53 protein-coding genes and 5 pseudogenes (1 of these 58 running past the window's edge) are annotated in these 57,435 nt (G+C 71.6%); 22 read left to right on the forward strand and 36 right to left on the reverse strand.

All coding sequences use genetic code 11. The annotated features are described in order from the left end of the window. The 8 genes and pseudogenes from BM536_RS43070 to BM536_RS22505 all read left to right on the forward strand — a co-directional run. Positions 1–148, forward strand: a pseudogene (locus BM536_RS43070) (ADP-ribosylglycohydrolase family protein); the annotation flags it as partial. Between the two features lie 320 nt (positions 149–468). Beyond that, on the forward strand, positions 469–1,929 hold the full coding sequence (locus BM536_RS22480; RefSeq protein ID WP_425444670.1) for an ADP-ribosylglycohydrolase family protein: 1,461 nt from the start codon (positions 469–471) through the stop codon (positions 1,927–1,929). Positions 1,930–1,937: 8 nt separating this feature from the next. Further along, positions 1,938–3,140, forward strand: a complete 1,203-nt coding sequence (locus BM536_RS22485; RefSeq protein WP_079275287.1) for an ADP-ribosylglycohydrolase family protein — start codon at positions 1,938–1,940, stop codon at positions 3,138–3,140. After that, the gene (locus BM536_RS22490) at positions 3,140–4,510 is read left to right on the forward strand and encodes an ADP-ribosylglycohydrolase family protein (protein ID WP_094103384.1); all 1,371 of its coding nucleotides are present in this window, start codon (positions 3,140–3,142) and stop codon (positions 4,508–4,510) included. The genes BM536_RS22485 and BM536_RS22490 overlap by 1 nt, the downstream gene beginning before the upstream one ends. Then, a pseudogene (locus tag BM536_RS41835) lies at positions 4,507–4,919 on the forward strand (PfkB family carbohydrate kinase); the annotation flags it as partial. The gene BM536_RS22490 and the pseudogene BM536_RS41835, both read left to right, overlap by 4 nt. A 206-nt stretch (positions 4,920–5,125) precedes the next feature. Beyond that, positions 5,126–5,446 (forward strand): annotated as a pseudogene (locus BM536_RS41840) (PfkB family carbohydrate kinase); the annotation flags it as partial. Further along, positions 5,443–6,684, forward strand: coding sequence for a CaiB/BaiF CoA transferase family protein (locus BM536_RS22500; protein WP_073496453.1), 1,242 nt, complete (start codon positions 5,443–5,445; stop codon positions 6,682–6,684). The pseudogene BM536_RS41840 and the gene BM536_RS22500, both read left to right, overlap by 4 nt. Beyond that, entirely contained in the window at positions 6,681–7,502 is an 822-nt protein-coding gene (locus BM536_RS22505; protein WP_094103385.1) for an HpcH/HpaI aldolase/citrate lyase family protein, read from the forward strand. Before BM536_RS22500 ends, BM536_RS22505 begins: the two co-directional genes overlap by 4 nt. A 72-nt stretch (positions 7,503–7,574) precedes the next feature. Here BM536_RS22505 and lgt read toward each other — a convergent pair whose 3' ends face one another. The 11 genes from lgt to hisI all read right to left on the reverse strand — a co-directional run bounded on the left by lgt (position 7,575) and on the right by hisI (position 16,513). Next, the gene (gene lgt, locus BM536_RS22510) at positions 7,575–8,606 is read right to left on the reverse strand and encodes a prolipoprotein diacylglyceryl transferase (protein WP_073496457.1); all 1,032 of its coding nucleotides are present in this window, start codon (positions 8,604–8,606) and stop codon (positions 7,575–7,577) included. A gap of 82 nt (positions 8,607–8,688) precedes the next feature. Further along, entirely contained in the window at positions 8,689–9,465 is a 777-nt protein-coding gene (locus tag BM536_RS22515) for a thioredoxin domain-containing protein (protein WP_073496459.1), read from the reverse strand. 88 nt (positions 9,466–9,553) lie between these two features. Continuing rightward, complete coding sequence (gene trpA / locus BM536_RS22520) at positions 9,554–10,372, reverse strand: tryptophan synthase subunit alpha (protein ID WP_094103386.1); 819 nt, start codon at positions 10,370–10,372, stop codon at positions 9,554–9,556. Continuing rightward, positions 10,369–11,652 (reverse strand): tryptophan synthase subunit beta, encoded by a 1,284-nt coding sequence (gene trpB / locus BM536_RS22525; RefSeq protein ID WP_073496461.1) that lies wholly within the window; start codon positions 11,650–11,652, stop codon positions 10,369–10,371. The genes trpA and trpB overlap by 4 nt, the downstream gene beginning before the upstream one ends. 67 nt (positions 11,653–11,719) lie before the next feature. Continuing rightward, a complete protein-coding gene (trpM, locus tag BM536_RS44920) occupies positions 11,720–11,959 on the reverse strand; it encodes a tryptophan biosynthesis modulator TrpM (protein ID WP_073496463.1) in 240 nt (79 codons plus the stop codon). A gap of 22 nt (positions 11,960–11,981) precedes the next feature. Further along, on the reverse strand, positions 11,982–12,791 hold the full coding sequence (gene trpC, locus BM536_RS22535; protein WP_073496489.1) for an indole-3-glycerol phosphate synthase TrpC: 810 nt from the start codon (positions 12,789–12,791) through the stop codon (positions 11,982–11,984). A gap of 128 nt (positions 12,792–12,919) precedes the next feature. Then, positions 12,920–13,366 carry a DUF2752 domain-containing protein gene (locus BM536_RS22540; RefSeq protein WP_073496465.1) on the reverse strand — a complete coding sequence of 149 codons (447 nt, stop codon included), beginning with the start codon at positions 13,364–13,366 and terminating at the stop codon, positions 12,920–12,922. A gap of 85 nt (positions 13,367–13,451) precedes the next feature. Beyond that, positions 13,452–13,703 (reverse strand): HGxxPAAW family protein, encoded by a 252-nt coding sequence (locus BM536_RS22545; RefSeq protein WP_073496467.1) that lies wholly within the window; start codon positions 13,701–13,703, stop codon positions 13,452–13,454. Between the two features lie 158 nt (positions 13,704–13,861). Further along, positions 13,862–14,512, reverse strand: a complete 651-nt coding sequence (locus tag BM536_RS22550) for a TIGR02234 family membrane protein (RefSeq protein ID WP_094103387.1) — start codon at positions 14,510–14,512, stop codon at positions 13,862–13,864. A 52-nt stretch (positions 14,513–14,564) separates the two neighbouring features. Beyond that, positions 14,565–16,052, reverse strand: coding sequence for an anthranilate synthase component I (locus tag BM536_RS22555; protein ID WP_073496469.1), 1,488 nt, complete (start codon positions 16,050–16,052; stop codon positions 14,565–14,567). 11 nt (positions 16,053–16,063) lie between these two features. Then, entirely contained in the window at positions 16,064–16,513 is a 450-nt protein-coding gene (hisI, locus tag BM536_RS22560) for a phosphoribosyl-AMP cyclohydrolase (protein WP_245873700.1), read from the reverse strand. An 82-nt stretch (positions 16,514–16,595) separates the two neighbouring features. Between hisI and BM536_RS22565 the strand changes: the two genes are divergently transcribed. Further along, positions 16,596–17,231 carry a TIGR03085 family metal-binding protein gene (locus BM536_RS22565; RefSeq protein WP_073496471.1) on the forward strand — a complete coding sequence of 212 codons (636 nt, stop codon included), beginning with the start codon at positions 16,596–16,598 and terminating at the stop codon, positions 17,229–17,231. Positions 17,232–17,242: 11 nt separating this feature from the next. Further along, positions 17,243–17,641, forward strand: a complete 399-nt coding sequence (locus BM536_RS22570) for a VOC family protein (protein WP_073496473.1) — start codon at positions 17,243–17,245, stop codon at positions 17,639–17,641. 69 nt (positions 17,642–17,710) lie between these two features. On the opposite strand, the gene hisF is transcribed toward BM536_RS22570, so the two are convergent. From hisF to hisD, 8 genes and pseudogenes are all read right to left on the reverse strand, one after another. After that, positions 17,711–18,466, reverse strand: a complete 756-nt coding sequence (gene hisF / locus BM536_RS22575; RefSeq protein ID WP_073496474.1) for an imidazole glycerol phosphate synthase subunit HisF — start codon at positions 18,464–18,466, stop codon at positions 17,711–17,713. Continuing rightward, the gene (locus BM536_RS22580) at positions 18,463–18,888 is read right to left on the reverse strand and encodes a RidA family protein (RefSeq protein WP_073496476.1); all 426 of its coding nucleotides are present in this window, start codon (positions 18,886–18,888) and stop codon (positions 18,463–18,465) included. The genes hisF and BM536_RS22580 overlap by 4 nt, the downstream gene beginning before the upstream one ends. Beyond that, positions 18,885–19,609, reverse strand: a pseudogene (gene priA / locus BM536_RS22585) (bifunctional 1-(5-phosphoribosyl)-5-((5-phosphoribosylamino)methylideneamino)imidazole-4-carboxamide isomerase/phosphoribosylanthranilate isomerase PriA). Before priA ends, BM536_RS22580 begins: the two are co-directional and overlap by 4 nt. Continuing rightward, on the reverse strand, positions 19,606–20,256 hold the full coding sequence (hisH, locus tag BM536_RS22590) for an imidazole glycerol phosphate synthase subunit HisH (RefSeq protein WP_073496479.1): 651 nt from the start codon (positions 20,254–20,256) through the stop codon (positions 19,606–19,608). Before hisH ends, priA begins: the two are co-directional and overlap by 4 nt. After that, positions 20,247–20,411, reverse strand: coding sequence for a hypothetical protein (locus tag BM536_RS41345; RefSeq protein ID WP_170109940.1), 165 nt, complete (start codon positions 20,409–20,411; stop codon positions 20,247–20,249). The genes hisH and BM536_RS41345 overlap by 10 nt, the downstream gene beginning before the upstream one ends. After that, positions 20,408–21,001 (reverse strand): imidazoleglycerol-phosphate dehydratase HisB, encoded by a 594-nt coding sequence (gene hisB, locus BM536_RS22595; RefSeq protein WP_073496481.1) that lies wholly within the window; start codon positions 20,999–21,001, stop codon positions 20,408–20,410. The genes BM536_RS41345 and hisB overlap by 4 nt, the downstream gene beginning before the upstream one ends. Further along, positions 20,998–22,104 carry a histidinol-phosphate transaminase gene (locus BM536_RS22600; RefSeq protein WP_073496483.1) on the reverse strand — a complete coding sequence of 369 codons (1,107 nt, stop codon included), beginning with the start codon at positions 22,102–22,104 and terminating at the stop codon, positions 20,998–21,000. The genes hisB and BM536_RS22600 overlap by 4 nt, the downstream gene beginning before the upstream one ends. After that, on the reverse strand, positions 22,101–23,465 hold the full coding sequence (hisD, locus tag BM536_RS22605; protein ID WP_245873701.1) for a histidinol dehydrogenase: 1,365 nt from the start codon (positions 23,463–23,465) through the stop codon (positions 22,101–22,103). Before hisD ends, BM536_RS22600 begins: the two co-directional genes overlap by 4 nt. A 169-nt stretch (positions 23,466–23,634) precedes the next feature. On the opposite strand from hisD, the gene BM536_RS22610 reads away from it, so the two are divergent. The 4 genes from BM536_RS22610 to ybaK all read left to right on the forward strand — a co-directional run bounded on the left by BM536_RS22610 (position 23,635) and on the right by ybaK (position 27,785). Then, positions 23,635–25,212 carry an oxidoreductase gene (locus BM536_RS22610; RefSeq protein ID WP_094103388.1) on the forward strand — a complete coding sequence of 526 codons (1,578 nt, stop codon included), beginning with the start codon at positions 23,635–23,637 and terminating at the stop codon, positions 25,210–25,212. A gap of 379 nt (positions 25,213–25,591) precedes the next feature. After that, positions 25,592–26,512 (forward strand): hypothetical protein, encoded by a 921-nt coding sequence (locus tag BM536_RS22615; RefSeq protein ID WP_425444659.1) that lies wholly within the window; start codon positions 25,592–25,594, stop codon positions 26,510–26,512. A gap of 11 nt (positions 26,513–26,523) precedes the next feature. Further along, complete coding sequence (locus BM536_RS22620) at positions 26,524–27,264, forward strand: LON peptidase substrate-binding domain-containing protein (protein ID WP_094103389.1); 741 nt, start codon at positions 26,524–26,526, stop codon at positions 27,262–27,264. A gap of 17 nt (positions 27,265–27,281) precedes the next feature. Then, complete coding sequence (gene ybaK, locus BM536_RS22625; protein ID WP_073496487.1) at positions 27,282–27,785, forward strand: Cys-tRNA(Pro) deacylase; 504 nt, start codon at positions 27,282–27,284, stop codon at positions 27,783–27,785. A 374-nt stretch (positions 27,786–28,159) separates the two neighbouring features. Here ybaK and BM536_RS22630 read toward each other — a convergent pair whose 3' ends face one another. From BM536_RS22630 to BM536_RS22645, 4 genes are all read right to left on the reverse strand, one after another. After that, positions 28,160–28,843, reverse strand: a complete 684-nt coding sequence (locus BM536_RS22630) for a DUF2567 domain-containing protein (RefSeq protein WP_073493559.1) — start codon at positions 28,841–28,843, stop codon at positions 28,160–28,162. A gap of 34 nt (positions 28,844–28,877) precedes the next feature. Continuing rightward, a complete protein-coding gene (locus BM536_RS22635; RefSeq protein WP_094103390.1) occupies positions 28,878–29,702 on the reverse strand; it encodes an ABC transporter permease in 825 nt (274 codons plus the stop codon). A 124-nt stretch (positions 29,703–29,826) separates the two neighbouring features. Beyond that, complete coding sequence (locus BM536_RS22640; RefSeq protein ID WP_073493556.1) at positions 29,827–30,801, reverse strand: ABC transporter ATP-binding protein; 975 nt, start codon at positions 30,799–30,801, stop codon at positions 29,827–29,829. Between the two features lie 108 nt (positions 30,802–30,909). Then, positions 30,910–32,124: an NYN domain-containing protein gene (locus BM536_RS22645; protein WP_094103391.1), complete on the reverse strand. Its 1,215-nt coding sequence runs from the start codon at positions 32,122–32,124 to the stop codon at positions 30,910–30,912. Positions 32,125–32,348: 224 nt separating this feature from the next. On the opposite strand from BM536_RS22645, the gene BM536_RS41350 reads away from it, so the two are divergent. Then, positions 32,349–32,516 (forward strand): hypothetical protein, encoded by a 168-nt coding sequence (locus BM536_RS41350; RefSeq protein WP_094103392.1) that lies wholly within the window; start codon positions 32,349–32,351, stop codon positions 32,514–32,516. A 106-nt stretch (positions 32,517–32,622) separates the two neighbouring features. On the opposite strand, the gene dnaE is transcribed toward BM536_RS41350, so the two are convergent. Continuing rightward, positions 32,623–36,162 (reverse strand): DNA polymerase III subunit alpha, encoded by a 3,540-nt coding sequence (gene dnaE / locus BM536_RS22655; RefSeq protein ID WP_073493552.1) that lies wholly within the window; start codon positions 36,160–36,162, stop codon positions 32,623–32,625. Between the two features lie 204 nt (positions 36,163–36,366). Between dnaE and BM536_RS22660 the strand changes: the two genes are divergently transcribed. From BM536_RS22660 to BM536_RS22680, 5 genes are all read left to right on the forward strand, one after another. Beyond that, positions 36,367–37,716, forward strand: a complete 1,350-nt coding sequence (locus tag BM536_RS22660) for a DUF2252 domain-containing protein (RefSeq protein WP_073493551.1) — start codon at positions 36,367–36,369, stop codon at positions 37,714–37,716. A 134-nt stretch (positions 37,717–37,850) separates the two neighbouring features. Beyond that, the gene (locus BM536_RS22665; protein WP_094103393.1) at positions 37,851–38,552 is read left to right on the forward strand and encodes a hypothetical protein; all 702 of its coding nucleotides are present in this window, start codon (positions 37,851–37,853) and stop codon (positions 38,550–38,552) included. 92 nt (positions 38,553–38,644) lie between these two features. Continuing rightward, positions 38,645–39,493, forward strand: coding sequence for a thioredoxin domain-containing protein (locus BM536_RS22670; RefSeq protein ID WP_073493549.1), 849 nt, complete (start codon positions 38,645–38,647; stop codon positions 39,491–39,493). Between the two features lie 326 nt (positions 39,494–39,819). After that, positions 39,820–40,251: a hypothetical protein gene (locus tag BM536_RS22675; RefSeq protein ID WP_073493547.1), complete on the forward strand. Its 432-nt coding sequence runs from the start codon at positions 39,820–39,822 to the stop codon at positions 40,249–40,251. A gap of 165 nt (positions 40,252–40,416) precedes the next feature. After that, entirely contained in the window at positions 40,417–42,099 is a 1,683-nt protein-coding gene (locus BM536_RS22680) for an alkaline phosphatase D family protein (RefSeq protein ID WP_073493545.1), read from the forward strand. A 7-nt stretch (positions 42,100–42,106) separates the two neighbouring features. Here the strand turns inward: BM536_RS22680 and BM536_RS22685 are convergent, their stop codons facing one another. After that, entirely contained in the window at positions 42,107–42,676 is a 570-nt protein-coding gene (locus tag BM536_RS22685) for a dienelactone hydrolase family protein (RefSeq protein WP_073493544.1), read from the reverse strand. A 123-nt stretch (positions 42,677–42,799) separates the two neighbouring features. On the opposite strand from BM536_RS22685, the gene BM536_RS22690 reads away from it, so the two are divergent. Further along, complete coding sequence (locus BM536_RS22690) at positions 42,800–43,912, forward strand: mechanosensitive ion channel family protein (protein WP_073493542.1); 1,113 nt, start codon at positions 42,800–42,802, stop codon at positions 43,910–43,912. A gap of 160 nt (positions 43,913–44,072) precedes the next feature. On the opposite strand, the gene BM536_RS22695 is transcribed toward BM536_RS22690, so the two are convergent. The 4 genes and pseudogenes from BM536_RS22695 to BM536_RS43075 all read right to left on the reverse strand — a co-directional run bounded on the left by BM536_RS22695 (position 44,073) and on the right by BM536_RS43075 (position 47,056). Continuing rightward, positions 44,073–44,552 carry a GNAT family N-acetyltransferase gene (locus tag BM536_RS22695; protein ID WP_073493540.1) on the reverse strand — a complete coding sequence of 160 codons (480 nt, stop codon included), beginning with the start codon at positions 44,550–44,552 and terminating at the stop codon, positions 44,073–44,075. Continuing rightward, positions 44,549–45,493 (reverse strand): RluA family pseudouridine synthase, encoded by a 945-nt coding sequence (locus tag BM536_RS22700; protein ID WP_073493539.1) that lies wholly within the window; start codon positions 45,491–45,493, stop codon positions 44,549–44,551. Before BM536_RS22700 ends, BM536_RS22695 begins: the two co-directional genes overlap by 4 nt. 43 nt (positions 45,494–45,536) lie before the next feature. Further along, complete coding sequence (gene lspA / locus BM536_RS22705; RefSeq protein WP_073493537.1) at positions 45,537–46,187, reverse strand: signal peptidase II; 651 nt, start codon at positions 46,185–46,187, stop codon at positions 45,537–45,539. A gap of 67 nt (positions 46,188–46,254) precedes the next feature. Beyond that, positions 46,255–47,056: pseudogene (locus BM536_RS43075) on the reverse strand (TraR/DksA family transcriptional regulator). Positions 47,057–47,958: 902 nt separating this feature from the next. Between BM536_RS43075 and ileS the strand changes: the two are divergent. Next, on the forward strand, positions 47,959–51,105 hold the full coding sequence (ileS, locus tag BM536_RS22720) for an isoleucine--tRNA ligase (RefSeq protein WP_094103395.1): 3,147 nt from the start codon (positions 47,959–47,961) through the stop codon (positions 51,103–51,105). A 186-nt stretch (positions 51,106–51,291) separates the two neighbouring features. Here the strand turns inward: ileS and BM536_RS22725 are convergent, their stop codons facing one another. The 7 genes from BM536_RS22725 to BM536_RS22755 all read right to left on the reverse strand — a co-directional run. Continuing rightward, a complete protein-coding gene (locus tag BM536_RS22725; RefSeq protein WP_073493535.1) occupies positions 51,292–52,536 on the reverse strand; it encodes a DivIVA domain-containing protein in 1,245 nt (414 codons plus the stop codon). Between the two features lie 53 nt (positions 52,537–52,589). Next, the gene (locus BM536_RS22730; RefSeq protein ID WP_020129925.1) at positions 52,590–52,874 is read right to left on the reverse strand and encodes a YggT family protein; all 285 of its coding nucleotides are present in this window, start codon (positions 52,872–52,874) and stop codon (positions 52,590–52,592) included. 63 nt (positions 52,875–52,937) lie between these two features. Further along, the gene (locus BM536_RS22735; protein WP_073493561.1) at positions 52,938–53,579 is read right to left on the reverse strand and encodes a cell division protein SepF; all 642 of its coding nucleotides are present in this window, start codon (positions 53,577–53,579) and stop codon (positions 52,938–52,940) included. A 127-nt stretch (positions 53,580–53,706) separates the two neighbouring features. Further along, on the reverse strand, positions 53,707–54,426 hold the full coding sequence (locus BM536_RS22740) for a YggS family pyridoxal phosphate-dependent enzyme (RefSeq protein WP_073493533.1): 720 nt from the start codon (positions 54,424–54,426) through the stop codon (positions 53,707–53,709). 6 nt (positions 54,427–54,432) lie between these two features. After that, the gene (gene pgeF, locus BM536_RS22745) at positions 54,433–55,197 is read right to left on the reverse strand and encodes a peptidoglycan editing factor PgeF (protein ID WP_073493532.1); all 765 of its coding nucleotides are present in this window, start codon (positions 55,195–55,197) and stop codon (positions 54,433–54,435) included. After that, positions 55,194–56,405: a cell division protein FtsZ gene (gene ftsZ / locus BM536_RS22750; protein ID WP_073493530.1), complete on the reverse strand. Its 1,212-nt coding sequence runs from the start codon at positions 56,403–56,405 to the stop codon at positions 55,194–55,196. Before ftsZ ends, pgeF begins: the two co-directional genes overlap by 4 nt. Positions 56,406–56,692: 287 nt before the next feature. After that, positions 56,693–57,435, reverse strand: the 3' portion of a protein-coding gene (locus tag BM536_RS22755) for a cell division protein FtsQ/DivIB (protein WP_073493528.1). 52 nt of this gene lie beyond the right edge of the window; only the last 743 of its 795 coding nucleotides appear in the window; the start codon falls outside the window, past its right edge — the gene reads right to left on this strand; it ends in the stop codon at positions 56,693–56,695.

A 57,435-nucleotide genomic window follows, 5' to 3' on the forward strand; every position in this document is an offset into this window, starting at 1 on the left:
CCTGGCGCCGCGGCGCGCAGGGGTCTCGGCGATTCCCGCGCACTGGGCGGCGGCCATCGGCCCGGCCCGCGGCAGCTGCCTCCCGTCGATGTCCGGCCACCACATCCTGGACGTGGCCGACCTCCTGGTACCGGGAGCGCCTTCATGAGACCACCGGGCCCCTGGACCGAGGGCACAACGGGCGGACCGGCGACACTGCCACCGCCGACGGATGACAGGGACACCGGCACCGGCACCGGCACCGACACGGAGACCGGCACCGGCACAGGTACCGGCACAGACACCGCCGCAGGTCCAGACAACGGCGCAGGTCCAAGCACCGGCACCGGCACAGGTACGGGCACGAGCCCCGGCACGGGTACGGACACCGACACGGGCACGGGCACGGGCACCGACGCCGACACCGGCACCACGCGTGTCACGCCCACGGCTGAGCCGACCGTGCCCGCGACCGCCGACGACGGAGAGATCACCGGCCACACGGCCACGGCGAAACCGGCCAGTCCCAAAAGCGGTCCCGCGACCGCCGACGACGGAGAGATCACCCGCCCCACGGCCACGGCAAAGCCGGCCAGTCCCAAGATCGGTCGCGGAACCGACCCCGCGCCCGACCCCACAGCCGATCCCGCAGCCGCCGACGGCGGGGACCCCCCGCAGGGGCCACCCGCACTCGACATCGATGCCCGCACGGGCGGTGCGGGTGTGAGGCACTGCCCGGCCGGAGGCGAAGCCGAGGCCGGAAGAGCCCTCCGCCACACCGCCCATGCGGGCATCGGGCACTCCCCGGCCGGAGGCGAAACCGAGGCCGGAAGAGCCCTCCGCCGTACCGAGGGCCTCCTCCTCGGCCTCGCCGCGGGCGACGCCGCCGGCTGGCCCGCGGCCCGCCACCGCGCCGCCCGCATGCCGGAGTGGACCCGCCGCCTCACCCGCGAACTGGACACCTTCGCCGAACAGAACGCGACGACCACCCTCCCCGTCCCCATCGCGCTCAACCAACCCCCCGAACCCCTCCGCCTCGGCCCGTCCGACGACGCCGAATGGGCGGCCTTCGCCGCGGAGGCGGTCCTGCGGGCAGGCGACGACACCGTCCTCGGCGACCTCAGCCGCCAGCGCCGTATGCGCGCCGCCATCGACCTGACCTGGAACGCGATCGCCAGCGAGGTCGCGGCGGCGGCCGAACGCGCCCCCGAGGTGGAGTCGGCCGTACTTCCCCTGCGCGCCCGTATCTCCGTCCGGGCCGGCCTCGGCAACCTGGCCACCGGCCTGCGCCCGCCCGCCACCGGCCACGACAACCCGCACTACTTCGACGACGCCGCCTGCATCCGTGCCTGCGTGCTCGCGGTGGCCCACCCGGGTGACCCCCGACTCGCCGCCGAACTGGCCGAGTTCGACGCCCGCTACACCCAGGACGGCGACGGCGTGCACGGCGCCCGCGCGATGGCGGCGGCCCTCTCGCTGGCGCTGGCCGGCGCGGACACCGGAACCTGCGTGGCCGCCGCGCTCGCCGAACTCCCCGAGGCCACGGAGATCGGCCGCAACGCCCGCCAGGCGCTCGCCCTCGCCCAGATCGCGGAGAGCGCGTTCGCCCTGGTCCCGCTGCTGGAGCACCAGATCGTGGACCACGTCTACAGCTACGGCATCGCCGCCGCCGAGACCGTTCCGGTCGCCCTGGCGCTGGCCACCGCCTCGGGCGGCCGTATCGCGGAGGCCGTACCGGCGGCGGCCTGTCTGTCGCGGGTCGCGGACTCCGCCCCCGCGCTCGCGGGCGCGCTGACCGGCGCGCTGGGCGGAGCGGCGTCGATCCCGGCGAGCTGGCGCGACGCCTGCCGCACGCTCTCCGGTTGCGCCCTGCCCCGCCTCACCGGCACCGACCTGGTGGAACTCGCCGAACTGCTGGAAGCCACACAACCGGCCGCTACAGGAGGATGATTCGGCCCATGACACCCAAAACAGAAGAAAGCGGCGGAGGATCCGGAGGAGCCCGGGAGAGGGGAGCCCCAAGGAGCGCGACCCTGGAGGAACGCGTCACCGGCGCCCTCGTCGGCGCGGCCGTCGGCGACGCCCTCGGCGGGCCGGTCGAGGGCTACTCCCCCGACCAGATCCTCCAGCGCCACGGCGGCCGGGTGCACGGCATCGTCGGCCCCTGGAACGGCGACGACTGGCGCACGGCCCGCCCCATCGCGCCGTACCACAAGGGTGACGGCCACGTCACCGACGACACCTTGATGACCCACGCGCTGATCAGGGTCTACACCACGGTCCGCGACCACCTCGACGCGTACGCGCTCGCCGGCCACCTGGTCCCCGACCTGATGACCAACCCGCGCTGGATCCCGGAACTGGAGGCCGAGGCGCTCCCCCTCCAGCGTCTCTTCCTGGCGGAGAAGTGGCTGGTCACCAGGCTCCACTACGGCCATGTCGACCCGCGCGAGGCAGGCGTCGGCAACATCGTCAACTGCGGTGCGGCGATGTACATGGCCCCGGTCGGCCTGGTCAACGCGGCCGACCCGGCGGCGGCCTACGCCGAGGCGATCGACCTGGCGGGCGCCCACCAGTCGTCGTACGGCCGTGAGGCGGCGGGCGTCTTCGCGGCGGCGGTGGCCGCGGCCTGCGCACCCGGTGCGACGCCCGACTCGGTGGTGGCGGCCTGCCTGTCGCTGGCCAAGGACGGCACCCGGGCGGCGATCGAGCAGGTCTGCGAAGTGGCCTCGCGGCACCAGGACTTCGAGTCGGCGCTGGCCCCGCTCCGGGAGGCGGTGGCCCCCTACGACACCGTCGGCCCCGACTACCGGCAGCCCTCCCTGGCCGCCCGCCGCCCCTCCCGGCTGCACGCCATCGAGGAACTCCCCGTCGCCCTCGGCATGGTGCTGGTGGCCGGCGGCGACTACCGCCACGCGGTGCTGGGGGCGGTGAACTACGGCCGTGACTGCGACTCGATCGCGACGATGGCCGGCGCGGTGACCGGCGCCCTGGGCTCCGCCGTGCCGGACGAGTGGTCGAAGCGGGTCGCGGAGGCCAGCCGCCTGGACCTGTGGTCACCGGCGACGGCCCTCACCGAGGTCGCCCGGGAGATCTTCGACAAGGACGTCCGCCGCCGCAGGGCGCACGAGCGGGCGTTCGCCGGCCTCGGGGTCCGGTGATGCTCCGCCTGACCTGGGTGCAACCGGAGGACCTCGTCGGCCACGAACTCCGGCAGGCGGCCCAGGACGGCCGCGAACCTGCGTCGGTCGCGGCCCGCTGGCGAGCGGCGGGCGGCCGGGAGGCCCCGGAACGGGCCGGCGCCTCCCCCCGGCTTGCGTCCCGCTATCTGCGCCTCCTGGCCGAGGACCTGCTGGACGAACTGGCGGACCTGCCGAGCGCCTTGGCGGAGGACGAGCCGACGGACCTCCCGAAGATCAGGGCCGCCTGCCCGGCGTGGCCCGCCGAGCCCGCGGGCAGGCGGGGCGGGGCCCTCGCCCCGGCCGCCCTGGAAGCCGCCTGGCTGGGCCGGGCAGCCGGCTGCCTGCTGGGCAAACCGGTGGAGAAGCTGCCCCTGGACGGCATCCGCGCCCTGGCCGCCGCCACCGGAAACTGGCCCCTCACCACCTACTTCACCGCGAAGGCCGTCCCCCCGGCCCTGCTGGAGGCACACCCCTGGAACCGCCGCTCGGCGCGGACCTCCCTCGCCGAGAACATCGACGGCATGCCCGAGGACGACGACCTCAACTACCCCCTCCTCAACCTCCTCCTGCTCCGGAGGCACGGCAGAACCTTCACGACCACCGACGTGGCACAGCTCTGGCTCGACGAACTCCCCGCCGGCCGCACGTTCACCGCCGAACGCCTCGCCTACCGCAACCTCCTCCACGGCATCGAGCCCCCGCACACCGCCCGCCACCGCAACCCCTTCCGTGAGTGGATCGGCGCCCTGATCCGCGCCGACGTCCACGGCTGGACCAACCCCGGGGCCCCCGCCGCCGCGGCCGAGCAGGCGCACCGGGACGCCACCCTCACCCACACCGCGAACGGCGTCTACGCGGCGATGTTCACGGCGGCCACCATCGCCGTCGCCGCGACCGGCGGCCACGACGTCCACGCCTGTCTGCGCGCGGGCCTCACGGTCGTCCCACCCCGTTCCCGCCTGTTCCGGGCCGTCACCCACGCGATCGGACTCGCCCACGAGCACCCCGACTTCGACACGGTCGTGGACCGACTCCACGCCACGCACGGCGCGGCCCACCACTGGGTCCACGCCATCCCCAACACGGCCCTGATCGCCGCCGCCCTCACCCACGCCGACGGCGACTTCACCGGCTCCGTCTGCCGTGCCGTGTCCGGGGGTTGGGACACCGATTCCAACGGCGCCACCGCGGGCAGCGTCGCCGCGCTCCTGGCCGGCGCCCCGGCCGCCCTCCCCGACCGCTGGACGGCCCCGCTCAAGAACCGTCTCGCCACCTCCGTCGCCGACTTCGACGGCACCGGCTTCGACACCCTCGCCCACCTCACCCACCGGGAGGCTGCACGCCCATGACCGACATCGTCGTGCTCGGCAGCACGAACATGGACCTCGTCGCCTACGTCGAGAAGGCCCCGCAGCGCGGGGAGACCGTGACGGGACGGGAGTTCCGAACGATCCCCGGCGGCAAGGGCGCCAACCAGGCTGTCGCCGCCGCCCGTGCGGGCGGCACCGTCTCGGTGATCGGCGCGGTCGGCAACGACTCCTTCGGCACCCGCCTGCGCTCCACACTCGAACACTCGGGGGTCAACACCGACCACCTGCGCACGGTCGAGTCCCCCTCCGGCACCGCGCACATCGTCGTGGACGACGAGGGCGGCAACGCGATCGTCGTCGTCCCCGGCGCGAACGGCACCGTGGACCACCTCGTCCCCGGCGACGAGGTCCTCATCGCCTCCGCCGACGCCCTGCTGCTCCAGCTATGTCCGCGACCACGTCACCAAACCCGTCGTCGGCTACATCGCCGGCTTCAGCGCGCCCGAGGGCAGGACCATGGCGCGTCACCCAGCTCGCCACCCAGCACACTCGTGGTGCACGACGACGTCCGAGGAGGACGAACGGCCGTACATCGTGATGGAGTTGGATCGAGGGCCGGCTCGCTCCGCCCGACCGGATCCGCCGAGCGCGGCCCGATCCGACCCGCGCGAGGCCGCCCTCGCCCTCCTCGACACCGTCCCGGCGGTCGTCGTCACCCTCGGAGCGGCGGGCAGCCTCTACGCCGCCCACGGCACCGAGCCCGTGACCGTACCCGCCCCGCGGGTGACCGCCGTGGACTCCACCGGCGCGGGCGACACCTTCGTCGGTGCCCTCGCGGTGGCCCTCGGCGAGGACCGTCCCCTACGGGAGGCCCTGGCCTGGGCCGCCGCCGCGGCGGCGCTCTCGGTCCAGCGGCCGGGCGCCTCCGCCTCGATGCCGTACCGCTCCGAGATCGAGAAGCGGTACACGTCATGACCGAACCCGACAACGCCCGCACCACGACCGGGACCGACGACACCGGCACCCGCGACGCACCCCTCGACGGCCTGCGCGTCCTCGACCTGGCCACCCTCTTCGCCGGCCCCCTCGCCGCCACCATGCTCGGCGACTTCGGCGCGGAGGTCATCAAGATCGAGCACCCGTCGAAACCGGACCCGTCCCGGGGCCACGGCCCCTCCAAGAACGGCGTCGGCCTGTGGTGGAAGCTCCTCGGCCGCAACAAGCGCGCGATCACCCTGAACCTGTCGAGGCCCGGCGGACGCGCCACCCTGCTGCGCCTCGCGGCGACCGCCGACGTGATCATCGAGAACTTCCGCCCCGGCACCCTGGAGAAGTGGGACCTCGGCTGGGAGGAGCTGTCCGCGGCGAACCCCCGGCTGGTTCTCGCCCGCGTCACCGGCTTCGGTCAGTTCGGCCCGTACGCCCACCGCCCCGGCTTCGGCACCCTCGCCGAGGCGATGAGCGGCTTCGCCTCCATCACCGGCGAACCGGACGCGCCCCCGACCCTGCCGCCGTTCGGCCTCGCCGACTCCATCGCGGCCCTGGCCACGGCGTACGCCGTCATGACGGCCCTCGCCGCCCGCGACCGCACCGGCGAGGGCCAGGTCGTCGACATGGCGATCATCGAACCGATCCTGACCGTCCTCGGCCCGCAGCCCCTCTGGTACGACCAGCTCGGATACGTCCAGGAACGCACCGGGAACCGCTCCGCGAACAACGCCCCGCGCAACACCTACCGCACGGCCGACGGCACCTGGGTCGCCGTGTCGACCTCGGCCCAGTCGGTGGCGGAGCGGGTGATGCGGCTGGTCGGCCGCCCCGAGCTGATCGACGAGCCGTGGTTCGCGACGGGCGCCGAACGGGCCGCCCACGCCGACGTGCTCGACACGGCGGTCGGCACCTGGATCGCCGCCCGCACCCGCACCGACGTCCTCGCCGCCTTCGAGAAGGCGGAAGCGGCGATCGCCCCGATCCAGGACGTACGGGACGTGCTGACCGACCCCCAGTACCAGGCCCTCGACACCGTCACCACGGTCGACGACCCCGAACTCGGCCCGATCCGCATGCAGAACGTCCTGTTCCGACTCTCCTCCACCCCCGGCGCGATCCGCTGGGCCGGCCGCCCCCACGGGGCGGACACCGAGGCGGTCCTCACCGAACTGGGCCTCACCCAGGCCGACCTGACGGCCCTGCGCACGGAGGGCGCCCTGTGACCTTCCCGCTCACCTGGCTGTACGTCCCCGGCGACCGCCCGCACATCGTCGCCAAGGCCCTCCGCTGCGGGGCGGACGTCGTCGTGATCGACCTGGAGGACGCGGTCGCACCCGACCGCAAGGAATACGCCCGCGCGGCCACCGCGGAGCTGCTCTCCGAGGAACAGCCGGTCCCGGTCCACGTCCGGGTCAACGCCCTGGACGGCCCCCTCGCCACCGCCGACCTGAAGGCCGTGGCCGCCCTCCCCGGCGTCCGCGGGCTGCGGCTTCCCAAGGTGACGTCACCCGTCCAGGTCACCCGGATCGCCACGCGCCTCGCGCAGCACGGCCCCCGCCCGCTGTACGCCCTCCTCGAAACGGCCCTCGGCGTCGAGCACGCCTACGCCATCGCCACCGCCCACCCCGACCTGTGCGGCCTCTCTCTGGGCGAGGCCGATCTGCGGGCCGACCTCGGCCTGCGGGCGGACGCGGGCCTGGACTGGTCCCGCTCCCGGGTGATCGTCGCCGCGCGGGCGGCCGGCCTGGCCCCGCCGCCGCAGTCGGTCCACCCCGACATCCGCGACCTCGAAGGCCTGGCGTCCTCCTGCGCCCATGGCCGCAGCCTGGGCTTCCTGGGCCGGTCGGCGATCCACCCCCGCCAGCTCCCGATCATCGAACGGGCCTACCTGCCCACCCAGCGGGAGGTCGAGGAGGCGGAGACCGTCGTCAAGGCCGCGGCGGCCGAGCCGGGCGCGCAGGCCCTGCCGGACGGCCGCTTCGTCGACGCGGCGGTGGTCGCGTCGGCCCGGCGGACGCTGTCGCTGGCCCGCCGGACCTGACGGTCACGCACGACAGGGCGCCCGGAGACCCCGGGCGCCCTCGTCGTCGTAGAACCTGCGGAGAACCTGCCGTCAGCTCTTCTTGCCTGCCGACTCGGACTCGGACTTGGACTCGGCCTTGGACTCGGAATCGGACTCGGCGGGGTTCTTCACGTCGTCCGCGCCGTCCGCCTTGCCGTCGTCCGCGCCATCCGCCTTGCCGTCGTCCGCCGTAGCCTCCGGGGACTCGGCCTTCGCCCCGTCCTCGGCGTCACCGTCGGCTTCGGACCCGTCCGTGGCGGGGTCGTCCGCTCCGGGTTCCACCACGGTCTCGCGCCCCGGCCGCTTCTTCGCCGAGAGCACGAGATACACCACGGCCAGCACGAACACGACCAGCGCGGTCCAGTTGTTCAGGCGCAGGCCGAGGATGTGGTGAGCGTCGTCGACGCGCAGGTACTCGATCCAGAACCGACCGGCGCAGTAGGCGGCGACGTACAGCGCGAACGCCCGTCCGTGGCCCAGCTGGAAGCGACGGTCGGCCCAGATGACGAGGAGGGCGACACCGACGCACCACAGCGACTCGTACAGGAACGTCGGGTGGTAGTGGCCCGGCACCCGGCCGTCCAGGGAGGACGTGATGTGCACGGCCCAGGGCAGGTCGGTCTCCTTGCCGTACAGCTCCTGGTTGAACCAGTTGCCCCAGCGGCCGATCGCCTGCGCGAGGGCGATGCCGGGCGCGATGGCGTCGGCGTAGGCGGGCAGCGGGATGCCCCGGCGGCGGCAGCCGATCCACGCGCCCACGGCGCCGAGGGCGATGGCACCCCAGATGCCGAGGCCGCCCTCCCAGATCTTGAAGGCGTCCACCCAGTCGCGGCCCTCGCTGAAGTACAGCTCGTAGTCCGTGATCACGTGGTAGAGCCGGCCGCCGACCAGGCCGAAGGGAACGGCCCAGACGGCGATGTCGGCCACCGTGCCGGCCCTCCCGCCCCGGGCCAGCCAGCGCTTGTTGCCGAGCCAGACGGCGACGAAGACACCGATGATGATGCAGAAGGCGTAGCCGCGCAGCGGAATGGGGCCGAGGTGGATCACTCCGCGCGACGGGCTGGGAATGTAGGCAAGTTCCATGGCAGGGTCGACGCTACCGTGCCGGGCCGGGCCCACGGCGGGCAGCCCGGCTACGGCTCCATAACGGGGCGGTGAGCGGGGCTCACCCCTGGTCGGCCTCCTCCACCATCTTCTTCAGCTTGGCCGGCGTCATCGTCTGGTCCTGATAGATGTTCTTGCCGTTGAACAGGACGGTCGGGGTGCCGGTGAAACCGCCGCCGGTGAAGGCCTGGTTGGACTTCCCGACCCAGCTGTCGTGGGTGCCCTCCTCCACACAGGTGCGGAAGGCGGGTGTCACGAGGCCGTCGACCTTGCCGGCGAGTTCGAAGAGCTTGTCGTGGTCGGCGAACGCGTCGTCCGTCTCCTGCGGCTGGTTCTCGTACAGCACGTCGTGGTAGGCGGGGAACTTCCCGACGTCCTGGGCGCAGGCCGCGGCGTTGGCCGCGGTGCGGGAGCCGCTGCCGCCCATGTTGCCGTCGATGATGCTGGCCAGGTGGTACTCCACCTTGAGCTTTCCGGCGTCGGTCAGCTCATGGATCGTCGAGCGGTAGGTGTCCTCGAAGGACTTGCAGGCCGGGCAGCGGAAGTCCTCCCACACCGTGAGCGTGGACCCGGCGCTCTCCTTGCCGACGGGGATGGCGAGGGCGTCCTTGCCCTGCGCGCCCGAGGGCGCCACGACCGGGCCGGCGCTGTCACCGCCGTCGTCCTTGCCGGCGTTCGCCGCGACGACACCGATGATCGCGGCCAGCCCCAGCACGCCGACGACGCTCGCGGCGACGATCAGTGTCCGGCGCCGCCGCTCCGCGGCCTTCTGCTTCTCACGCTCGACCGCCAGCCGCTCCCGGGCGGTGCGCTTCCTGTCACGATTCTTCTCGCTCACACCCCGGAAACGAACCGGGGAGGCGCCCAGCGCCTCCCCGGTCCCATGTCCACCCGTTCGAGTGACCGATTCTTCCCGTGCCGGGCTGCTACGCCTGTCCGCGCACGCCCTTCGCCAGCTCGGCCGCCAGCGCGCGCACGGCCTCGACACCGGCCGCGTCGTCCGGGGCGTCGAGCATCCGCTTGACGAAGGCCGAGCCGACGATCACTCCGTCGGCGAAGCCGGCGACCTCGGCGGCCTGCCGGGCGTCGGACACGCCGAGGCCGACGCAGACGGGCAGCGCGGTGCCGGTCGCGCGGGTGCGCTCGACCAGGTCCTGGGCCTGCGCGCCCACCGACTCGCGGGTGCCGGTGACACCCATCAGCGAGGCGGCGTACACGAATCCGCTCCCCGCCTCGGTGATCGTGGCGAGCCGCTCGTCCTGGCTGCTGGGCGCCACGACGAAGACCGTCGCGAGGCCGTGCTTGTCGGCGTGCTCCCTCCACAGCGCCGACTCCTGCACGGGCAGGTCGGGCAGGATGCAGCCCGCCCCACCGGCCTCGGCGAGTTCGGCGGTGAAGCGCTCGACGCCGTACCGGTCGATGGGGTTCCAGTACGTCATGACGAGGACCGGCTTCCCGGTGGCCTCGTACGACTCCCGGACCGTGCGCATGACGTCCGCGATCCGCACGCCGCCGCGCAGGGCGATGTCGTCGGCGGTCTGGATGACGGGGCCGTCGAGGACGGGGTCGCTGTGCGGCAGTCCCACCTCGACGATGTCGGCGCCGCCGTCCAGGACGGCCTTGATCGCCTCGATGCCGCCGTCGACGGTCGGGAACCCGGCCGGGAGGTAGGCGATGAGCGCGGCGCGTCCCTCGGCCTTGGCGGTGGCGAGGGTGTCCGTCAGCAGTTCGATGTTGCCGCTCACTTGGCGTCCCCCTCGATCTCGGCGGTGGCGGCCGCGTCGGCCGCGACCTCGGCGTCGGTGTCGTACAGGCCGAAGTAGCGGGCGGCCGTGTCCATGTCCTTGTCACCGCGGCCGGACAGGTTGACGACGATCAGTCCGTCCTTGCCCAGCTCCTTGCCGACCTCCAGGGCTCCGGCCAGCGCGTGCGCGCTCTCGATGGCCGGGATGATGCCCTCGGTGCGCGACAGCAGACGCAGCGCCTGCATGGCGGCGTCGTCGGTGACCGCGCGGTACTCGGCGCGGCCGGTGTCCTTGAGGTAGGAGTGCTCGGGGCCGATGCCCGGGTAGTCCAGACCGGCCGAGATGGAGTACGGCTCGGTGATCTGGCCCTCGTCGTCCTGGAGGACGTAGGAGCGGGAGCCGTGCAGGATGCCGGGCTCGCCGGCCGTGAGGGTCGCGGCGTGCTCGCCGGTCTCGACGCCGTGACCGGCCGGCTCGCAGCCGATGAGGCGTACGCCCGCGTCGGGGATGAAGGCGTGGAAGAGGCCGATGGCGTTGGACCCGCCGCCGACGCAGGCCACGGCCGCGTCGGGCAGGCGTCCGGCGCGCTCCAGGATCTGGCGGCGGGCCTCGACGCCGATGACGCGGTGGAAGTCGCGGACCATCGCCGGGAAGGGGTGCGGACCGGCGACCGTGCCGAACAGGTAGTGGGTGCGGTCGACGTTGGCGACCCAGTCGCGGAAGGCCTCGTTGATGGCGTCCTTCAACGTGCGGCTGCCGGACTTCACCGCGACGACCTCGGCGCCGAGCATGCGCATCCGGGCCACGTTGAGAGCCTGCCGCTGGGTGTCGATCTCACCCATGTAGATGGTGCACTCGAGGCCGAACAGCGCGCAGGCGGTGGCGGTGGCGACGCCGTGCTGGCCGGCGCCGGTCTCCGCGATGACACGCGTCTTGCCCATGCGCTTGGTGAGCAGGGCCTGGCCGAGCACGTTGTTGATCTTGTGGGAGCCGGTGTGGTTGAGGTCCTCGCGCTTGAGGAACACCCGGGCGCCACCGGCGTGTTCGGCGAACCGCGGCACCTCGGTGAGGGAGCTGGGCCGGCCGGTGTAGTGCACGAGCAGGTCGTCGAGTTCGCGGGCGAACTCGGGGTCGTGCTTCGCCTTGTCGTACTCGACGGCGACCTCGTCCACGGCGGCGACGAGGGCCTCCGGGATGAACTTGCCGCCGAAGGCACCGAAGTAGCCTTCGGCGCTGGGGACTTGACCGTCCGGGTCGGGAATGAAGAACTCGCTGGGCATGCGGAAACCTCACGGTGAGTTTGTGGAGAACACGGTTCGCCGTGGGGGCGGAGCTTGTCGGACGACCTCAGGCCGTGAGCGGCCGGTCGCGCCCATGCGGTGGAACCACATGGTCAGGCAGTGCCCCGCGCCCCTGGGGGGCGCGCTGCCATCGCCGTCCGTTGACCTGTCCGGGCTCGTCCCCGATGACGTACCGCACCCTGCGGCCGTGCACCCGGCGGGCGGGCGCGCGGCAGCCACGGGGGCGGCAGCCGCGCGCGAGGCGGGCGTACCGGTCCGTGGCCGTGAGCGTGATCGGGAGCGTCATCGGTGCCAAGCCTAGCGGGCGGTCAGCCCCGGCCGTGCCGCAGTGCGGGGTGTTCGCCCGCCGCCACCAGGTCGGCGACCGCCGTCTTCGGGTCGCGGCCGGTGACGAGGGACTCGCCGACCAGGACCGCGTCGGCGCCGGCGTTGGCGTAGGCGATGAGGTCGTGCGGGCCCCGGACGCCGGACTCGGCGATCTTGACGAGGTGGTCCGGGATCTCGGGGGCGAGCCGCTCGAACGTGCTCCGGTCCACCTCGAGGGTCTTGAGGTTGCGCGCGTTGACGCCGATCAGCTTGGCGCCCGCGTCCACCGCGCGCTCGACCTCGTCCTCGTCGTGCACCTCGACGAGCGGGGTGAGGCCGATGGAGACGGCACGCTCGATCAGCGACTCCAGGGCCGACTGGTCGAGGGCGGCGACGATCAGCAGCGCGAGGTCGGCGCCGTACGCGCGGGCCTCCCACAGCTGGTACGACGTGACGATGAAGTCCTTGCGCAGCACCGGGATGTCGACGCGCGCGCGAACCGCTTCGAGGTCGGCGAGCGAGCCGCCGAAGCGGCGCTGTTCGGTGAGGACGGAGATGACGGCGGCGCCACCCGCCTCGTAGTCGGCGGCCAGTGCGGCCGGGTCGGCGATCGCTGCCAGCGCGCCCTTGGAGGGGCTGGAGCGCTTCACCTCGCAGATCACCTTGACGCCGTCGCCCCTGAGCGCGGCGACCCCGTCCTTGGCGGCGGGGGCCTTGGCCGCGCGCTCCTTGAGCTCGTCGAGGCTGACGCGCGCCTGCCGCTCCGCGAGGTCGGCACGGACTCCGTCGATGATCTCGTCGAGCACACTCACGCGAGCGGCCCCCTTCCAGACGGTTGACAGTTCCAGCGACCAGAAGAAATCGATGGTCACTGTGATGGTATCCGCAGGAGGCCCGTCGCCCCGCATCCGGTCCCACTACCTGGACGTTCGCCAGGTGATCAAGGAAGCAACCAGCCGCCGTACGGCAGGTTCCGGACAACCGTGAAGACCAGCAGCAACACGCCCAGCGTCCACAGCGGGACGGGTCCGGGCTCGATGCGGACCGGGCGGCCGCGCGCCACGCGGACCACCCAGACGGTCCACAGCACGGCGAACACGGCGTAGGCGGCCACGGCCATCGCGTTGGCGTGCAGGGCGGTCACCAGGTCGCCGTGCGCGAAGGCGTGGGCGCTGCGCAGGCCGCCGCAGCCGGGACAGTGGAGGCCGGTGACCCGCAGCAGGGGGCAGACCGGGTAGTGGCCCGGCTCGTTGGGGTCGACGGCGGCCACGTACGCGAAGGCGCCGACGACGGCCGCGAGGACCCCGGCGGGCACCGCGAGCCGGGCCAGGACGGGAACGGGAGCGGAGGGCGTCACGCTGTGGCTGTCGGCGTTCACGCCTCGCATTGTGCCCCGCGACGGCCCCCCACGCGCGCGTGAGGGGCGGCCGGTCGCGCACCGGCCGCCCCTCACCCGAGGTCGTTCGCCAGGGTCAGCGCTCGGCCACGGCCGGCTCGCGCGCCGCCGTCACCTGGTGCACCGGGTGGGCTTCCTTCGGCATGCCGAGGCCCATGGCGCGCATGATGCCGCCGACGACACCGCCGAGGGCGACGATGGCCATGCCCGCCCAGAAGCCGAGCGGCTCGGCCATCACCATGAACGCGCCCGCGACGCAGAAACCGATGAAGGCGATGATGACACCGGTCCAGGCGGCCGGGGTGTGTCCGTGGCTGCTGCCCGCCATGACTTGCTCCTCGTTGCTGTCTTTGTGGCGTACGGGTCGTACGTGTCCGAGCCGGAGGCTCGTCGTCCATTGTCCCGTACGCGTATGCGTGCCAGGTCCTCGGGTCGCTTCCGTTCGAGTCTGGTTCGCCACATCGGGAGACCGGACCCGGGTGTGGATCAGGCCGGGCCCGTGCCCGTGGGGTCCTCGCCCCGGTCCAGGGCCTTCCACATGTCCTCGGGCCGGTCGGGGTCGACGACCGGGGCCTTGCGCCGGAGGCGGGGGGCGCCGTCGCGCTCGTAGCGGCCCGACATGGCCGGCCACAGGCGGCCGTAGCGCAGGGCGAGCAGGCCCGCCAGGAGGATCAGGGCGCCACCCACAGCGGCGGCGTAGGGCCAGGCCGTGTGGGTGAGGGAGGCGACGGTCGCGGAGGTGTCGCCGGAGGCCTTGGCGGCCTTGTCGTCGAGCGCCGAGCTGTCGGAGGCGCCGAACAGCGCGGCGGCGACGATACCGGCGCCGGAGAGCGCGAGGAGGGCGGAGACCGCGAAGCGGCCCGCCCGGCGGACGGCGAAGACGGCGACGAGCGCGGCGAGGCCCACTATGGCGAGCGCCGCGGGGACGCCCGTGACGTCGCTGCCCTTGGCGGTCAGGGGGAAGGCGCCGCCGGCCACCGTGGCCGTGCCCTCCGACCAGCGCTGCCGGGTCGCGAGCAGGGCCACCGCCGCGCCCAGCGCGCCGCACATCAGGGCGAGTGCGAGGCTCCGGCGCCCGGACCGGGCGGGAACGGCGGCTTCGGAACGGGGAGGAGGAACAGCAGTCACGTACTCCACTATCGCCTGAACCCCGGGCGAACCGTCACCCGGGGCCCACGTGACACTTGTCCTACTTCCCGTGCTCGGCCAGTCGGTTGGCCGTGTGGACCGCCCGGAGCACGGCCGCCGCCTTGTTGCGGCACTCCTGGTCCTCGGCGACCGGGTCGGAGTCGGCGACGATGCCGGCGCCGGCCTGGACGTAGGCGGTGCCGTCGCGCAGCAGGGCGGTACGGATGGCGATGGCGGTGTCGGAGTCGCCGGCGAAGTCCAGGTAGCCGACGCAGCCGCCGTACAGGCCGCGGCGGGAGGGCTCCAGCTCGTCGATGATCTGCATGGCCCGCGGCTTGGGGGCGCCGGAGAGGGTGCCGGCCGGGAAGCAGGCGGTGAGCACGTCGAAGGCGGTGCGGCCCGGCGCGACCCGGCCCGTGACCGTCGAGACGATGTGCATGACGTGGGAGTACCGCTCGACGGACATGAAGTCGACGACCTCCACGGAGCCGGGCTCGCAGACCCGCCCCAGGTCGTTGCGCCCCAGGTCGACGAGCATGAGGTGCTCGGCGCGCTCCTTGGGGTCGGCGAGCAGCTCCTCGGCGAGGGCCTGGTCCTCCTGCGGGGTCGCCCCGCGGTGCCGCGTGCCGGCGATGGGGTGGACCATGGCCCGCCCGTCCTCGACCTTGACCAGGGCCTCCGGGGAGGAGCCCACGACGTCGAAGCCGTCGAAGCGGAACAGGTACATGTACGGCGAGGGGTTGGTGGCCCTGAGGACCCGGTAGACGTCCAGCGCGGTCGCCGTGCACGGCGTCTCGAACCGCTGGGAGGGGACGACCTGGAAGGCCTCGCCCGCGCGGATGCGCTCCTTGACGTCCTCGACGGCCCGCTGGAAGTCGGGGCCGCCCCACAGGGCCGTGTAGGCGGGGAGTTCGGAGGGGGGCAGGACGGCGGGCGGCTGGGCCACCGCGCGCGAGAGGTCCGCCTCCATGGCGTCCAGGCGGGCGACGGCGTCCGCGTGGGCCTCGTCCACGCCCGTGTCGAGGTCGTTGTGGTTGATCGCGTTGGCGATCAGCAGGACCGAGCCCTCCCAGTGGTCCATCACGGCGAGGTCGCTGGTGAGGAGCATGGTCAGCTCGGGCAGCCGCAGGTCGTCGCGCTCGCCGGGGCCGATCTTCTCCAGGCGGCGGACGATGTCGTAGCCCAGGTAGCCGACCATGCCGCCGGTGAAGGGCGGCAGCCCCTCCTGGTGCGGGGTGTGCAGGGCCTCGATGGTGGCGCGCAGGGCGGCCAGCGGGTCGCCCTCGGCGGGGACGCCGACGGGCGGGGTGCCGAGCCAGTGGGCCTGTCCGTCGCGTGCGGTGAGGGTGGCCGCCGAGCGGACGCCGACGAACGAGTACCGGGACCAGGAGCGGCCGTTCTCCGCGGACTCCAGCAGGAACGTGCCGGAACGCTCGGCCGCGAGCTTGCGGTAGAGCGCGACCGGGGTGTCGCCGTCTGCGAGGAGCTTGCGGGTGACCGGAATGACGCGGCGGTCGGTGGCCAGCTTGCGGAACGTCTCGAGGTCCATGGCGACCGACCTTACTGATCCGAGGCGGGTACGCCGGAATCGGCGTCCTTGAGGAGCACGTCGGCGTCGAAGCAGGTGCGGGCGCCGGTGTGGCAGGCGGCGCCGACCTGGTCGACCTTGACCAGCACGGTGTCGGCGTCGCAGTCCAGGGCGACCGACCTGACCCACTGGAAGTGGCCGGAGGTGTCGCCCTTGACCCAGTACTCACGGCGGCTGCGCGACCAGTAGGTGCACCGGCCGGTCGTCAGGGTGCGGTGCAGCGCCTCGTCGTCCATCCAGCCGAGCATGAGCACCTCTCCGGTGTCGTACTGCTGGGCGATGGCGGGCAGGAGGCCGTCGGGGCTGCGCTTGAGACGCGCGGCGATCTCCGGGTCGAGGCCGCGGGAGGGGGAACCGTGGTGCGACGCGCCTCGGTCAGGGGCCGTGGTCGGGTGACGGGCGGGCTGGGGCGTGCTGGTCATGGGGCCATTGTGCCGCGCGGCGGTGACACTCCCGGGCCGGTGTCCACTGTGCGGACCCGCCGAGCGGCCGTAGGCTGGCGGCATGTCGACTTTCGCCAAGCGTGAACGGCTCCTTCTCGCCGACCTGTTGGAAACGGCGGGCCCGGAGGCACCGACCCTCTGCGAGGGCTGGCGGACCCGCGATCTCGCCGCGCACGTGGTGGTGCGCGAGCGGCGGCCCGACGCGGCCGGGGGGCTCCTCATCAAGCAGCTCGCGTCGCGGCTGGACAAGACGATGGAGGAGTTCGCCGCCAAGCCGTACGAGGAGCTGATCCAGCTCATCCGCACCGGCCCGCCGCGCTTCTCCCCCTTCCAGCTCAAGCAGCTCGACGAGGCGTCGAACATCGTCGAGTTCTACGTCCACGGCGAGGACGTCCGGCGGGCCCAGCCCGACTGGACGCCCCGCGAGCTGGACACGGTCTTCCAGGACGCCCTGTGGTCGCGCCTGGAGCGCACCGCCCGGCTGATGGGCCGCGGTACGCCGACCGGCCTGGTGCTGCGCCGCCCGGACGGCCGTACGGTGGTCGCCGATCGCGGCACGCCGGTCGTCACCGCGACGGGCGAGCCGTCCGAGCTGCTGCTCTTCCTATACGGCCGGCGGAGCGCCGCCAAGGTGGACCTGGTCGGCGAGGAGGACGCCATCACCACGCTGCGGAGCGGCAAACAGCTCGGCATCTGAGAGGACACGCAGTGATCAGGGTCGCCATGACCAGCGTGTACGTCGACGACGTCGCCAAGGCCCACGCCTTCTACACCGACGTCCTGGGCTTCGAGACCCGCATGCACATGAACGTGGGCGGGGGCACGCCGTTCGTCACCGTGGGCGCGGCCGACGGGGCCCAGCAGGACGTCCAGCTGCTGCTGGAGCCCGGCCACGGCCCGATCGCGGAGCCCTACCGCGCGGCCCTGCGGGAGGCGGAGCTGCCCTGCATCGTGCTCTCGGTGGACGACCTCCAGGCGGAGTTCGAGCGCCTCACCAACCTGGGCGTGCACTTCGCCCAGGAACCCCAGAAACAGGGCCCGATGTTCCTGGCCATCCTCGACGACACGGTCGGCAACTGGGTGCAGCTGACCCAGATGAAGGGGTAGGTCGGCTTTCGCGCCCACGAGTAGGCCCCGACCACCAGGTGGCCGGGGCTTACCTCCACGCCGCACGGGTCAGCGCACCGGGTGGCCCGCCTCGCGGAGTGCGTTCTTGACCTCGCCGATGCGCAGGTCGCCGAAGTGGAACACCGAGGCGGCCAGGACCGCGTCCGCGCCCGCCTCGATGGCCGGGGGGAAGTCGGCGAGCTTGCCGGCGCCGCCCGAGGCGATCACCGGGACCGAGACGTGTTTGCGGACGGCGGCGATCATCTCCAGGTCGTAGCCGTCCTTGGTGCCGTCCGCGTCCATCGAGTTGAGCAGGATCTCGCCCGCGCCCAGCTCGGCGGCCCGGTGGGCCCACTCGACGGCGTCGATGCCGGTGCCGCGACGCCCGCCGTGGGTGGTGACCTCGAAGGAGCCGGACTCGGTCCTTCGGGCGTCCACCGACAGGACCAGCACCTGGCTGCCGAAACGCTCGGCGATCTCCTTGATCAGCTCCGGGCGGGCGATCGCGGCCGTGTTGACCCCGACCTTGTCGGCGCCGGCCCGCAGCAGCTTGTCCACGTCCTCAGGGGCGCGCACGCCGCCGCCCACGGTGAGCGGGATGAACACCTGCTCGGCCGTGCGCCGCACCACGTCGTACGTGGTCTCGCGGTTGCCCGACGAGGCGGTGATGTCCAGGAACGTCAGCTCGTCGGCGCCCTCGGCGTCGTACACCTTGGCCATCTCGACGGGGTCGCCCGCGTCGCGCAGGTTCTGGAAGTTGACGCCCTTGACGACCCGGCCGTTGTCCACGTCCAGGCAGGGGATGACTCGGACCGCCAGGGTCATGAATCCACGGCTCCTCTGTGTCCTCTGATATGTCCTCTGAATGCTTCGACCTCCACGGAGACCAGGATCCGCGGATCGACGAACCCCTCCACGACCAGCAGGGTCGCGGCAGGGCGCACGGTGTCGAAGAGTTCCTTGTGGGCCCGGCCCACCTCGTCGACGTCCCGTGCGTGCGCCAGGTGCATCCGGGTCCTGACGACCGAGCCGGGTCCCAGCCCGAACTCGGCGATCGCCTCCAGGGCGCTGGTGAAGGCCACCTTGGCCTGTTCGTAGGGGTCGCCCTCCCCGTGCAGCACGCTGCCCCTGAAGGACGTCGTGCCCGCCACCAGCACCATGTCGCCCGCCGCGACGGCGCGCGCGAAGCCGAACGTCTCTTCCCAGGGGCTTCCGCTCTGCACGCGCCGCACGGCTTCGGACGTCATGACGCCACGGCCTCCAGGGCCTCTTCCAGGGTGAACGCCTTCGCGTACAGCGCCTTCCCGACGATGGAACCCTCGACACCGAGGGGCACCAGCTCGGCGATGGCACGCAGGTCGTCGAGGGAGGACACCCCTCCCGAGGCCACGACCGGCCGGTCCGTCGCGGCGCAGACGTTGCGCAGCAGCTCCAGGTTCGGGCCCTGGAGGGTGCCGTCCTTGGCGATGTCGGTGACGACGTACCGCGCGCAGCCCTCCCTGTTCAGGCGCTCCAGCGTCTCGTAGAGGTCGCCGCCGTCCCGGGTCCAGCCGCGGCCGCGCAGGGTGGTGCCGCGGACGTCGAGACCGACGGCGATCCTGTCGCCGTGCTCGGCGATGACCTTGGCGACCCACTCGGGGGTCTCCAGGGCGGCCGTGCCCAGGTTGACGCGGGTGCAGCCGGTGGCGAGGGCGGCGGCGAGGGTGTCGTCGTCGCGGATGCCGCCGGACAGCTCCACCTTGATGTCCATGGCGCCGGCGACCTCGGCGATCAGCGCGCGGTTGTCGCCGGTGCGAACGCGGCGTCCAGGTCGACCAGGTGCAGCCACTCGGCGCCCGAGCGCTGCCAGGCGAGGGCGGCCTCCAGGGGCGAACCGTAAGAAGTTTCCGTCCCCGACTCACCGTGCACGAGCCGGACGGCCTGGCCGTCGCGGACGTCGACGGCGGGGAGGAGTTCGAGCTTGCTCACAGGGTTCCGATCCAGTTGGTGAGGAGCTGGGCTCCGGCGTCGCCGGACTTCTCGGGGTGGAACTGGGTGGCCCACAGCGGGCCGTTCTCCACGGCGGCCACGAACGGCCTGCCGTGCGTCGACCAGGTGACCGTGGGGGCCTGCATCGCGGGGTTCTGCACGTCGAAGGACCAGTCCTGGACGGCGTAGGAGTGCACGAAGTAGAAGCGCGCGTCCGCTTCCAGGCCGGCGAACAGCCGGGAGCCGGCCGGGGCGTCCACGGTGTTCCAGCCCATGTGGGGCACGATCTCGGCCTGGAGCGGCTCGACCGCGCCGGGCCACTCGTCGAGGCCCTCGGTCTCCACGCCGTGCTCGATGCCCCGGGCGAACAGGATCTGCATGCCGACGCAGATGCCCAGCACCGGGCGGCCGCCGGACAGCCTGCGGTCGATGATCCAGTCCCCGCGCGCGGCCCGCAGGCCCTTCATGCAGGAGGCGAAGGCGCCGACGCCCGGCACCAGCAGTCCGTCGGCGTTCATCGCCCTGTCGAAGTCGCGCGTGATCTCGACGTCGGCCCCGGTGCGCGCGAGGGCGCGCTCGGCGGAGCGGACGTTGCCGAAGCCGTAGTCGAAGACGACGACCTTCTTGGATGCGGCGGTCAACTCCACACCTCCAGCCTCATCACACCCGCGACCAGACACATCGCGGCACCGATGGAGAGGAGCACGATCAGGCTCCTCGGCATGTCCTGCTTGACGAAGGAGTAGATGCCGCCGGCCAGGAAGAGGCCGACGACGATCAGGATGGTCGACAGGCCCGTCACAGCGCGCCCTTCGTGGAGGGGAGGATGCCGGCCGCGCGCGGGTCGTGCTCGGAGGCGTAGCGCAGGGCCCGGGCCAGCGCCTTGAACTGGCACTCCACGATGTGGTGCGCGTTGCGCCCGTAGGGCACGTGCACGTGCAGCGCGATCTGGGCCTGGGCGACGAAGGACTCCAGGATGTGCCGGGTCATCGTGGTGTCGTACTCGCCGATCATCGGCGCCATGTTCTCGGGCTCGGTGTGCACGAGGTACGGGCGGCCGGACAGGTCGACGGTGACCTGGGCGAGGGACTCGTCCAGCGGGACCGTGCAGTTGCCGAAGCGGTAGATGCCCACCTTGTCGCCGAGGGCCTGCTTGAAGGCGGCGCCCAGCGCGAGGGCGGTGTCCTCGATGGTGTGGTGGGAGTCGATGTGCAGGTCGCCGTCGGTCTTCACGGTCAGGTCGAACAGACCGTGCCGGCCGAGCTGGTCGAGCATGTGGTCGTAGAAGCCGACACCGGTCGCCACGTCGACCTTTCCGGTGCCGTCGAGATTGATCTCGACCAGGACGGACGTCTCCTTGGTCGTGCGCTCCACGCGTCCGACACGGCTCATGAACCCTGCTCCTTCTTGATCTCACGGACCGCGTCGAGGAACGCGTCGTTCTCTTCGGGGGTCCCGGCGGTGACCCGCAGCCAACCCGGTACGCCGTTGTCGCGGACCAGGACGCCGCGGTCGAGGATCTCGCGCCACATCGCGTGCGCGTCCTCGAACCGGCCGAACTGAACGAAGTTGGCGTCGGAGGCGGTCACCTCGTAGCCGGCCGCGAGCAGTTCGCTCACCAGCCGGTCCCGTTCCGTCTTGAGCTGCTCGACGTACTTGAGCAGTGTGCCGGTGTGCTCCAGGGCGGCCAGGGCGGTCGCCTGGGTGACGGCCGACAAATGGTACGGCAACCGGACCAGCTGGACGGCGTCCACGACGGCCGGGTGGGCGGCGAGGTAGCCGAGGCGCAGTCCGGCCGCGCCGAAGGCCTTCGACATCGTCCGCGAGACGACGAGATTCGGCCGACCTTCGAGCAGCGGAAGCAGCGACGCGCCATGGCTGAACTCGATGTACGCCTCGTCGACGATCACCATGGACGGCTTGGCGGCCTGCGCGGCCTCGTAGAGCGCGAGGACGGTCTCGGCCGGCACGGCGCTGCCGGTGGGGTTGTTGGGGGTGGTGACGAAGACGACGTCCGGCCGGTGCTCCGCGACGGCCTTCTCGGCGGCCGGGAGGTCGATGGTGAAGTCCTCGTGGCGCGGCCCGGAGATCCACCCGGTGCCGGTGCCGCGCGCGATGAGGCCGTGCATCGAGTACGACGGCTCGAAGCCGATCGCCGTACGGCCCGGTCCGCCGAAGGTCTGGAGCAGCTGCTGGATGACCTCGTTGGAGCCGTTGGCGGCCCAGACGTTCGCCACGCCGACCTCGTACCCGGAGGCGTCCGTCAGGTACTCGGCGAGCCGGGTGCGCAGCTCGACGGCGTCCCGGTCGGGGTAGCGGTTGAGGTCGCGGGCGGCCTCGCGGACGCGCTCGGTGATCCGCTCGACCAGCGCCTCGGGCAGCGGGTAGGGGTTCTCGTTGGTGTTCAGCCGTACCGGCACGTCCAACTGGGGCGCGCCGTAGGGGGACTTGCCTCGCAGCTCGTCCCTCACGGGGAGGTCGTCGATGCCTGTCACTTGCCCTCGGGTACCTTCCGGTCACGCGTCCACTGTTCGGCTCCGCCGAATCGTGCCTTGATCGCCGCCCCGTGCGCGGGCAGGTCCTCCGCCTCCGCCAGCGTGACCACGTGGTGCGCGACGTCGGCCAGCGCGTCCTTCGTGTAGTCGACGATGTGGATGCCGCGCAGGAAGGACTGGACCGACAGGCCGGAGGAGTGGCAGGCGCAGCCGCCGGTGGGCAGGACGTGGTTGGACCCGGCGGCGTAGTCGCCGAGCGACACGGGCGCCCAGGGGCCGACGAAGATCGCGCCCGCGTTCCGCACCCGGTCGGCGACCGCGGCGGCGTCGGCGGTCTGGATCTCCAGGTGCTCGGCGCCGTAGGCGTCGACCACCCGCAGGCCCTCGTCGATGCCGTCGACGAGGACGATCGCGGACTGCCTGCCGCTGAGGGCGGGGACGATCCGGTCGTCGATGTGCTTGGTGGCCGCGACCTGCGGCGCCAGCTCCTTCTCGACCGCGTCCGCCAGCTCGGCGGAGTCGGTGACCAGGACGGCCGCGGCCAGCGGGTCGTGCTCGGCCTGGCTGATCAGGTCGGCGGCGACGTGGGCGGGATCGGCGGTGGAGTCGGCCAGGACCGCGATCTCGGTCGGGCCGGCCTCGGCGTCGATGCCGATCCTGCCGGTGAAGTAGCGCTTGGCGGCGGCGACCCAGATGTTGCCGGGGCCGGTGACCATGTTGGCGGGCGGGCAGGACTCGGTGCCGTAGGCGAACATCGCGACGGCGGTGGCGCCGCCGGCCGCGTACACCTCGTCGACGCCGAGCAGCGCGCACGCGGCGAGGATCGTCGGGTGCGGCAGTCCGCCGAAGTCGGCCTGGGCCGGGGAGGCGAGCGCGATCGACTCGACGCCGGCCTCCTGGGCCGGGACCACGTTCATGATCACGGAGGACGGGTAGACCGACCGTCCGCCGGGCGCGTACAGCCCGACCCGGTCGACCGGAACCCACTTCTCGGTCACGGAACCGCCGGGCACGACCTGTGTCGTGTGGTTCGTACGGCGCTGCTCGCGGTGGACGAGACGGGCGCGGCGGATGGACTCCTCCAGGGCCGCGCGCACGGCCGGGTCGAGTTCCGCGAGGGCGCGGGTGAGGGCCTCGGCCGGGACCCTGACCTGGTCGAGCCGGACGCCGTCGAACTTCTCGGCGAAGTCGATCAGTGCCGCGTCGCCCCGATGATGCACGGCCTCGCAGATCGGACGCACCTTCTCCAGGGCGGCCGAGACGTCGAAGTCGGCTCGGGGCAGCAGGTCGCGCAGGGCGGGGCCCTCGGGGAGGGCGTCGCCGCGCAGATCGATTCGGGCCAGCGAGAGATTTTGCAGCACGTGGTCAATTCTCTCAGACCGGAATCGGAGACCGTCCGCACGTATCAATGGCTGATACAGAACGTGGCCGGAAACGGAAGATCGCCCTCACGGTTAGCGTTCGGGGCGTCACTCACCGGGCATGAACGGTTGTGCGAAACATGTGCGCGAGCGAAGGGACCGAAACAGCGTGACGGACGGGGCCGGCATCCAGGCCGGGGACCTGCCGGACGACCTGACCGCCGCCGAGGCCGGCATGTGGCAGGCCTTCCGCAACGGCAGCGTGTACGACCTCAGCAGCGGGGACACCGTCGTCGACGACCCGCACGGCGGGCACCCCTGGGGCGAGGCCCGCACGGTACGGGCCCGGATCGTGGCCTGGCTGCTGCTGGACGGGCCGCCCGCGCTGGCCGGCCGGGTCTCCTCGCTCAAGCTGGTCGGCGTGCAGCTCAGCGGCAGCCTCGACCTGGCGGGCGCCACGGTCGAGCCGTACGTCGAGCTGAGGCGCTGCCGCTTCGAACGGGACGTACTGCTGCCCGAGGCGCGGGTGACGACGCTGCGCATGGTGGACTGCTCGGTGCCGCGGCTGGAGGCGGCCCGGCTACAGACCGAGGGCGATCTGCACCTGCCCCGGTGCCGCTTCCACAACGGCGTCCGGCTCACCGACGCGCACATCGGCACCGACCTGATGCTCAACATGGCGATCGTCTACCGCGACCGCACCGGCCGCTCGATCGCCGCCGACGGCATGACCGTCGGCCAGGACCTCCAGGCCGAGATGCTGGAGTCGCACGGCGAACTGCGGCTGCGCAGCGCCAAGATCGGCGTCTCGCTGAACCTGCGCGGGGCCCGGCTGACCAACCCGTACACCCGGTTCGCGCTGAACGCACCCCAGCTGACCGTGGAGCGGTCGCTGTACATGACCCCGGCCGGCCTCGGCGGCCAGGCGCTGAGCGGCACCACTCCCGCGCACGGGACCCGCGTCCAGCGCTTCGAGTGCCGGGGCGGGGTGCGCCTGGACGACGGGCGGTTCGGGGACGCCGTCGACCTGGAGCGGGCCCGGTTCACCTTCACCGACGACCAGGAACTGTCGCTGCGCCGGGTGCAGACGCCCGAGCTGCGCTTCCTCGGGGAGAGGCCGCAGCGCGGCAAGGTGGTGCTGTCGGGGGCGCGGGTGGGCAACCTGGTGGACCGCGCGGACGCCTGGCCGGGCCCCGGCAGCCTGCACATGGGCGGTTTCGCGTACGAGAACCTGGTGCCGCAGGGCCCGTTCCCGCTGGCCGGGCGGCTGGGGTGGGTGGCGGCGGCGACCGCCGAGTACAACCCGGAGCCTTACGAGCGGCTGGCGGCGGTGCTGCGGGCCGGCGGGGAGGACGAGGACGCCCGCGAGGTGCTGCTCGCCAAGCAGCGCCGGCGCCGCGAGACGCTGCCGCCGGCCGCGAAGCTCTGGGGGTACGTGCAGGACTGGACGGTGGCCTACGGCTACCGGCCGGGCCGGGCGGCCGTGTGGATGGCGGTGCTGTGGGCGGCGAGTTCGCTGGCGTTCGCGCGCGCGGACCCTCCGCCCGTCAGCCGCGACGGGCACCCCCCGTGGAATCCGGCACTGTTCGCCCTCGACCTGCTGCTGCCCGTGATCGACCTGGGCCAGGGAGGCCAGTGGCGGTTGCAGGGCGACTGGCAGTGGGTGCAGACGGCGATGATCCTGCTGGGCTGGATCCTGGCCACGACGGTGGCCGCGGGGGCGACCCGGCTGCTGCGTCGCGGCTGACGGTTGTCGGGGGGGGCTGGCCGGTGCTGCTGGGGCGGCCGGTGTGGCGGTGTGGCTGCTGCGGCCGGTGTGGTTGATGTGGCCGGTGTGGTAGGCGGCCGGTGTGGTTGGTGCGGCGGGCGCGGCGAAAAGGTGACCCCCGGGACCAGAACGCTCACCTTTTACCTGTCCTTGACCCAGCCCCGTACAACTTTCCGGAGGTTCGTCACATCCTCTGGCGCATCGCCGACCCGCCGCTTTTCAATGGCAAAACCATGGCTCTGCTGCCCCCCTTCATCCGCGCCTCCCGGACGGCCGCGTCCCGGCGCCCGCGGACCGCCGCCGCCCCCCACCCCGCGCCCGGGCCCGGCTCCCGGCCGACGACGAGGTGCTCCTCGACGTGCCCGACGACCGTCTGGGCCCCGCGCTGGTCGCGGCCGGGCAGGGCACCTACGAGACCGCCGCCGCCCTGCTGGCCGGCACCGTCGAGCGCGCCGAGTGGGAACACCGCGACCGATACGTCACCCGCCTCGCGTCCTTCGCGCGATCCCGCCCGGAGTGGTTCGAGGAATGGCGGGCCGCCGCCCCGCACGACCCGGACGCCCTGCTGGTGGCCGCCCAGCTCGCGGTGGAGCGCGCCTGGGATTCGCCCGCCAGGGCCGAGCTGCTGCGTGAGGTGAGCCCGCTGGTCACGGCCGCCGCGCAGGCCGACCACCGCGACCCGGTGCCGTGGCGGATCGCCCTGGACCACGCGCGCGGGTCCAACGCCGGCCCCAAGTACTTCGGCGAGCTGTGGGCGGCCGCCGTCCGCCGCGCCCCGCACCACTACGGCTGCCACGTGGCCGCCAAGCGCTATCTGGCCGAGTCCTGGCACGGCTCCCACCGGGAGTGCTTCGACTTCGCCGACCGTGCGGCTCAGGACGCCCCGGCCGGCTCGCTCGTCCAGGCGCTGCCGGTACGTGCCGTCTTCGCCTACCTCACCGACGGCTGCGGACCCGAGGTGCCGCGCGAGCGCCTCGACGCGGCCGCCGACCGCGCGATCGGGCTGTCCGCCCGCTTCCCGGGCTCCGACCCCTGGACGGCCGAGATCCGCAACCTCCTGACGTACGTCCTGGTCCGGCTCGGCCGCCGGGCCGACGCCCTCACCCAACTGCGCCTGATCGGCCCGTACGCCACGTCCTTCCCGTGGGGCCGGCTGTCGGACGACCCGCTGGGACACTTCCTGGCGGTGCGCGAGAACGTGTGCTCGCAACCGTCCGCGGAGCCCGCGGGGCATCCGCGGGGTGGGCACGGGGAACGCGCCCACCCCGCGGACCACTAGGCTTCTGCGGCGTGACCACCGTCCGGCTGCCGCTCTTCCCGCTGAACACCGTCCTCTTCCCGGGGCTGGTGCTTCCGCTCAACGTGTTCGAGGAGCGCTATCGCGCCCTGATGCGCGATCTGCTGAAAACCCCCGAGGAGGAACCGCGCCGGTTCGTCGTCGTCGCGATCCGCGACGGCCATGAGGTGGCACCGGCCGCCCCGGGCATGCCGGACCAGACCGCGCCGCTCCAGCGGGGTCCCGCCGCCGGATTCGGCGACGACCCGCTCAAGGCGTTCCACGCGGTCGGCTGCGTCGCCGACGCGGCGACCGTCCGGGAGCGGGCCGACGGCACCTTCGAGGTGCTGGCGACCGGGACGACCCGGGTGCGGCTGGTGTCGGTGGACGCCTCGGGCCCGTTCCTCACGGGGGAGCTGGAGGAGCTGACGGAGGAGCCGGGAGACGAGGCGGGCACGCTCGCCGAAGGCGTGCTGCGGGCCTTCCGCCAGTACCAGAAGCGCCTCGCGGGCGCCCGGGAACGTTCCCTGTCCACCGGGGCGGACCTGCCCGACGAGCCGTCCGTGGTGTCGTACCTGGTGGCGGCTGCGATGATGCTCGACACGCCCACCAAGCAGCGGCTTCTCCAGGCCCCGGACACCGCCTCCCGGCTGCGCGACGAGCTGAAACTCCTGCGCGCGGAGACGGCCATCCTCCGTAGCCTGCCCTCGCTGCCCGCGGCGGACCTGACCCGCGGGCCGACGAGTCTCAACTGACGCACGAGAAGGCCCTGATGGCGAAGAAGTCGAAGAAGCAGCAGCAGTCCGGTGGCACGCCCGCGACCGTCGCCCTGACGGCGGCGGGCATGGAGTTCACGGTCCACGCCTACGACCACGACCCGGCCCACCCCTCCTACGGCGAGGAGGCGGCCGAGGCCATCGGCGTCTCCCCCGACCGGGTCTTCAAGACCCTCGTGGCCGATGTGGACGGCACCCTGACGGTCGCCGTGGTCCCGGTCGCCGGCTCACTGGACCTGAAGGCCCTCGCGGCGGCCGTCGGCGGCAAGCGCGCGGCCATGGCCGACCCGGCCCTCGCGGAACGCACCACGGGCTACGTCCGCGGCGGGATCTCCCCGCTGGGCCAGCGCAAGAGACTCGCCACGGTCCTCGACGACTCGGCGGAGGCCCACGCCACGATCTGCGTCTCGGCGGGCCGCCGCGGCCTGGAGGTCGAACTCTCCCCCACCGACCTGGCCAAGCTCACGGAAGCGGTCCTCGCGCCCATCGGCCGCGCGTAGACCTCTCGGCCGCGCGCAGACGCGGGAGGCCCACTCCGACGACAGCGAGGGCCCACCCGACCAGAGCGGGCAAGGCGGCCAGGGCACGCCATCCGCCGCCCACCCGGGAAAACCCCCGGCACGACCCCGGCGGACACCCCGCCGAACCCCCGCACCACACACAGCACCGGGCCCGCCTGCTGCGCCCAGGATGCGAAAAACCGACCCCGGCGCCGCCGACACCCACACCCAGACACGGAGAGGCCCACCTCGACAACGGGCGAAGGCCCACCGACCAGAACAGGCAAGGCGGGCAAGGCGGCCAGGGCACGCCATCGGAAGCCCAACCGGGAAACCCCCGGCCCCCGGCGACGAGACCCGGTGCCGCCGACGCCCTACGTCAGCGGTGCCCCGTACGGGTCCTTCTGCAGCGGCCCCTGTCCGAACGTCTCGGGGTCCCGCGGGCCGAACAGTGACGTGAGGCCCAGGTGCACCAGCAGGGCGGCCAGGGACCAGGCCAGCAGCGCGCCCTTGGCGCTCAGCTTCAGCGGGGCCGAGAAGGTGACGCCCTTGCCCGCCGCCTTCGCCTGGGCGATCACGTCCTGGCCGGGCCCGAGCCAGACACCGATCCGCCACGCCAGCAGCGAGCCGAGCAGTCCGCCGAGGGCCAGCGCCACGACCAGCGGCACGCCCCCGCGGCGGCGCCAGGCGAACACGGCGGCGGCGCTCACGGCACCGCAGGCCACGGCCAGCAGGGCGAACGTGCCGTCCACCCCGACGGCCTGCTCGCCCTCGGTGTCCTCGAGGTAGACGACCCAGCTGCCGTCGGTGAGTTCCCCGACCAGCGGGACGCGCGGCGCCAGCCACACCCACAGCAGTCCCAGCGCCACCCCGGTGATCGCGACCAGGACGGTGATCACGGCGGCTTCCCGCAGCTCCGTCCTCATCCCGGGCCCGTCCTGTCCGTGCCCGGCGTCGTGCGGCGCGGCGGCCGTACCGGGGTACGCCCCGGGCGACGGCCAGGCGTCGCGCGGGGACGGTTCGTGCGGCGGCGGAGGAGGAGTCAGCGGTGCGGTCACCCTGACATCGTGCCAGGCGTGCCTGTGCCGTGCGTCATCGGACGGCGGCCCGACGGTACGCCCAGGTGGCGACGGCCAGCGAGACCACGCCGACCACCGCGCACACCGCGAGGTCGCCCAGCACGAACGCCCAGTCGGGGTGCGGCCGGAAGGTCCGCGCGAGAGCTTCCACGCCGTACGTCGACGGCAGCAGATCGCGGGTGAAGCGCACCGGCTCCGGCATCCGGTCGGGCGGCAGCACGCCGAGGAGCAGCGCCGCCGACATGCCCAGCTGGCCCAGCACGGTGGCCAGCTCCGGGCGCGGGGCGAGCAGCCCGAAGGCCGCGCCGAGCCCGGCCAGCGCGGCGCCGGACAGCGGGATGACCAGCGCCAGCACCCACAGGTGGGTCAGCGGCAGCCCGAAGAGCAGCGAGCCGAACACCGCGGTCACCAGCGTCCCCGGCACGGTGAAGGACGCGTACGCGCCCGCCGCGCCGAGCACCACGGCGGCTGGCGGCACCGGCAGCGTGGCGTAGTGGTCGAGGCCGCCGCTGGCCCGCAGCTGCCCGAAGTACTGCGCGAGGAGGTTCAGCGCGACGAAGGCGACGACGAGGACCGCCGAGCCGGCCACCACGGCCTCCGCCTCGCGTCCGCCCTCGACGACCCCGCGCATCATGATCAGGATGCCGACCGACTGGAAGGTGGCCACGAACAGCAGGGGGATGCGGGCCACCCGCGCGCGGGACAGCTGCGCGCGGTACACGGCCGCCATCGACGGCCACAGCCGCGCGCGCGGCGCCAGCTCGGCCGCTTGCCGGACCGGCTGCTCGTCCACGGCCAGGGCGCTGCCCGGCAGAACCTCTGCGGGTACGACACTCACGTCGCGTTGCTCCTCTTGGGTCCGGTGGTCGCCCTGTTCGATGTCGCTCTGTTCGGTGTCGCTCTGTTCGGTGTCGCCCTGTTCGGTGTCGCCCTGTTCGGTACGGATGCGGGGACGATCCTGCTCACACCCTCACCAACCCCTGCCGGGCGGCCCCGCCCAGCGCCAGGTAGACGTCCTCCAGGCTCGGCGTGGCGAGAGTGAAATCGTCCAGGGCGGCGAAGGCGGCCCCGCCGGTGACGGTGGCGACGACCGTACGGGCCTCCTCGGGCCCCAGCCGAAGCGTCCAGCGGCGCCCGGACTCCACGGCCCGCTCGCGCAGCGCGGCGACCTCGGGGACGTCCAGCGGCGCCCGCTCGCGCCACACCAGTTCCACCCGTACCTCGTCGGCGACCTGCTCCTTGAGCCCCGACGGTGTGTCGCAGGCGATGACCCGGCCGCGGTCTAGGACGGCGACCCGGTCGAGGACCGTCTCGGCCTCGATCACGTTGTGGGTGACGAGCAGCACGGTGGTGCCGCGCTCGGCGCGCCGCCGGTCCACCGCGGACCACACGGCACGCCGGGCGACGGGGTCCATGCCGGTGGTCGGCTCGTCCAGCACCAGCAGCGGCCGCTCCCCCACCAGCGCGGTCGCGAAGCAGGCCAGCCGCCGCTGTCCGCCGGACAGCTTGCGCAGCGGCCGCCCGGCGATCGGGGTGAGCCCGAGTTCGTCGAGTACGGCGTCCCGTTCGCGCCGGGCCTCGCGCAGGGGAAGACCGCGCAGGCGTCCGGTGGTCTCGGCGGCGAGGGAGACGGTGAGTTCATCGAGGGCGGTGGACTCCTGGCCGAGGTAGGCGAGGATGCGCGCGGCCCGTTCCGGGTGACGCACGATGTCGTGCCCGAGGATCTCCACGGTGCCGGTGTCCGGCCGCATCAGCCCGGTCACCTGCCGGACGACGCTGGTCTTGCCGGCGCCGTTGGGCCCGAGCAGACCGAAGATCTCACCGCGCCGCACCTCGAGCCGTACGTCGTCGGTGGCACGGACCTCCGGGGCCGCGGGAGCGCCGCGCCGGCCTCGGACCGCCGGATAGGTCTTGGTCAGTCCGCGTACGGCACACACGACCTCGTCCCGGTGCCGAATGGTCGATGCCGCGCGCGTACTCACAAGGGACGAGGGTACGGGGTCGGCGACCCCCGCTCGCCGTCGGGGGCGTCCGGAGTGCCCGGTTCAGTCCGCCGCGGGCGCCTGCTCGGCCGCCGTCCGAACGTCGATCTCGCGCCAGAACCCCGCCCGGATGGCGTAGCGGTCGTGCTCGTCGATCTGGTCGTCCTTGTGGGCGAGGAGGCCGAAGCGGGCCGCGTACCGCAGCAGCTCGCCGTCGATGCGGTGCGGGATGCGCGGGTACATGCCGGACAGCTTCTGGAGATGGCCCTGGTCGCCGAGGCGCCCCATCCAGCGGCGGGCGAAGACCTGGCCCACCTCGAAGGGGTCGCCGCCGACGGTGGTGATGTCCTCCTCGCGGTCGGCCCACCGCTGCTCGGCCGTGGTGACCTGCGCGAGCGTCGGCATCGAGGCGACCTCGGGGGGCTCGGCGGCGGTGCCGGGCCGGTCGACCCACCCCTTGTCGGAGGACCAGCGCAGGGTCGCGGTGGCGGGGGGCTGGACGGCGGCCTGGGCGCCGGGTGCGCGCAGGGCCGCGAGGTCCTTGGGGGTGGGGACGCCCTTGGCGGCGGGGCGTTCCCGGGTGCCGTTGTCGGCGGGGGCGGAGGGGTGCTCGCTCTGCTCCGCGGGCCGCTCGGAGGTGGGCGCGAGGCTGGATTCGGGCAGCGGCGCGGAGAGGATGGCGGCGATCTCGGGCCGCGGCACGGGCGGCGGCGCGCAGACCCCGCCGAGGTCCTTGGCGCGTACGGCCTTGGTGATCCACGTACGGTCCAGGACGCGCCGTTCGTCGGCCTCGGCGACCAGGTCCTCGGACTGGTTGTAGTCGCCGTCGGCGGCCTGTACGGCCCACAGGTGGACGGCGACGCCGTGCTCCTTGGCGGCCATCATGCCGGGCAGCAGGTCGCCGTCTCCGGTGACCAGGACGACGTCGGAGCAGGCGCGGTTGCGGGCCAGCTCGGTCAGCTCGGCGTGCATGGCGGCGTCGACGCCCTTCTGCGCCCAGCGGCCGTCGCTGCGGGTCAGGGCGCCCAGCCGGACGGTGACCCGGGGCATGACGCGCAGTCTGCGGTGTTCGGGCTGGGGGACGCGGTCGGGGGCGCCGTCGAACCAGTAGATCCGCAGCAGCGGCCGTTCGGTCTCGGATTCCGCCTGTTCGCGCAGGCCCTGGACGAGGGCGGCGTGGTCGACGGTGATCCTGGATCTCGACGGTTCTCCGGCGAGGAGACTCGCGGCGGCCCCCAGCAGATACCCGGCGTCCACCAGGACGATGCAGCGGTCCACACGACTCACCCTCTTCCCGGGAGATTTGCTTCGGGCCTGCTTCGAGTCTGCCCGACCGCACGGGGGTTAACGGCCGGAACTCGATCTTCGGCGTGGCGTTTCGGGGCGGGACCCTCCGACGAACCCTGTCACCGACGGTAATTATCCGAAATGCGCCACAAGTCAGCCTATGTGAATCTGATTCCGGCCCTGGCCCCTAGACCCCCAACAGGAGGCAGATCCCCATGGCCAAGAACAAGAACCGTGACCGCAAGCAGCCGCAGTCCGAGCGCATCCCGCAGTCGGCGCCGCAGGCCACCCTCGAGCCGCAGGACGAGACGCGCTCCCCGCAGGTGACGCCCGGCGACATCGGCCCCGGCAAGGGCCGCGGCAAGCGCTTCGGCCACAACTAGCATCTGCGTAACGGGCCCTTGACGCCCTTGCACGTGCATGAGGGGCGCACCCGGAGATCCGGGTGCGCCCCTTGCGTGTGTCCCGCATGTGCTGTGCGTGCGCCGCTCAGCCGGCCAGGCAGGACGGGCCGAGCAGCACCTTCAGGTCGCCGAAGAGGGCCGGGTCGGGCTTGACCCGGTGCCGGTCCAGGCGCAGCACGGTCGTCTTCGTCGGGCCCTGGAGCTTGATCCGGACCTCGCTGTCGCCCCGGTGGTGGGTGAGGATCTCGCCGAGCCGGTTGATCATCGGCGGGGTGACCTTCACGGCCGGGATGGTGAGAATCACGGGCGCGTTGGTGCCCGCGTTGGACAGGTCCGGCACCTGGAGTTCCATCGCGACCAGGCGCGGCACGTCCTCCCGCTTGTCGAGGCGGCCCTTGACGAACACCACGGCGTCCTCGACGAGTTGGGTCGAGACCAGCTGGTAGGTCGCGGGGAAGAACATGCACTCGATGGAGCCGGCGAGGTCCTCGACGGTGGCGATGGCCCAGGCGTTGCCCTGCTTGGTCATCTTGCGCTGGAGGCCCGAGATGATGCCGCCGATGGTGACGACCGCGCCGTCCGCGTGCTCGCCCCCGGTGAGCTGGGCGATGCCCGCGTCCGCCTTGTCGGACAGCACGTGCTCCAGACCGAAGAGGGGGTGGTCGGAGACGTACAGACCGAGCATCTCGCGCTCCTGCGCGAGCAGGTACGTCTTGTCCCACTCGTCGGTGGTGAACTCGACGTCGAGGCCGAAGCCGGGCTCGTCGTTCTGCTCCTCGCCCATGCCGCCGAAGAGGTCGAACTGGCCCTCGGCCTCCTTGCGCTTGACCGCGACCACGTTGTCGATCATCGGCTCGTACTGCGCGGTGAGGCCCTTGCGGGTGTGGCCCATCGAGTCGAAGGCGCCGGCCTTGATCAGTGATTCCGTGGTGCGCTTGTTGCAGACCACCGCCTCGACCTTGTCGAGGTAGTCGGGGAAGGAGGAGTACTTCCCCTTGGCCTTGCGGGACTTGATGATCGACTCGACGACGTTGGTGCCGACGTTGCGCACGGCGGAGAGGCCGAAGAGGATCACGTCGTCGCCCTGTGCGGCGAAGTTCGACTCGGACTCGTTCACGTTCGGCGGGAGCACCCTGATGCCCATGCGGCGGCACTCGTTGAGGTAGACGGCCGACTTGTCCTTGTCGTCCTTGACCGAGGTGAGCAGCGCCGCCATGTACTCGGCGGGGTAGTTCGCCTTCAGGTACGCCGTCCAGTACGAGACCAGTCCGTACGCGGCCGAGTGGGCCTTGTTGAACGCGTAGCCGGCGAAGGGGACCAGCACGTCCCACAGGGCCTGGATCGCCTCGTCGCTGTAGCCGTTCTTCTTGGCGCCGGCCTGGAAGATGGTGAAGTTCTTCGCCAGCTCGTCGGGCTTCTTCTTGCCCATCACGCGGCGCAGGATGTCGGCCTCGCCGAGCGAGTACCCGGCGATGATCTGGGCGGCCTTCTGCACCTGCTCCTGGTAGACGATCAGGCCGTAGGTGACCGCGAGGACCTCCTGGAGGGGCTCCTCCAGCTCCTTGTGGATCGGCGTGATCTCCTGGCGGCCGTTCTTGCGCTCCGCGTAGTTGATGTGCGAGTTCATGCCCATCGGGCCCGGCCGGTAGAGGGCCGAGACGGCGGAGATGTCCTCGAAGTTGTCGGGCTGCATCTGGCGGAGCAGCGAGCGCATCGGGCCGCCGTCGAACTGGAAGACGCCGAGGGTGTCACCGCGGCAGAGCAGTTCGAAGGTCTTGGGGTCGTCCAGCGGCAGGGCGAGCATCTCCAGGTCGATGCCCTTGTTGGCCTTCACCATCTTGATGGCGTCGTCCATGATCGTGAGGTTGCGCAGGCCCAGGAAGTCCATCTTCAGCAGGCCCAGCGACTCGCACTGGGGGTAGTCCCACTGTGTGATGGTCACGCCGTCGGTGTGCCGCACCCAGACGGGGGCGTGGTCGACGATGGGTTCGCTGGACATGATCACGCCGGCCGCGTGCACGCCCATCTGCCGGACCAGGCCCTCGACGCCCTTGGCGGTGTCGATGACCTTCTTCACGTCCGGCTCGTTCTCGTACATCGCGCGGATCTCGCCCGCCTCGCCGTACCGGGGGTGCGAGGGGTCGGTGATGCCGTTCAGGTCGATGCCCTTGCCCAGGACGTCGGCGGGCATCGCCTTGGTGAGACGGTCGCCCATCGCGTACGGGTAGCCCAGCACGCGCGCGGAGTCCTTGATGGCGTTCTTCGCCTTGATCTTGCCGTAGGTGCCGATCATGGCGACCTTGTCGGCGCCGTACTTCTCGGTCACGTACCTGATCACCTCGACGCGCCTGCGCTCGTCGAAGTCGATGTCGACATCCGGCATGGAGACGCGCTCGGGGTTGAGGAACCGCTCGAAGATCAGGCCGTGCGGGATCGGGTCGAGGTCGGTGATGCCCATGGCGTACGCGACGATCGAGCCGGCCGCGGAACCTCGGCCGGGGCCGACCGCGATGCCGTTGTTCTTGGCCCACATGATGAAGTCGGCGACGACGAGGAAGTAGCCCGGGAACCCCATCTGGATGATGACGTCCATCTCGTACTCGACCTGCTTCTGCCGGTCCTCGGGGATGCCGCCGGGGAAGCGGCGCTCCATGCCGCGGCGGACCTCCTCCTTGAACCAGCTGACCTCGGTGTAGCCCTCGGGGATGTCGAACTTCGGCATGAGGTTCTTCGCCTCGAACATGCCGGTCGTGTCGACCATCTCGGCCACCAGGAGGGTGTTGGCGCAGCCCTCCTGCCAGGCCTCCGAGGAGTCGATGGCGTACATCTCGTCCGTGGACTTCAGGTAGTAGCCGGTGCCGTCGAAGCGGAAGCGGTCGGGGTCCGAGAGGTTCTTGCCGGTCTGGATGCACAGCAGGGCGTCGTGGGCGGTCGCCTCGTGCGCGTACGTGTAGTGCGAGTCGTTGGTGACCAGCGGCGGGATGCCGAGCTTCTTGCCGATGTCCAGCAGGCCGTCCCGGACCCGGCGCTCGATCTCGATGCCGTGGTCCATCAGCTCCAGGAAGTAGCGGTCCTTGCCGAAGATGTCCTGGTAGTCGGCGGCGGCCTTCAGTGCCTCGTCGTACTGGCCGAGGCGAAGGCGGGTCTGGAGCTCGCCGGAGGGGCAGCCGGTGGAGGCGACGAGCCCTTCGGACCACTGGGAGATGGTCTCCTTGTCCATCCGCGGCCACTTCTGCAGCCAGCCCTCGGCGTACGCGTCCGAGGAGAGCTTGAAGAGGTTGTGCAGGCCGGTCGCGTTGGTCGCCCAGATCGTCTTGTGGGTGTAGCCGCCGGAGCCGGAGACGTCGTCGCGCTTCTGGTGCGGCTGGCCCCACTGGATCTTGCGCTTGTTGCGCCGCGACTCGGGGGCGACATACGCCTCGATCCCGATGATCGGGGTGACTCCGGCCTTCTTCGCGGAATGGAAGAAGTCGTACGCCCCGTGCAGGTTGCCGTGGTCGGACATGGCGATATGGGTCATGCCCATCTCGTTGCACGCGTCGAACATGTCCTTGAGCCGCGCGGCACCGTCCAGCAGCGAGTACTGGGTGTGGACGTGCAGGTGCGTGAACGGCGGCTTTGACACGGCGTGGCCTCCAAGGGAAACAGTCGACGACGGGCTGGGGGACAGTCCGGGGGTCAGCGTCGAAGTCTATGCCTCGGCACTGACACCCGGCGGGCTCCCCCGCGTACCTTCACAGCGGGGGCCGCGGGCACTTTCGCACGCGCCCGCCCGTTGGGGACGACAGAAACGCTGTCGTACACATGAAGCACCAGGAGGCACCCCGCGATGTCGGTTCCGCAGCTCAACGAAGAGCCTCGCGGCGAGGAGATCCTCGCCGTCTTCGACACCGCCTTCGGCGAACTCCTGGCCGCGGACCCGGCCGCGTTCCGTGTGAAGTTCCGCAAGATGGCGGCCTCCGCGTTCGCGTTCTACCGGGGCACGGCGTGCCTCTTCTACCACGACCTGGACGCGGCGAGCGGCGGGCGCGGCGACGCCGGCACCTTCACCGGCCCCTACCTGGACGACCGCACCTCGCGCGTGTGGATCCACGGCGATCTCCACGCGGAGAACTTCGGCACCTACATGGACTCCCAGGGCCGCCTGATCTTCAACGTCAACGACTTCGACGAGGCGTACGTCGGCCCCTTCCTCTGGGACCTCAAGCGCTTCTCCGCCTCGATCGCCCTCGTCGGGTACGCGAAGGCGCTCAGCGACGACCAGATCACCGAGCTGGTGCAGGTGTACGCGGGCGCGTACCGCGAGCGGATCCGCGCCCTGGCCACCGGCGCCAAGCAGGACGAGGTGCCGCCCTTCACGCTGGACACGGCCGACGGCCCGCTGCTGGACGCGCTGCGCGACGCCCGTTCCCTGACCCGCTTCGGGCTGCTGGAATCGATGACCGAGATCCGCGACTTCGAGCGCCGCTTCGCGCCCGGCGGCGGTTCCATCGAGCTGGACGCGGCCACCCGCTACAAGGTCCTCGCCGCCTTCGACGGCTATCTGGAGACGCTGCCGGACACCTCCCTGACCCGCCCCGACTCCTACCGCGTGAAGGACGTCGTCGGCCGCCGGGGCATCGGCATCGGCTCGGCCGGCCTGCCCTCGTACAACATCCTGCTGGAGGGCAACAGCGACGCCCTGGAGAACGACGTGGTGATCTACGTCAAGCAGGCCCAGACCCCGGCCGTCTCCCGGCACATCACCGACCGGGCGATCCGCGAGTACTTCCAGCACGAGGGCCACCGCACGGTGATCTCCCAGCGCGCCCTCCAGGCGCACGCCGACCCGTGGCTGGGCTGGACCGAGCTGGACGGCGCGGGTCAGCTGGTCGCCGAGGTCTCGCCGTACGCGGTGGACCTGGACTGGAGCGACATCGACGACCCGGAGGAGATCGCGGGCGTCGTCGCCGACCTCGGCCGGGCCACGGCCACGATGCACGCGGCGGCGGACGACACCTCCGGCGAGTCCCTGGTGCCGTTCTCCACCGAGCGGGCCATCGACGCGGCGCTCGCGGGCGACGAGGAGAGCTTCGCGCCGCTCCTGGTGGAGTTCGCGCACTCCTACGGCGCACGCGCGCGTGCGGACCACCAGATCTTCCTCGACCTGTTCCGCAACGGCCGGATCCCGGGCCTGTGACTGGGCCTGCCAGGGGGCCTGTGCCGCGGCGCACCGCAGCGGGGTCCACCGCGACGGGATCCATAACGAAAAGGGCGCTCACAGCGACCCTTTAGGGGTCTCTTACAGGCGCCCGTGACACACTCTCCTCCGCTATGGACATATCCGGGACCCGCCTCAGAGCCGTACGCGCGGCGCTGTTCACGGCCTTCGTCGTGACGCTCAGCACCGCGTCGCACGTGCTGCTGTCCCGGGCCCCGCTGCCGCTGAACACGGTGGCCGCCCTCGCGGTCGCCGTGTTCCTCCTCGCCTACGCCCTGGCGGGCCGGGAGCGCGGCTTCGGGCGGATCGCCGCCCTGCTCATCCCGCTGGAGCTGGCGGCCGACACGGTCTTCACCGCCGGCCAGCACGTCTGCTACGGCCGGGCGGGCGGCCCGGTCGCCGGTCCGCTGCGCTCGGTCGGCCTCGACCTCCTGTGCGGCGACGGCACCGGTGTCGGCGCCCCGCTGGCCCGGTTCAGCAGGGGCGGCGCCGACCCCGAGCGGGTCGGCGGCCTCCTCGCCCACGCCGACCCGTCGACCGCCTGGCTGCTGCTGGGCGCGCACATCGGCGTCGGCCTCCTCGCCGCGGCCTGGCTGCGGCGGGGCGAACGCGCACTGGCCCAGGTGCTGCGCGCCGCGACCGCGACCACGTTCCGACCGCTGTTGCTGGCCGTGGCCGCCGTGACCGTCCGCAGCGCCCCGGCCGTCCGCCGCCCGCCGCGGCCCGTGCCCCGCCCGATCGCCACGAGCCGCGACCGGCTCCTCGTGCACTCCCTGGGACGTCGTGGGCCCCCGCGCCCGGCCGCTGCCGCCTGAGCATCACCACCGCCCGCGCGGCCACGAACACGACAGCCCCCACACACGTATCCCGCGCACACCCTGCGCGCGTCCACCTGGAGAACACCACCATGAGCAAGCGCAACAGTGCGGCGGCGAAGACGGCGGCCCGCGAGCGGCTGCGCATCGAGCGCGAACGCCAGGCCAAGCGGGCCAAGATCAAGCGCCAGGTCATCGTGGCCTGCTCGGTCGTCGGAGTGCTGGCGGCGGCCGGCGGCATAGGTTACGCGGTCGTCCAGAACAACAAGCCCAGCCACTGGGAGGCCGTGCTGGACGAGAAAGTCGTCCCGCCGGCCAACACCACGGGCGACAACGGGACGACCGTGGTCATCGGCAAGAGCACCGCCAAGAAGACCCTGAAGCTGTACGAGGACCCGCGCTGCCCGGTCTGCGCCCAGTTCGAGCAGACCGTCGGCTCGACCGTCGAGAAGGACTTCGAGGCAGGCAAGTACAAAATTCAGTTCATCGGCGGAACGTTCCTGGATGGGGACACCGACGAGGACGGCAAACTGCAGGTCGGCTCCCGCGGTGAAGGTTCAAAGAATGCGATGAGCGCCCTCGGCGCGGCGCTGAACGTGAGCCCCGAGGCGTTCCTGGAGTACAAGACGGCGCTGTACTCGGCGAAGTACCACCCCGAGGAGTCGGACGACCAGTTCAAGAGCGACGACTACTTGATCAAGGTGGCGAATTCGGTCGACGCCCTGAAGAACAACACGAAGTTCCAGAACGCCGTCAAGAACGGCACCTACGACGCCTGGGCGCTGGCCATGTCCCAGACGTTCAACACCAACAAGGACGACGTCAACGGCACACCGAGCCTCGTCATGGACGGCAAGAAGCTCACGGGCGCCGACGGCCAGAACGCGCCGATGACCGTGGCCGACTTCAACACCGCAATCGACGGCGCATTGAAGAACTGATCCGCGGATGGGGCGCGCACTCCCGACTGCCACGCCGGGCGCGCGGGCCCCTCCGGAAAGCTCCCATGCGCTGCGCCGGTGGAATTGGGCTACTTGGCCGCCACAGTAGGCCTCGGCATCGAAATCAAGCCACGCCCCGCCACGATATTCTCCACAGAAGTTGACCGATGCGGCACTAGACAAAGATCAAAATTCCCCTTTCGCCCCATTGTGCCAGATTGATTCTCCATTGCCGTACGGCAAACAGGGGGTTAGGATCACAGCGCAATTTGCACCGAAGCCCGACGCAGCGTATGTCGATCTGACCCATTGACATAGGGGGATAAGTGAACAAGCTGAGCAGGAAATTCAAGCGCATATTGACCGGCGTGGCCGCCACCGGATCAGCATTGGCTCTCAGCGCCAGTCCCGCTTTCGCGGGCAGCAATGCTCACGGATACTCGTATTTCGAGTCCTGCGGGATCATCAGTTGCGTCACCCTCGAACCCGCAGAAGGCTGGTTCTACCACGATGGGGACGACTGGAAGGTCTGCGACCTCATGGGGGACGGGGACCGCGCCATGATCTCCATCTACTGGGAAGACTCTGGCGGTAGTCACTACCATCGCCTCGCCGCCACGGGCGGCGCAAACACGTGCGTCAGCGGCGGCGCGGGAGTCAACATCCCAGAAGGCAAGAAGGTAACTCTTCTGGTATGGCACCAGAACGGCGCGGACGGGTCTCCGAAGCACCAGATGAGGTACTTCGGAACCGCATGACGAGGAAGTCTGCCGTAGCCTCAGAGCCCCATGAAGCGGTCTGATGGCACCCCCGTGACGGCGGGCCACTGAGGGACGAAGATCCAGGGGACGGAGAACCGAAGAGCGGGCGAACTTTTCCAGTTCGCCCGCTCTTTGTCGTACTGGTCAGTAATCTGATCGGCCGTGACCAGTCGATACAGATCAACAGAGAGCACCGACGCGCCGTCAGATCGCGTCGACGCGCGTGCCCCGCGCCGCCGTACGGTCGTCAAGGCCGCTGCCGCCACCGCTGTGCTGGCCGGGCCGCTCGCCGCCGCCCTTCCCGCTCGGGCCGCCGACGAGGCCCCCGCCTTCCTGCACGGTGTCGCCTCCGGCGACCCGCTGCCCGACGGCGTGCTGCTGTGGACCCGGGTGACCCCGACCGTCGACGCGATACCCGGCTCCGGCCTCGGCCCGGACACCGAGGTCGAGTGGATCGTCGCCAGGGACAAGGCGCTGACGACCATCGTGGCCAAGGGGTCCGTCACCGCGACCGCCGCCTCCGACCACACCGTCAAGGCGGACATCCGCGGCCTGGCCCCGGCCACCGACTACTGGTTCCGCTTCTCGGCCGGCGGGACCGACTCCCCGGTGGCGCGTACCCGCACCGCGCCGGCGGCGGACGCGTCCGTGGCGGGCCTGCGCTTCGGCGTGGCCTCCTGCGCCAACTGGGAGGCCGGCTACTTCTCCTCCTACCGGCACCTCGCCGCCCGCGGCGACCTCGACGCCTGGCTGCACCTCGGCGACTACATCTACGAGTACGGCACCGGCGAGTACGGCACCCGCGACACCGTCGTACGGCAGCACGCGCCCACGCACGAGATCCTCACCCTCGCCGACTACCGCACCCGGCACGGCAGGTACAAGACCGACCCCGATCTCCAGGCCCTGCACGCCAAGGCGCCCGTCATCGCGATCTGGGACGACCACGAGATCGCCAACGACGCCTGGTCGGGCGGCGCCGAGAACCACACCGAGGGCGCCGAGGGCACCTGGACGGCCCGTCAGGCAGCCGCCAAGCAGGCCTACTTCGAGTGGATGCCGGTCCGCCCGGCACTGGCGGGCACCACCTACCGCCGACTGCGCTTCGGCAAGCTCGCCGATCTCTCCCTGCTGGACCTGCGCTCCTTCCGCTCCCAGCAGGTCTCCGTGGGCAACGGTGACGTCGACGACCCGGACCGCACCCTCACCGGCCGCGCCCAGCTCGACTGGCTGAAGGCCGGTCTGAAGTCCTCCGACACCACCTGGCGGCTGGTCGGCAACTCGGTGATGATCTCGCCGTTCGCCATCGGCTCCCTCTCCGCGGCCCTGCTCAAGCCGCTCGCCGAGCTGCTCGGCCTGCCGCAGGAGGGCCTCGCCCTCAACACCGACCAGTGGGACGGCTACACGGACGACCGCCGCGAGATCCTCGCCCACCTGCGCGCGAACGCCATCCGCAACACCGTCTTCCTCACCGGCGACATCCACATGGCGTGGGCCAACGACGTGCCCGTGGACGCCGGGACCTATCCGCTGTCCGCCTCGGCCGCCACGGAGTTCGTGGTCACCTCGGTGACCTCCGACAACCTCGACGACATCGTGAAGGTCCCCGAGGGCACGGTCTCCGCGATCGCCGCGCCGGTCATCAAGGCCGCCAACCGCCACGTCCACTGGGTGGACACCGACCGGCACGGTTACGGCGTCCTGGACATCACCGCCGACCGCGCGCAGATGGACTACTACGTGGTGTCCAGCCGCACGAAGGCGGACGCGACCTCGTCCTGGTCCCGGTCCTACCGCACCCGCTCCGGCACGCAGAAGGTCGAGCGGACGTACGACCCCGTGTAGCCGCCGTCTACAGACCGTCGAGGAAGCCGAGCGCCACCCGCCAGGTGGCCTCGGCCGCCTCCGCGTCGTAGTCGGGCAGGTCGGGGTCGGTGTAGAGGTGACCGGCCCCGGCATACCGGTAGACCTCCACGTCGGCGCCCGCCCTGCCCATCTGGAGGTACCAGGCGCTCAGCCAGTCGTCGGTCTCGAACGGGTCCGGCTCGGCCACGTGCAGCTGTACCGGCAGGCCGTCCACCGAGGCGTTCGGCGCGAGGTCGGAGGTGCCGTGCAGAAGCAGCAGGCCGCGCGCCTTCTCGTCGCCGAGGGCGAGGGTCTGCGCGATCGACGCCCCCAGCGAGAACCCGGCGTACACCAGCCCCCGCTCCGAGTAGGGCGCCGCGGCCAGGACGGCTCTCCTGAGCAGCTCGTCCTTGCCGATCTCCTCGTTGTGGGCCATGCCCTCCTCGACCGTGTCGAACGTACGCCCGTCGAAGAGGTCCGGGGTCCACACCTCGTGGCCGGCGGCGCGCAGCCGATCCGCCGCGGCGCGCACCGCCGGGCGCGGTCCATAGGTCGAATGGAAGAGCATGATGTTCATGGGGCCATGGTGCCAGCAGGCACCGACAACGCCCCCACGAGCCGACTCCCCCGACACGGCACGTGGCTCTCTTCACACCATCCGCATGTTCACGACGCCGCCGGGCCGGTTACGTTCGAAGGCATGGAGAACCTGCTCCGCCCACTGATCGTGGTCGGCGGTTCGGTCGTGTTGACGCTGTTCATCGGCTGGGCCACCGACCGACTGCTGTACAAGGCCGACGAACGGCATCCGGAGACGTCCCTGTGGGGGCTGCTCCGCCGTGGCCGCATCCCGTACCAGCTCGTGCTCTGCGCGGCGCTGCTGAGAGGGTCGTTCGACCGGGCCGAGGTGTTGGAGGGCCACCGGGTCGGCGTCGGCCGGACTCTCACCCTGGTACTGATCGGAGCGACCGCCTGGCTGGCCGTGAGGATCGTCGGCGCGATCGTCGAGACCACGTACACCCGTTACGCGCGCGTGCACCACGACGCGGCCCGGGTGCGGCGGGTACGCACCCAGGTGTCGCTGATCATGCGGGTGATCTACGCCGTCGTCGGCGTGGTCGCGGTGGCGGCGATGCTGCTGACGTTCCCGGCGTTCCGGGCGGCCGGTGCCTCGCTGCTGGCCTCCGCCGGCATCATCGGCATCGTCGCCGGTGTCGCCGCGCAGTCGACGCTCAGCAACATGTTCGCCGGGTTCCAGATCGCCTTCGGCGACATGGTGCGCATGGGCGACACGGTGGTGGTGGACGGCGAATGGGGCACGGTCGAGGAGATCACCCTGACCTTCCTCACCGTGCGGACCTGGGACGAGCGCCGCATCACCATGCCCGTCTCGTACTTCACGTCCAAACCGTTCGAGAACTGGTCCCGCGGCACCCCCCAGATGACCGGCACCGTCTACTGGCAGGTCGACCACTCGGCACCGGTGGACGCGATGCGCGAGAAGCTCCGCGACATCCTGCGGGAGTGCCCGGCCTGGGACGGCCGCGCCTACGGCCTGGACGTCACCGACACCACTCCCAACACCATCGAGGTCAGGGCGCTGGCGACGGCCAAGGACGCCGACGACATCTGGACGGTCCGGGTCAGCGTCCGCGAGCAGATGATCCGCTGGCTGTCCGAGGAGCATCCGTACGCCCTGCCCCGCGTCAACACCGCCGACGCGTCCCTGCCCCCGAACCGGGCCAACGGGCGCCTGGCCAGTGGCATATCGCCCCAGCGCCGCGCCTACGAGACACCACGAGCGGACCGCTGACGGTGCGTACCGCCGCGGGCCGGCGCCCGCGGCGGGCGCACGCCGTCGACGCGCACGACCCGGGAGGTGACATGCCGGCGCCCGGGGAGGCCGTCCGGTGCGGCACGACGGCCACGTCACCTCCGTCCGCCACGCCTTCTCGGAGTCCCAGCCGCCCCGGCTACCGCTGGAGGGAGCGCCGCATCGCCCGGTGCGGGATGCCCGCGTCCGGGAACTCCGGGCCGTAGGCCTCGTACCCCAGCCGCTCGTAGAACCCGAGGGCGTGCGTCTGCGCGTGCAGGTCCACGGCCGCGAGCCCACGCGCGCGTGCCGCGTCCTCGACGGCCCGCACCAGCGCGGCCCCGACCCCGAGCCCGCGCGCCTCCCTGGTCACCGCGAGCCGCCCCAGCGACCCGACCGACAGGTCCCCGCCGGTCTTCGCCGCGACCTCGGCGCCGTACAGCAGCCGCCCGGTCCCGAGCGGTACGCCGTCCTCCCGGACCGCCAGCACATGCACCGCGCCGGCGTCGTGGGCGTCGTACTCGATGTCCTCGGGGACGCCCTGTTCGCCGACGAAGACCTCCTTGCGGACCGCGAAGCAGGCCTCACGGTCGGCGGGGTCCTCGGCGACGCGGATCACGTACGCGCGCGTGCCGCTCATCCGTAGGTCTCCTCGCGGACCTGGTCGAGGGCCTGCTGGAGGTCGTCCGGGTACTCGCAGGCGAACTCGGCCCACTCGCCGTCCCCGGGGTGCTCGAAGCCCAGCCGGACCGCGTGCAGCCACTGGCGGGTCAGCATCAGCCGCTTGGCGAGCGTCGGGTCGGCGCCGTAGGTCAGGTCGCCGACGCACGGGTGGCGGTGGGCGGCCATGTGGACGCGGATCTGGTGCGTGCGGCCGGTCTCCAGCTTGATGTCCAGCAGGGAGGCGGCGCGGAAGGCCTCGATCAGGTCGTAGTGCGTGACGGAGGGCTTGCCCTCGGCGGTGACCGCCCACTTGTAGTCGTGCTGGGGGTGCCGGCCGATGGGCGCGTCGATGGTGCCGCTGGTGGGGTCCGGGTGGCCCTGGACGAGCGCGTGGTAGCGCTTGTCGACCGTGCGCTCCTTGAACTGGCGCTTCAGCGAGGTGTAGGCGCGCTCCGACTTGGCGACCACCATCAGCCCGGAGGTGCCCACGTCGAGGCGGTGCACGATGCCCTGGCGCTCGGCGGCACCGGAGGTGGAGATGCGGTAGCCGGCGGCGGCGAGTCCGCCGATGACGGTCGGGCCGGTCCAGCCGGGCGACGGGTGGGCGGCCACCCCGACCGGCTTGACGATCACGACCACGTCCTCGTCGTCGTGCACGATCTCCATGCCCTCGACGGGCTCGGCAACCACCTGCACCGGCGCGGGCGCCTGTGGCATCTCGACCTCGAGCCAGGCCCCGCCGTGCACCCGCTCGGACTTCCCGACCACCGACCCGTCGACCGTGACCTTCCCCGCGGCCGCCAGCTCGGCGGCCTTGGTACGGGAGAAGCCGAACATGCGGGAGATGGCGGCGTCTACACGCTCGCCCTCCAGGCCGTCGGGCACGGGCAGGGTGCGGATCTCGGGAATCGTACTCACCCGTCGAGTATGCCGGACTGGTCCGGCACCCCCGAACACACGCTCAGTCCTTGTGGACGGTCCCGTCCGGGTCGAGACCCTTGAAGGACAGCAGGACGATCAGGATCCCGCCGCACACGATCGCCGAGTCGGCCAGGTTGAAGACCGCGAAGTGCTTCGGGGCGATGAAGTCCACGACCGCGCCCTCGAAGACACCCGGCGCACGGAAGATGCGGTCGGTGAGGTTGCCGAGCGCGCCGCCGAGCAGCATGCCCAGCGCGATCGCCCAGGGCAGGCTGTAGAGCTTGCGGGCGAGCCGGGCGATCACCACGATCACCACCGCCGCGATCACCGTGAAGATCACGGTGAAGGCCTCGCCGACGCCGAAGGCGGCGCCCGCGTTGCGGATCGCCTCGAACCGCAGCCAGTCCCCGACGACCTCGATCGGCTGGTGGTGCTCCAGCTTCGCGACCACGATCATCTTGCTGACCAGGTCGATGACGTACGCGAAAGCGGCGACCCCGAACAGCACGCCGATCCGGCGCCTGCCGCGGGGTCCCTGCCCGGCGGCCTGCGCCGTGGACCCGTCGGCACCGGACGGGTCGGCCGAAACCGGCTGCCCGGGCTGCCCGGCGTTCCCGCCGGACGGCTCCGGCTCGGCTCCCCCCGCCTCTGGAGTGTCCGGCGTACCGATGATGCGCTCCGCCTCTGCCACGTGAGTCCCTCGACCTAGGTACCTGACTGAGGACGAGGGTACGGCACGCCCCCCGACGGCCGGGTGATCAGTACCGGCGCTCCTGCTTCTGCTTGCACTCGACGCACAGCGTGGCCCGTGGGAAGGCCTGCATGCGGGCCTTGCCGATGGGATTGCCGCAGTTGTCGCAGAGGCCGTAGGTGCCCGCGTCCAGCCGTTCCAGGGCGTGCTCGGTCTGGATCAGCATCTCGCGCGCGTTGGCGGCCAGCGCGAGTTCGTGCTCGCGCGTGATGTTCTTGGTCCCGGTGTCCGCCTGGTCGTCCCCGGCGCCGTCCCCCGAGTCCCGCATCAGTCCCACCAGGGCCGCCTCGGACGAGGCCAGCTCGGCGCGCAGCCGGTCCTTCTCGGAGTCCAGCTCGGCGCGGGCCTCCTCGACCTCCTCCGGCGTCCAGGGGTCCTCGCCCGGGCGCACCGCCAGCTCGCCGGGCTCCGCCCCGGCGAACCGCGCCTTCGGAACGGCGGTCTTCGCCGCCGTGGCCGTGCCAGGAGTCTTCTTCGCAACCACTGTCGTGGCTCCCGTCTGCTCCGCGGCCGAGGCCGCGCCCACCTTGTTGGCCGTGCTCTTCCTGGCGGTGCTCCTCCGGGCGGTCCCCTTCCCGGCCGCACCGCCCCTGCCGCCGGCCCCCTCCGGGCCGCGTCCACCTCACCGGCCGCACCCTGCGGACCGCGCCCGACTCGTGGACCACACCCTGCTCGGCAGCCGCCTTCCTACCGACGGCCGCCTTCTTCTCCGGGGCTTCCTCGGCGGGCGCCTTCTTGGCCGGGACCTTCTTGGCGACCGCCTTCTTCGAGGCCGCGGTCTTCTTCGCGGCCGCCGTCTTCTTCGCCACCGCGGTCTTCTTCGCGGCTCCCGTCCTCCTGGAGGCGGCAGCCCCCTCGGAGGTGGCTGCCGCGTCAGGGGCCGCGGCCTCTCCGGAAGGCGCCGCCTTCCTCGCCGCCGCCTTCCCAGCGCTTTCCGCCGCCTTCCCAGCGCTCCCCGCCGCCGCGGCCTTCACCGCCTTCACCTGCTTCGCCGGTTCCTCGGCCGCCGTGCCCGTTCCCCCTCCCCGCGCGCTCTTCTTCGCACCGACGTCCTTGGCCGCACCGCCGGAGGCGCCGGTGGACCTGCCGGACGCCGACTGCTGTACGGCGGTCTTCTTCGCCACCATGGCCGCGGCCCCTTCACATATTGTGATCTTGCACGCGAATCGTGCTGGGACGATAAATCGACTTGAGTCCCGCGGCAACGGGGCACACCGCCTGATTCGCCCACCTCGCACACGTCACGCGGCAAGCCTGCATCCGTTGTGCCCAGCTCCCCGCCGGGTAATCCGCCCGGTCCGCACTCCCGGAGCCCGAACCCGCGCCCCTCGCCATTCGGGTCATCCGGGACCGCCGCGAGCCCCCGGCCCGCGGAGCCCGAAAACCGGTCGGCCGCCGCCCCTGCGGCGCCGTACACTGGGCGCAGCGAGAAGCGTGGATGGGGACGAGTAGCGGCGTACGCAGCCCAGAGCGACCCGGGGACGGTGGAAGCCCGGGGGCGAGCGCGACGCGAAGATCACCCCGGAGCCGCCGGAAGAAGACCCGCAAGGGTTGGTAGAACCGGCATCGCGACCCCAATGAGGGGGCTCCCCGGCGCGTACGGCGCACCGGAGGGCCAAGGAGGGTGGTACCGCGGGAGCGCGCCGCACACGGCGTGGACAAGGCTCTCGTCCCTCCGACGGAAGGCAGCACATCCGCCGGAGGAAGCTCGTTGAACACGCAGCCGCAGTACCGCCAGGTACCCGCCCAGGTCGACCTGCCCGCCCTCGAGCACGCCGTGCTCGACTTCTGGCGCGAGCAGAAGATCTTCGCCAAGAGCCTGGAACAGTCCGAGGGTCGCCCCGAATGGGTGTTCTACGAGGGCCCGCCCACCGCCAACGGCATGCCGGGCGCCCACCACATCGAGGCCCGCGTCTTCAAGGACGTCTTCCCCCGCTTCCGCACCATGCGCGGCTACCACGTGGCCCGCAAGGCCGGCTGGGACTGCCACGGCCTGCCCGTGGAGCTGGCGGTGGAGAAGGAGCTGGGCTTCACCGGCAAGCAGGACATCGAGGCGTACGGCATCGCCGAGTTCAACGCCAGGTGCCGTGACTCCGTGACGCGCCACACCGACGCGTTCACCGAGCTGACCAACCGCATGGGCTACTGGGTCGACCTGGACGACGCCTACCGCACCATGGACCCCGAGTACGTCGAGTCGGTGTGGTGGTCGCTCAAGGAGATCTTCGACAAGGGCCTGCTGGTGCAGGACTACCGCGTGGCCCCCTGGTGCCCCCGCGACGAGACGGGCCTGTCGGACCACGAGCTGGCGCAGGGCTACGAGACGATCGTCGACCCTTCGGTGTACGTCCGTTTCCCTCTCACCTCCGGTCCGCTGGCAGGCCGGGCCGCGCTCCTGGTGTGGACCACGACCCCCTGGACGCTGGTCTCCAACACGGCCGTCGCCGCGCACCCCGACGTCACCTACGTCGTCGTGGCGAACGGCGAGGAGAACCTCGTCGTCGCACAGCCGCTCGTCGAGAAGGCGCTCGGCGAGGGCTGGGAGACCACCGGCGAGTCCTTCACCGGCGCCGAGATGGAGCGCTGGACGTATCAACGTCCCTTCGAGCTGGTCGAGTTCCCGGAGCCCGCCCACTACGTCGTCAACGCCGAGTACGTGACGACCGAGGACGGCACCGGTCTGGTCCACCAGTCCCCCGCCTTCGGTGAGGACGACCTCAAGGTCTGCCGGGCGTACGGCCTGCCGGTCGTGAACCCGATCCGCCCCGACGGCACCTTCGAGGAGAACGTCCCGCTGGTGGGCGGCGTCTTCTTCAAGAAGGCCGACGAGAAGCTCACCGAAGACCTCCAGAGCCGCGGCCTGCTCTTCAAGCACCTCCCGTACGAGCACAGCTATCCGCACTGCTGGCGCTGCCACACCGCGCTGCTCTACTACGCGCAGCCGTCCTGGTACATCCGCACCACAGCCGTCAAGGACCGCCTGCTCCAGGAGAACGAGAAGACCAACTGGTACCCGGACACGGTCAAACACGGCCGCTTCGGCGACTGGCTGAACAACAACATCGACTGGGCGCTCTCCCGCAGCCGCTACTGGGGCACCCCGCTGCCGATCTGGCGCTGCGAGGACGACCACCTCACCGTCGTCGGCTCGCGCGCGGAGCTGACCGAGCTGACCGGCACCGACCAGTCCGCACTCGACCCGCACCGTCCGTACATCGACGCGGTCACCTTCGCCTGCCCGCAGGAGAACTGCGGACAGCTCGCCACGCGCGTGCCCGAGGTCATCGACGCCTGGTACGACTCGGGTTCGATGCCGTTCGCGCAGTGGGGCTACCCGTACAAGAACAAGGAACTCTTCGAGTCCCGCTACCCGGCGCAGTTCATCAGCGAGGCCATCGACCAGACCCGCGGCTGGTTCTACACGCTGATGGCGATCGGCACCCTGGTCTTCGACAAGTCCAGTTACGAGAACGTCGTCTGCCTCGGCCACATCCTCGCCGAGGACGGCCGCAAGATGTCCAAGCACCTGGGCAACATCCTCCAGCCGATCCCGCTGATGGACCAGCACGGCGCCGACGCCGTCCGCTGGTTCATGGCGGCCGGCGGCTCCCCCTGGGCGGCCCGCCGCGTCGGTCACAGCACCATCCAGGAGGTGGTGCGCAAGACCCTGCTCACCTACTGGAACACGGTCGCCTTCCAGGCGCTGTACGCCCGCACGTCCGGCTGGGCCCCCTCCGAGGCCGACCCGGCCCCCGCCGACCGCCCCGTCCTCGACCGCTGGCTCCTGTCCGAACTCCACGCGCTCACCGACCAGGTGACCCAGGCGCTGGAGGCCTACGACACCCAGCGCGCCGGGAAGCTCCTCTCGGCGTTCGTCGACGACCTGTCGAACTGGTACGTACGCCGCTCGCGTCGCCGCTTCTGGCAGGGCGACAAGGCCGCGCTGCGCACCCTGCACGAGGTCGTCGAGACGGTCACGAAGCTGATGGCCCCGCTGACCCCGTTCATCACCGAGCGGGTCTGGCAGGACCTGGTCGCTCCGGTCACCCCGGGCGCTCCCGAGTCGGTGCACCTGGCGTCCTGGCCGGAGGCGGACCTCTCCGCGATCGACCCGGAGCTGTCGAAGCAGATGGTCCTGGTGCGCCGCCTCGTCGAGCTGGGCCGTGCCACGCGCGCCGAGTCGGGCGTCAAGACCCGCCAGCCACTGCGCCGCGCGCTCATCGCCGCCACCGGCTTCGACGCGCTCTCCCCCGAGCTGCACGCGCAGATCACCGAGGAGTTGAACGTCGAGGCCCTCGCGTCGCTCTCCGAGGTCGGCGGCAGCCTGGTCGACACGACCGCCAAAGCCAACTTCCGCGCTCTGGGCAAGCGGTTCGGCAAGCGCGTCCAGGACGTGGCCAAGGCCGTGGCGAACGCCGACGCGGCCGCGCTCTCCCTGGCCCTGCGCGAGGGCACGGCGTCGGTGGAGGTCGACGGCGAGACCGTCGCCCTCGCTCCCGACGAGGTCATCATCACGGAGACCCCGCGCGAGGGCTGGTCGGTGGCGTCCGACTCGGGCGCGACGGTCGCGCTCGACCTGGAGATCACCGAGGAACTGCGCCGAGCCGGCCTGGCCCGTGACGCGATCCGCCTGATCCAGGAGGCCCGCAAGAACAGCGGCCTCGACGTCGCCGACCGCATCGCGCTCCGCTGGACCGCGACCGACCCGGCGACCGTCGACGGGCTGGCCGGCCACTCGGCCCTGATCGCCGACGAGGTCCTCGCCACGGACTTCGCGCAGGGCGAGGCGGACGACACCTACGGCGCCCCGTTCACGGACGAGGCCCTGACCCTGACGTTCCGCCTGCGCAAGGCGTAGCGCCCGCGGTGCTCACCCAGGGCCCGGTCTCCCCGCCGAGGGGGACCGGGCCCTTCGGCTTGCCCGGCGTCCGCCGGACGCGGCCGGCATCGCCGCCGACGCACGGAAAAAGGGCGGGGCCCCGGATCGGAATCCGGGGCCCACGCCCTGTGAACGCTGCCGACGCCTAAGGCGTACTACTGGCCGTCAGTTGTCGTCCTCGTCGATGAGGAAGCCGCGCATCGGGGAGGGAGCCTGCCCCATCGGGGAGGGACCCTGCGGACGCACCGGCGCCATCGGCTGAGTCATCGCCGGAGACATCTGCTGCTGGCCGCCGTACGACGGGCCGGCCTGACCCGGTCCACCCATGCCCTGGTTGCCGCCGCCGTAGGACGGGGCGCTCGCGCCGGCCGGAGCCATCGAAGGCGCCGGGGACGGCGGCAGGGAGGCAGCGGCCGGAGTGCGCGGCGGGGCGAGGGAGTCGTCGGCCTGGGTCTCCAGCTGACGCAGCTGGGACTCGAGGTACGACTTCAGGCGCGTACGGTACTCGCGCTCGAAGCCGCGCAGGTCCTCGACCTTGCGCTCCAGCGTGGCGCGGGCGGACTCCAGGGAGCCCATCGCGACGCGGTGCTTCTCCTGCGCGTCCCGCTCCAGGGCGTCGGCCTTGGCACGGGCGTCGCGCTCGAGGCCCTCGGCACGCGAACGCGCCTCACCGACGATCTTGTTGGCCTCGGAACGGGCCTCGGCGATCGCCTGGTCGGCGGTCTGCTGGGCCAGCGAGAGGACACGGGCGGCGCTGTCGCCACCGGGGCCCTGACCGTGGCCGCCCATCGGACCGCCCATGGGGCCGCCCATCTGCTGCTGCATGGGGTGCTGGCCGCCCATCGGACCCTGGCCCATCGGACCCTGGCCCATCTGGCCCTGGCCCATCTGACCTTGGCCCATCTGCCCCTGCATCTGGCCCTGCATCTGTCCCTGGCCCATCTGGCCGGGACCCTGCGGACCACCCTGGCCGCCGCCGGGGCCGGCGGGCAGCTGCGGGGCACCGCTCGGCAGTTGGGGCGGGCCACCCATGGGGCCACCCATCTGCTGCGGCGGGCCCGATATGCCGGCGGGCACCGGGGCGCCCGGTCCGCGCATGCCCTGCGGCATCCCCTGCTGCGGCATGCCTTGCTGCGGCATCCCCTGCTGGGGCATACCCTGCTGCTGCTGGGGCATCCCCTGCTGCTGGTCCTGCTGCTCCGGAGGCTTGCGCATGTTCTGCTGGTTCTGGGCAGCAGCACGCGTGGCAGCGGCCAGCTTGGCGCGCAGGTCCTCGTTCTCCCGGAGCAGGCGGGTCAGTTCGGCTTCGACCTCGTCGAGGAAGGCATCGACCTCGTCCTCGTCATAGCCTTCTCGGAGGCGGACGGTCGTGAACTGCTTGTTCCGCACGTCCTCGGGGGTCAACGGCATCTCTTCACCTCAACGTAGTCGTCGGCATTCGGCAAGACGGTAGTTCACATCGCTCACAGCCGGCTCACGATCGAGATCAGGATGTAGACGATGATCATCAGTACGAAGAAGGACAGGTCGAGCGCCACGCCCCCGAGACGCAACGGCGGGATCACCCGCCGCAGAAGCTTGAGCGGTGGATCGGTGACAGTGTAGGTGGCCTCCAGAACGACCACCATCGCCTTGCCGGGCTGCCATGAGCGGGCGAACTGGAAGACGTAGTCCATGACCAACCGGAAGATGAGCACGATGAGGAAGACCATCAGCGCGATGTAGACGACATCCAGGACCACGCTCATGTTCGGTGCTTCCCTCTCCCCTGCTTACGTACTTTCTCGTCACTGCTGTTCCGGTCGTGCGTCTCAGCTCTGGTTGAAGAACCCGCCCTCTGCGATGCGGGCCTTGTCCTCCGCCGTGACATCGACGTTAGCAGGCGACAACAGGAACACCTTCTGCGTCACCCGCTCGATGCTGCCGTGAAGACCAAACACCAAACCAGCCGCAAAGTCGACAAGTCGCTTCGCGTCCGTGTCATCCATCTCGGTCAGATTCATGATCACCGGGGTGCCCTCACGGAAGTGTTCCCCGATGGTACGGGCCTCGTTGTAGGTCCGGGGGTGGAGCGTGGTGATCCGGTACGGCTCTCGTTCGGACACGACCTTGGGCATGATCACCGGTGCGTTCTTCTCCAGGGACTGACGTTCTTGTGTGATGGATGCCACGGGCGCGATACGCGCCGGACGCCCGGATTCCGCGCCTGGCGAAGCGGATCTGGCCACCGGCTCCCGCGGCACGGGCGGTTGCGTGATTCGTACCTCTTCGTCCCTTTGGGACTGATGTGCTCCATGCGACTGGTGCGACGGCTCGTGCCGTCGGTGATCACGCTCGGGCTCAGGATCGAGCTCGGGTTCGAAGTCGTCGTCGGGGTCGAAACCCCGGCCGTCGTACCCATCGTCCTCCACGAGGCCGAGGTAGACCGCCATCTTGCGCATCGCGCCGGCCATGCTCTGAGTCCTCCGCTCTGTGGTGGATCCGCTGACGACTGCCAGTCCCGCGATCCACGTGGTCCTCATGCCGCCTTTCGGCGGTAATTGACCATATTTTCTGCTGTGGTCCGACTTCCTGGCGACGTTACCCGAGCCTGGGGCGGACTCCGAGTACCGCGGTACCGACGCGTACATGTGTCGCCCCGGCCGCCACAGCCTGTTCGAGGTCCGCACTCATCCCTGCCGAGACCATGTTCGCAGCAGGATGGGTTCGGCGCAGGTCAGTCGACAAATCCATCAACCGGTCGAACGCCGCTTGTTGCTGTCCGGCGTACTCCCCGGTCAGAGGTGCGACTGTCATCAGCCCACCGAGCCGGAGCCCCGGAGCGCCGGCGACGAGGTCGGCCAACTCCGCGATCCCGCCCGGCGCGACACCGCCCCGCTCCCCCCGCGCGCTCTCGCCCGCGTCGAGCGCCACCTGGATGAGGCAGCCCACCTCGCGTCCGACCCGCTCGGCCTCCTTGGACAGGGCCGTGACCAGCCGGGCGCGGTCGACAGACTGCACGACATCCGCGTAACCGACCACGGAGCGCACTTTGTTGGTCTGCAACTGGCCCACGAAGTGCCAGGAAAGGGACAGATCCGAGCAGGCCGCGGCTTTGGGTGCCGCATCCTGGTCCCGGTTCTCGGCGACGTGCCGGACCCCGAGTTCCGACAGGATCCGCACATCGCTCGCCGGGTAGGTCTTGGTGACCACGATCAGGGTCACCTCCTCCCGCTTGCGCCCGGCCGCCGTACACGCGGCCGTGATACGCCGCTCCACATTCGCCAGATTCGCGGCGAGTTCACCCTTACGGTCCGTCATGCGCCATCAGTCCAGCCAGACATATCCCGCGAGTCGCCCCGTGGCGCGATCGCGGCGGTACGAGAAGTGGTCCTTCGACTCGCGCGTGCACACCGGCGACTGCTCCCGGTCGTGCACCCCGAGCCGGTCGAGCTGCGCGTGCACCCCGGCGGTCACATCGACCGCGGGAGTGCCCCAGCTCGTCTCGGCGTGCGCGGCCGGCTCGACGGCGGCCACCTCGGCCCGCATCGCCTCCGGCACCTCGTAGCACCGGCCGCAGACGGCGGGCCCGGTGCGGGCGACGATCCGGGACGGCTCGGCGCCGAGTCCGACCATGGCCCGTACGGCGGCGGGTACGATCCCCGCGACCATCCCGGGCCGGCCGGCGTGGGCCGCGCCCACGACACCGGCGACCGGGTCGGCGAGCAGGACCGGCGTGCAGTCGGCGGTGAGCACGGCGAGGGCGAGCCCCCGCTCCCGGGTGACGATCGCGTCGACCTCGGGCACCGCGCTCCCCCGCTCCCGGCCGCGCTCGAGCGGGGGGACCCCCGTGCCCCAGGGACCGTCGACGACGGCGACGTCCGCGCCGTGCACCTGGTTCATCCAGACGACCCGGTCCGCTTCGAGACCCAGCGACCTGGCCGCCGACTCCCGGTTGGCCCGTACGGCCTCGGGGTCGTCGCCGACCGCGCCGCCGAGGTTGAGCTCCTCATACGGAGCGGCGCTCACCCCGCCCCACCGGTCGGTGAAGGCGAAGTGCGCGCCGCTCGCGTGTCCGCGCTGCCCTATCACTTCAGGAAGTCCGGCACGTCCAGTTCCTCGGCCGCGCTGTCCGAGTAGCTCCGGGACGGCGGTACCGGCGGGGCGACCGGGATGTCGGCCACCGGCTCGGGCGCCGGCGCCGGGTCCTCCTTCGGCGTCACACTGCCGAGCGAGCCGAAGCTCGGACGGCTCTCGGACTGCCGTACCGGAGTGGGCTCCTCGCGGCGGGGCGCGGAGGAGGACGAGGACGAGGAGGCCGAGCCGAGGACGGTGTCCCGGCGGGCCGGGGGCTGGCCCCCGTCGAAGCCGGCCGCGATCACGGTGACCCGGACCTCGTCGCCGAGCGCGTCGTCGATGACCGCACCGAAGATGATGTTGGCCTCGGGGTGCGCGGCCTCGCTGACCAGCTGGGCGGCCTCGTTGATCTCGAACAGGCCGAGGTCGGAGCCGCCGGAGATGGACAGGAGCACGCCCCGGGCGCCGTCGATGGACGCCTCGAGCAGCGGCGAGGAGATCGCCATCTCGGCGGCGGCCACCGCGCGGTCGTCGCCGCGGGCCGAACCGATGCCCATGAGGGCCGAACCCGCCTCGGACATGACCGACTTGACGTCGGCGAAGTCGAGGTTGATCAGACCGGGCGTGGTGATGAGGTCGGTGATGCCCTGGACACCGGAGAGCAGGACCTGGTCCGCCGACTTGAACGCGTCGAGGACGGAGACCTGGCGGTCCGAGATGGACAGCAGCCGGTCGTTGGGGATGACGATGAGGGTGTCGACCTCTTCGCGGAGTTCCGCGATACCGTCCTCGGCCTGGTTCGCACGGCGCCGTCCCTCGAAGGTGAACGGGCGCGTGACCACACCGATGGTGAGGGCACCGAGGGAGCGTGCGATGTTGGCCACGACGGGTGCGCCGCCGGTGCCGGTGCCGCCACCTTCACCGGCCGTCACGAAGACCATGTCGGCCCCCTTGAGGACCTCCTCGATCTCCTCGCGATGGTCCTCTGCGGCCTTGCGGCCGACGGCCGGGTTGGCTCCGGCGCCGAGTCCGCGGGTGAGTTCGCGGCCGACGTCGAGTTTGACGTCGGCGTCGCTCATCAACAGAGCCTGGGCGTCCGTGTTGATGGCGATGAACTCGACACCCTTGAGACCGACCTCGATCATCCGGTTGATGGCATTGACACCACCGCCGCCGACACCGATGACTTTGATGACTGCGAGGTAGTTCTGCGGTGCTGCCACGTCGAAGGCCTCTCGCCTCGAGTTACGTGTCGCTGGTTCGCGAGACGCTCTGCGCTCCACGATCCGGCGACTGATGCCGAATGGGACGGTCCGTTTCGCCGACCCGAACCCTAACGCTGAAGTTTAGGGTTACCAGTGTGCCTGTTCCTTGAAGTCTTCTGAACAGGACACTAAGTCGACAAGTGGCGCCCGTTCAACGAACACGCCGAACCTCCCGTTTTTCTTTTCACCCTATGTGATCAGCCGTGTCACTGCCCAACCAGGGTGCTGGCCTGCGCGGATGTGCGTCAACTCCCCGCTGACGCAGGGGCGGTGGGAACACTGACATCGAAGTGCCGTGCGCCCGGTGAAGCCTTCATCAGAGCGAGGATGGTACGGCTCTTCGCCGCGCCGTTCTCGGCACTCCCCCACACGACGGTCCGTCCGCCGCTCAACTCCAGCGAGATGTCGTCGTAGGAACGGACCTTGACGACGCGGGTGTCCCGGGCGACCGCGGGCGGCAGGGCGCCGGTGGTCCGCACGGCCTCGCGGACGAGGCGGTCCTCGCCGAAGCGGCGCAGGCTCGCGGAGGCCGAACTCGCGGGGGAGAGTTCCGATTCCAGCAGCGGGACGCCCTTGGGTGCCTGGGAAACGGTGGCGAACCGGACTCCTTCGTCGTCCACTTCGACGAAGTCCCGCCCCTTCCGAACAAGCAGGACGGGCGTACGCTCAGTCACTTTCAGACTGATTCCGTCGGGCCACGAACGGGTGACGTCGACCGAGTCGATTCGGCGCAGCCTTTCCCGCAGTCGATCCTCGATCGCGCCGGTGCTGACGGAGACCAGCGGTGAGCCCACCGGCACGGCGGCGGCCTCGCGGACCTGTGCCGGCGTCAGAACTGCCGTACCGGAGACGGAGACGCGGTCCACGCGCAGCCACCGGGAGCCGTACAGCAGCCACGTGACGCCGGCGCCGAGGAGGACGACGGCGAGCGCGATGATGATGATCGTACGAAGCCGGCGTGGACCGAGCCGCCGGACCAGGGGCGGGC

It is taken from the genome of Streptomyces phaeoluteigriseus (assembly GCF_001896135.2).
GTDB lineage: Bacteria > Actinomycetota > Actinomycetes > Streptomycetales > Streptomycetaceae > Streptomyces > Streptomyces phaeoluteigriseus.

Bases quoted from the DNA above. Each gene is read 5' to 3' on its own strand.
- BM536_RS22485 (WP_079275287.1), top strand. From the start codon at position 1,938: ATGACACCCAAAACAGAAGAAAGCGGCGGAGGATCCGGAGGAGCCCGG.
- BM536_RS22490 (WP_094103384.1), top strand. From the start codon at position 3,140: ATGCTCCGCCTGACCTGGGTGCAACCGGAGGACCTCGTCGGCCACGAA.
- BM536_RS22500 (WP_073496453.1), top strand. From the start codon at position 5,443: ATGACCGAACCCGACAACGCCCGCACCACGACCGGGACCGACGACACC.
- lgt (WP_073496457.1), bottom strand. From the start codon at position 8,606: ATGGAACTTGCCTACATTCCCAGCCCGTCGCGCGGAGTGATCCACCTC.
- trpB (WP_073496461.1), bottom strand. From the start codon at position 11,652: ATGCCCAGCGAGTTCTTCATTCCCGACCCGGACGGTCAAGTCCCCAGC.
- trpM (WP_073496463.1), bottom strand. From the start codon at position 11,959: ATGACGCTCCCGATCACGCTCACGGCCACGGACCGGTACGCCCGCCTC.
- BM536_RS22540 (WP_073496465.1), bottom strand. From the start codon at position 13,366: ATGCGAGGCGTGAACGCCGACAGCCACAGCGTGACGCCCTCCGCTCCC.
- BM536_RS22545 (WP_073496467.1), bottom strand. From the start codon at position 13,703: ATGGCGGGCAGCAGCCACGGACACACCCCGGCCGCCTGGACCGGTGTC.
- BM536_RS22555 (WP_073496469.1), bottom strand. From the start codon at position 16,052: ATGGACCTCGAGACGTTCCGCAAGCTGGCCACCGACCGCCGCGTCATT.
- hisI (WP_245873700.1), bottom strand. From the start codon at position 16,513: ATGACCAGCACGCCCCAGCCCGCCCGTCACCCGACCACGGCCCCTGAC.
- BM536_RS22565 (WP_073496471.1), top strand. From the start codon at position 16,596: ATGTCGACTTTCGCCAAGCGTGAACGGCTCCTTCTCGCCGACCTGTTG.
- hisF (WP_073496474.1), bottom strand. From the start codon at position 18,466: ATGACCCTGGCGGTCCGAGTCATCCCCTGCCTGGACGTGGACAACGGC.
- BM536_RS22580 (WP_073496476.1), bottom strand. From the start codon at position 18,888: ATGACGTCCGAAGCCGTGCGGCGCGTGCAGAGCGGAAGCCCCTGGGAA.
- hisB (WP_073496481.1), bottom strand. From the start codon at position 21,001: ATGAGCCGTGTCGGACGCGTGGAGCGCACGACCAAGGAGACGTCCGTC.
- ybaK (WP_073496487.1), top strand. From the start codon at position 27,282: ATGGCGAAGAAGTCGAAGAAGCAGCAGCAGTCCGGTGGCACGCCCGCG.
- BM536_RS41350 (WP_094103392.1), top strand. From the start codon at position 32,349: ATGGCCAAGAACAAGAACCGTGACCGCAAGCAGCCGCAGTCCGAGCGC.
- BM536_RS22660 (WP_073493551.1), top strand. From the start codon at position 36,367: ATGTCGGTTCCGCAGCTCAACGAAGAGCCTCGCGGCGAGGAGATCCTC.
- BM536_RS22665 (WP_094103393.1), top strand. From the start codon at position 37,851: ATGGACATATCCGGGACCCGCCTCAGAGCCGTACGCGCGGCGCTGTTC.
- BM536_RS22670 (WP_073493549.1), top strand. From the start codon at position 38,645: ATGAGCAAGCGCAACAGTGCGGCGGCGAAGACGGCGGCCCGCGAGCGG.
- BM536_RS22685 (WP_073493544.1), bottom strand. From the start codon at position 42,676: ATGAACATCATGCTCTTCCATTCGACCTATGGACCGCGCCCGGCGGTG.
- BM536_RS22690 (WP_073493542.1), top strand. From the start codon at position 42,800: ATGGAGAACCTGCTCCGCCCACTGATCGTGGTCGGCGGTTCGGTCGTG.
- BM536_RS22695 (WP_073493540.1), bottom strand. From the start codon at position 44,552: ATGAGCGGCACGCGCGCGTACGTGATCCGCGTCGCCGAGGACCCCGCC.
- BM536_RS22725 (WP_073493535.1), bottom strand. From the start codon at position 52,536: ATGCCGTTGACCCCCGAGGACGTGCGGAACAAGCAGTTCACGACCGTC.
- BM536_RS22730 (WP_020129925.1), bottom strand. From the start codon at position 52,874: ATGAGCGTGGTCCTGGATGTCGTCTACATCGCGCTGATGGTCTTCCTC.
- BM536_RS22735 (WP_073493561.1), bottom strand. From the start codon at position 53,579: ATGGCCGGCGCGATGCGCAAGATGGCGGTCTACCTCGGCCTCGTGGAG.
- BM536_RS22740 (WP_073493533.1), bottom strand. From the start codon at position 54,426: ATGACGGACCGTAAGGGTGAACTCGCCGCGAATCTGGCGAATGTGGAG.